The following is a 56,081-nucleotide window of genomic DNA, read 5'->3' as shown; positions in this document are numbered from 1 at the left end:
GCCATCGACGAGATCTGGAGCGACTATCCTACAGACGAGGATTATCTTTGGAACGAAGACGAATATTAAGATAGCAACAGCTGATGGCTTCCGTCATTGGCTTTTTTATATAATTACTAACGCAATTAGCCACAGGTTATTTGCTAAAAGCTAAATAAATGAGTTTTTTAAACAAAGTTCTTAAAGGGTTTTTGGGAGACAAGAAAGCGCAGGACCTAAAGGAAGTAAAAAAAGTTGTAACAAAAATCAAAGCTGTTGAGCCTGGAATTCAGCAATTGTCTGATGATGGTTTAAGAGAAAAAACGGCCGAGTTTAAAGAAAATATCAGTTCTGCAACCAGCAAAATTACTGCTCAGGTTGAAGAAACAAAAGAGCTTATCAAAAACTCAACTAATGTTGACGAAAAAGAAGCTTTATTCTCAAAAATCGACACACTGAAGAAAGAATCTTACGAAATTGAAGAGAAAGTACTTCTTCAGATTCTTCCGGAAGTTTTTGCTTTAGTAAAAGAAACAGCAAGACGATGGGCTGAAAACGGAGAAATCCGTGTGACGGCTACAGAATGGGACAGACAATTGGCTGCCTCAGGAAAAGATTTTGTAGAAATTCAGGGTGACCAGGCAGTTTGGAAAAACCACTGGGATGCTGCCGGAACTCCCGTAAACTGGGATATGGTACATTACGATGTTCAGTTTATTGGTGGGGTTATTCTTCACAGCGGTAAAATTGCAGAGATGGCAACCGGTGAAGGTAAAACTTTGGTAGGAACACTCCCTATTTTCCTTAATGCTCTGCCGGGAAGAGGTGTACACGTGGTAACCGTGAATGATTATTTGGCAAAACGTGACTCCGCGTGGATGGGACCATTGTATCAGTTCCACGGAATGTCCATCGACTGTATCGACAATCATCAGCCGAATTCAGACGGAAGAAGAAAAGCATACAATTCAGATATTACTTACGGAACGAATAACGAATTTGGTTTCGATTACCTGAGAGACAACATGGTGAGCTCTCCGACAGAATTGGTTCAGAGAGAATTAAACTTTGCCATTGTGGATGAGGTAGATTCAGTTTTGGTAGATGATGCAAGAACGCCGTTAATTATTTCTGGTCCGGTTCCGCAAGGAGACAGACAGGAATTTGATGTTCTGAAACCTTCTATCGACAGAATTGTTGAGGTTCAGAAAAAAACAGTTTCTGCAATATTTAATGAAGCTAAAAAATTAATTGCTGCCGGAAATACCAAGGAAGGTGGGTTTAAATTACTTCAGGCTTACAGAGGTCTTCCGAAAAACAGACAGCTGATTAAATTCTTATCAGAAAGCGGAAACCGTGCATTGCTTCAGAAAATTGAGGCTCAGTACATGGCAGACAACAACCGCGAAATGCCGACGGTTGATAAAGATCTATACTTCGTTATTGAAGAAAAAAATAATCAGGTAGACCTTACAGACAAAGGTGTTGAATACATGTCTCAGGGGAATTCAGATAATAACTTCTTTGTACTTCCTGATATCGGAACTGAAATCGCAGAGGTTGAAGCTAAAAATTTATCTAAAGAAGAAGAATTTGAAGCTAAAGAAAGACTTTTTGCAGATTTTGCTGAGAAATCAGAGAGGGTTCACACCATGAGTCAGTTGCTTAAAGCTTACACATTGTTTGAAAAAGATGATGAGTATGTTGTAATCGACGGTGAAGTAAAAATCGTTGACGAGCAGACCGGCCGTATTATGGAAGGCCGCCGTTATTCAGATGGTTTGCACCAGGCGATTGAAGCTAAGGAAAGTGTAAAAATCGAAGCTGCAACGCAGACTTTTGCTACCGTAACCCTTCAGAACTATTTCCGTATGTACAACAAACTTGCGGGTATGACGGGTACAGCTGAAACTGAAGCTGGTGAGCTTTGGCAGATTTATAAATTAGACGTTGTGGTAATTCCTACCAACCGTCAGATTCTCAGAAATGACAAACAGGATTTGGTTTTCAAAACTAACAGAGAAAAATACAATGCCGTTATTGAAGAAGTTGAGCAGTTAACAGCTGCTGGAAGACCTGTTTTGGTCGGTACAACATCGGTTGAGATTTCTCAGTTGCTGTCAAAAGCACTTCAGTTAAGAAAAATTCCACACCAGGTTTTAAATGCGAAACTTCACAAAAAGGAAGCAGAAATCGTTGCAGGAGCCGGTCAGCCGGGAGTTGTAACTATTGCAACCAACATGGCAGGTCGTGGAACGGATATTAAACTTTCAAAAGAAGTGAAAGAATCCGGTGGTTTAGCAATTATCGGTACAGAAAGACACGATTCAAGACGTGTGGACAGACAGTTGAGAGGTAGAGCGGGACGTCAGGGAGATCCTGGAAGTTCGCAGTTCTATGTTTCTTTGGAAGACAACTTAATGCGTTTATTCGGTTCTGAAAGAATTGCTAAAATGATGGACAGAATGGGTCATAAGGAAGGTGAAGTAATTCAGCATTCTATGATTTCAAAATCTATCGAAAGAGCTCAGAAAAAAGTAGAGGAAAACAACTTCGGAACAAGAAAAAGACTTCTTGAGTACGATGATGTCATGAACAAGCAGCGTGATGTAATCTACAAAAGAAGAAAGAACGCACTGTTTGGTGATCACCTTAAGTATGACATTACGAATATGATTTTCGATGTTGCCAATTCCATCGTAGCGAAAGGAAAAGCTACCGGAAGTTATAAAGAATTTGAATACGAAATCATCAAAACTTTCACTATGGAATCTCCTGTTTCTGAGGACGATTTCAAAGCTAAAACGGTTGCAGATCTTACGAATATTTTATTCAGTGCAGCTCAGGAAGATTACAACATGAAACTGAATCTGTTGAAAGAAAAATCTTTCCCGATTATAGAAAATGTATTCCAGACGCAGGGTTCAATGTTTAAAATGATTCAGGTTCCGTTCACGGATGGAATTAAGACAATGACTATCGTAACTGACTTGAAAGAAGCTTATGATTCTAAATGTGATACCATGATCAACGATTTTGAAAAGAACATCACTCTTTCTATCATCGATGAAAACTGGAAACTTCATCTTCGTGAAATGGATGATTTGAGAAAATCTTCTCAGGGAGCTGTTTATGAGCAAAAAGATCCGTTGGTAATTTACAAACAGGAATCTTTCCACCTTTTCAGTGAAATGATCGATAAATTAAACAGAGAAATTATTTCATTCTTATACAAAGGAGAGATTCCTGCATAAGCGAATAAATTTCATTTTATACAAAAAACCGTTTCTTTTGAGACGGTTTTTTGTTATTTACTGAATATTAATTGTGATTTAAATATGACAAATATCAATTTTAAGATTTATTTAGAATAATTAAAAAGAATATATTTGCAGAAAATTAAGTCTACATGAATAAGCTATTGATTTGTGCGTCACTGCTAGGAACAGTTTTCGCTTTTGCACAGGAAAAAGATTCTGCCAATTCTAAAAGTATAGAAGAAGTAATCATTAATACAATGGTGAAAAAATTGGACACAGAATCTTCGAATAAAATGCCGATGAAGTTCATCGAAAACCCTCAAGTTTATTCTTCTATTGACAAACAGATTTTAGAAAATCAGAATATTTTCACGGTTGACGATGCGTATAGAAACGTAACCGGTCTACAAAAAATGTGGAATCCAACGGGAAGAGCCGGAGATGGCGGTTCATACTTCGTTTTGAGAGGTTTCCCTTCTCAAGCTTCTACCAGAAATGGTTTGGTTGCTCCTGTTACCTCTACAATCGATGCAATAAATGTTGAAACATTAGAATTCTTAAAAGGTCCTGCCGGAACACTATATGGAAGTACAGTAGCTTCTTATGGTGGTCTTATCAATAGAGTTACCAAAAAACCTCAGCAAAATTTCTTTGGTGCAGTATCTGGTTCTGCTGGAAGTTATAATACATACAGAGCAACAGCAGATGTGAACGCTCCTATCACTAAAGACTTATTTTTTCGTGTAAACACAGCATATACAAATGAAGGAAACTTTACTAAAACCGATGCAAAAAACCAGTACACAACCTTTGCGCCAAGTCTTACTTGGAATGTTTCCGACAAACTTCAGTTGAATGTAGATTATGAAATGTTCAACAACCGAGTAACAGCAAACCCTTATTTCTTCTACCTTTCACCAGATAATTTGAATCAGATTAACAACATGAAAGATTTGGAAAAAGCGGCTGGTTTAGATTATAAAGAATCTTACACCGGTAAGGATTTGTACATGACTGCAAGAAACTCCAATATTTTTGGAAATGCAAAATGGAAAATCAATAATAACATCACATCCAATACATACATCAATAATTCCGATTCTTACTCAGATGGCTACAATCCCTATTTTTCGATTGCCTATGATGATGTTTCGTCCACTTACAATGTAACAAGAGCCGACCAATCTACCAATAAAAGTAAGAAATCTTGGTTCCAAATTCAGCAAAACTTCAATTTCAATTATGATTTTTCAAACGGAATGAAAAATAAAACAGTTGTTGGTTTTGATTATATGAGAACAACGGAAAGAGCTCGTTACAAATATTTAAACTTTAATTTTGATACTGTAGCGGCTTCTGGTGCAGATTATTCGGGGATGAATGCAGATGCTTTGGCTGCGCTTTATGCCAATCCTGCAAACGTTTCGTCATGGGATTATCTTAGAGATTTAAATACTTATTCAGGATATATTTCCAACTTGTTTACACCAATTGCCAACTTGCATATTATGGCAGGTCTCCGTTATGAAAACAATGATTATTTGGGAGGAATGGTAGGACCTCCAACAGGAGCAACAGCTGAAAAGGCATTTAACCAATCCGCATTTTCACCTAAGGCAGGAATTGTTTATGAAATCGTAAAAGACAAATTCTCAGTCTTCGGAAATTATCAAAACTCTTTCAAATCAAACGGATATTACACTTCTGATGTAGCTGGAAATACTACTTTATCTGATGCAGAAACAGGAAATCAGTTTGAAGGTGGTTTCAAGGCAAGTTTATTTAAAAATAAATTTAATGCGACGGTTTCTTACTACAACATCCAGGTGAAAAACCAATTGCTTTACACTGGAGAATACACTGCAAATTTTGCTTCAGTTCAGCAACAAGCAGCTTCTACGCTTAGTAAAGGTTTTGAGTTGGAAGTAAATGCCTACCTTGTAAAAGGTTTCTCATTAGTAGGAGGTTTAGCTTACAACGATACCGTAGATGAGTCTACAGATTTTAGACCAACAACCGCAGGATCTTTCTGGAATGCAAATTTCAACTTGGCTTATCAGTTTGTTGATGGAAAAGTAAAAGGTCTTGGTTTTGGATTTGGTGGAAATTATGCCAGCGACAATAACGTAACAGGTGATTTCATTTTACCGGAATACTTTGTTTTGAACGCCAATGCATTTTATGATGCGAAGAAATTCAGAATAGGAGTAAGGGTAGACAACTTTACCAATGAACATTACTGGACTGGATATTCTACTGCAAATCCGCAGAAATTAGCAAACTTCTTAGGAACAATTGTATATAAATTTTAAAGGATTAATTTAATAAATAACTACCTCTGGCAGATTCACAAATTTCTGTCGGAGGTTTTTAAATTTAAATCAGCAGATTTTATTCATTCTAAATTAAATCTTACTTTATATTTGCACAACGTTAGAATTCATGAGAAAAAAACATCACCATAAAAAGAAACCCTCCGCATTTAAAAAATGGACAGGCAAGATGCATCTCTGGCTGGGAATGTCGGTTGGGCTTATTATTTTTATCGTTTCCATTACCGGAACTCTGTTTGTCTTTAAAGATGAAGTGGAAAACTTTACAAGAAAAGAAGTCATCTACCACAACGAACAGAATATCGCTCAAAAGCAGGTATTGCCCATCCGTGTTCTGGAGAAAATGGTTGATGAGCAGGTGAAAGAGAAATATAAAATCCATTGGGTCAACGTTCCTATTGATAAAAAAATGTCTTATCAGTTCTACTGGTACGAGCACAACACCGCAGCCTGGAATTATTTTGATGAATTTCCTGTCTACAAATCAGCTTACGTCAATCCTTACACAGGAAAAGTTTTAGAAGTCTTTGACGAAAAAAACGGCTTTTTTCAGATTGTAAAATGTATTCACTGGAGCTTTTTGCTGAAGCAGGACTGGGGAAAATATGTTGTGGGAATTCCCGTGATCATTTTTGTCATTATGCTGATTTCAGGGATAATTCTTTGGTGGCCAAAAAACAAAGCTGCAAGAAAGCAAAGATTCTCATTTAAATGGAAAAATATCAAAAGCTGGAAAAGAAAAAACTATGATCTTCATAACGTCCTGGGTTTCTACACTTCTATTTTTGCTTTAATCTTCTCAATCACCGGTTTATTTTATGCATTCTTTGTAGTTCAGGCGATGATTTATTTTGTTTTTTCGGGTGGCAGCACAGTCTATCCCGATTTTTCTCACATTACTACAAAAGCACCCGTTGAAATGAGAAACGAAACCACTTTAGACAAAGTTATTGCAACCGTTCATGCAAAATATCCAAGTTCTTACGGCTTTGCAATTGATTTGGGGCATCCGCACATGGATGATCATGAGCACCCGAATTTCTCAGTTTTTGTGAAGCATCTCTCCTACTCTTACCACAAAAACAGCAGTTTGATCTTTGATGAAAATTCTGGTGAACTGCTCCACACCTACAACCACGAAGACAAGAACTTTGGTGAAAAAACAGTGGCTGCGAATTACGACATCCACGTTGGATCTATCTTAGGATTACCTACAAAAATCATTGCATTTATTGTCAGTCTCATTTGTGCTTCACTTCCGGTTACCGGCTTTTTAATTTGGTGGGGACGGAGAAAAAAGACAAAAAAAGCAATCCAGATTCTGAAATAAAATACGTTTCATAACTATTAATACAATCTTTTTTATAAATTTATTGCCTCGAAATTATACAATAAGAAAATGTCAGTAGTAGATTTGTCAAAACAGGTTGCATTAGGTATCGATATCGGTGGAACCAATACTAAATTTGGTCTAGTCAACCACAGAGGTCAGATTTTAACCAAAGGTTCCCTATCAACCGACCAATACGGCACACCTGAAGAGTTTGTAGATGCACTTTACAGCGAAATTCAGCCTTTGATTGAAGAGTTTTCCGACAGTGGTATTGAAGGTATCGGTGTAGGCGCTCCCAACGCAAATTACTACAGAGGGACTATAGAACTTGCTCCCAATTTACCATGGAAAGGCGTTATCAGTTTTGCTGATTTAATGACTGCAAAATTCAACAGTCCATGCAAGATGACGAACGATGCCAACGCCGCAGCTTTGGGCGAAATGATGTACGGCGCAGCGAGAGGCATGAGAGATTTCATCATGATTACCCTCGGAACCGGTGTAGGAAGCGGAATTGTTTCCGGCGGACATCTTATTTACGGCAGCGACGGATTTGCCGGTGAATTAGGACACACTATCGTAAAACCTGGTGGCAGAAAACACTGGAGCACAGGATCTGAAGGCAGTCTCGAGTCTTATGCATCAGCTACCGGAATTGCTATCACAGCCAAGAAAATGCGTGCAGAGTTCCCGGAATCTATGCTGAACCAATATCCTGAAGAGTCAATCAATTCCAAAACAGTTCATGAATGTGCTTTGAAAGGCGATCCTGTAGCTGTTGAAGTTTTTAGGTATACAGGTCAGAAACTGGGTGAGGCACTCGCCAATTTTGTGATGTTCTCTTCTCCACAAGCCATCCTTTTGTTTGGCGGTGTGATTAAAGCAGGAGATTTTATTTTAAAACCTGCAAAACTTCACATGGAAAGAAATCTTCTTCCGATTTTCAGAAATAAAGTGAGATTGGTGTTCTCTGAATTGGATGAAGCTGACGCTGCTATTTTGGGTGCAAGCGCGTTGGTTTGGGAGAAATAAATTTTAGTTTAAATTAATAACACAAAGCATTCTTTCATGGATGCTTTTTCGTTTGAATATTAGTAGTGAAAAGAGATAGCGTTCCTACGGAACGCGCCAGCACAATCGACTGTTCTCTACACAGATATTGCTCCTATGGAGCAGTCAATAATCAAATGTCAATCGAAAATCCTGTAAAAGCCGCAGAGCGTCATCCTGTTAATAGAAACAATATGCAGCCACACGCAAAAGCTCCGTAGGAGCGGCCTGGTAATTCCTGTAAAATCTCTTAGAAATATTTCTCCCAAAAATTCACCCCCATCAGTCTTCCAATTTACCCGCATGATTTATCCAATTCATCCGCATGAATTCTTTAACTTACCCGTATGAATTTTTGATTTAAATTAAAACCTGTAAAATTTAGACGTGTAAACCTGTAAATTCACACGTCTAAATCTTCCAAATTACACGTCTGAATTCTTTAGTTTACACGTCTCATTTTTTCTGATGCTCTTTTTAAATTTCAATTATTTACCGAAACATACCTTAAACCCAACTCTTTTGGCAAGATTTTTCCTAATTTTGATAGGCTTTTAAAAGCATTTTAAATTTAAATAAGATTCAATAAAAAAATGGATACAAATCAATTTGAACAGATCACTTTTGGCGGAGGATGTTTTTGGTGTGTTGAGAGCTGTTTCAACATGCTGAAAGGTGTAGAATCGGCTGTTTCCGGATATTCCGGCGGACATAAAGACAATCCGAACTATGAGGAAGTCTGCACCGGACAGACCGGTCATGCCGAAGTGGTACAGCTTACCTACGATCCTCATGTAATTTCCTACGAACAGTTGATGGATGTATTTTTCTTCCTTCATGATCCTACCCAACTCAACAGACAGGGCAACGACATCGGAACCCAGTACAGATCGGTAATTTACTACAAAGACGAGGCTGAAAAAGCAAAGGCCGAAGCAGCTATGAAATTATCACAGGAATCCGGAAGATGGAATGGAACTTACGTTACGGAACTTTCACCTCTCGAAAAATTCTGGCCGGCTGAACAGTATCATCAGGGATATTACAGTGAAAATCCTACTCAGCCATACTGCAGCGCAGTGGTAGGTCCCAAAATTCAGAAGTTTAAAAAACATTACGGAGAATTGGGATTAATTACAGAAAATTAAGGTTAAGGCTTAGGTTAAGACTTAAGGAAAGATTGTCTAAAGGTAAAACAATGCAAAACATGCATTTATCTTAATACACATTTACCGATGTTTCCTTAAAAAACTTAACAACTAACGGCTTAATTACTTGGTGTAGATGCTTCCAGCATGACAAAATCATGTATTATTCATACAAAAATGCAGGCTATCAGCCTGCATTTCTTATAATCGTAAATTACTTTGTCCTATTTAATCTCCACACATCCTACTCTCCCACCGGCATTTCCTGTTGGCTGAGTCTGGAAATCATCCGCTGCAGCGTGGATGATCATACCTTTTCCGAGAATATTTTTGGTTTCATCTACACAGTCAAGACACCATTTGTCAGTCTTAAAAGTCAACTCAGCGTTTCCTTTTGCGTCCGCAGTAAGATTCCCAATGTCACCCATGTGGAAATGCTCACCACCCCATCTTCCGTGATCCATTTTTGATGGATTCCAGTGTCCTCCTGTTGATTCGCCGTCAGGTGAGGAGCAGTCGGCTTTCTCGTGAAGGTGAACTGCGTGAATTCCGGGTGTGAGATTTTTAGCTTTAATCTTCAGTGTTACTTCACCTCCGGATTCGGTAAAACTTACGGTTCCGGCAGTTGTCGTATTGCTTTTCGGAAGGATGTCGTAGGTTTTACTGGCTCCGCAAGATACGGTGAACAGGGCAAAACCACCTAATAATGTAATTGTTTTTAAATTCATTTTATTAATATTTTAGAATGTGAATAATTTTAAAATGAAAAAAATCTCAAACCAAAGAAGTCTTAAGATATCATCAAAATACGGTTCGGAGTTTAAAAATTACCATTCAGTATATTTTAATTGAACGCGTTTTATGAACTGTGTACTTTTACATCAAATTATTAGCCAATGAAAACTTTCAGTCTCAGATTACTCCTTTTAAGTTTCACCTTTATTTTTATTTCTGCATCTTCCCAGATAAAGATTTCAGGAAAGGTAAGCTATAAAAACAGAGGAATTCCTCAGGTAAATATTACACTAAAAGGCACTTACGACGGAACAACATCCGACAGCGAAGGGAATTTTTCATTTGAAACTTCCGAAAAGGGAAATCATATTCTACAGTTTTCGCATCCAAAGTATATCGATACCGAAAAGTCTTTGATTATCGAAAATAAGAACATTGAACTGTCGGTGGATATGAAAGAACAGATCAGTGAGATTGATGCCGTAGTGATCACAGCAGGTTCTATCGAGGCGAGCGACAGGAACAGAGCCACTGCACTGCTTTCTCCACTGGATATTTACACCACAGCTGGCGCAGACGGACAGATTTCTTCTGCATTAAATTATCTTCCGGGAGTACAGAAAGTCGGCGAAACCGAAGGGCTTTTCATCCGTGGCGGTACAGGTTCTGAAGCCAAAATCTTCATGGACGGAAACCTGATCAACAATTATTTTTCAAATTCAGTTCCGGGAATTGCGGGAAGAGACCGATTCAATACTTCACTTTTTAAAGGAAATATATTCTCAAGTGGTGGTTATTCAGCTTTGTATGGGCAGGCACTTTCAGGTGCTTTGATGCTGGAAAGTGTAGATCTTCCCGACCAGTCTTCTTACGATTTCGGAGTGGCTCCGATTTTATTAAACGCTTCATTTCAGAGAGTGAATGATGAGAAAACACATTCCTACGGCGCAAGTGCAGGCTATTCAAATTTAAAACTGATGCAGGAAGTTTTTAATTTTAATACCAATTTCCACGAACCACCGAGCGGATTTAATGGCGATGCCAATTTTAGAATTAAAACAAAGTCTGGCGGCTTTCTGAAATATTATGGTATGTTCAGTACCGATGTGATGGGCGTGAAAATGCCAAGTCTTGAACCTGATTATGAACATTCATTAATTAATTTAAAAGGAAAAAATACTTTCCACACGCTTTCCTACCGTCAGAAATTTGGAAGATACCTTTTAAATTTAGGAACATCATATACATTTAACCGTTCGGATCTGCGTTTTGCAACAGAAAATCAATCCGTAAAATCAGACGAAACAAGAGTTTTGAATGACGGAAATTATCTGAACTTTAAAGCCGTTTTAGAAAGAAAGATCAACAGAATAAGTGCTGTACGGGGTGGTTTTGAATTAAATCATGCTCAGGAAGAACTTTCTGTTCAGGACATCAACAAAAATTATTCAGATCTTATTTCTTCGGCTTTTGTGGAAACAGATTTAGGCTTCAGCAACAGGTTTTCAGCTAAAATCGGGGCAAGAGGAGAATATTCTTCTTTCCTGAGAGCCGCTAATTTCGCACCCAGAGCTGCTTTAGCATACCGCTTGGCGAAAGACTGGACGACTTCCCTCGCCTACGGAATCTTCTATCAAAATCCGGAAAGCAGGTACGTCAATTCACCGGCAAAACTCGGTTTTCAACAGTCTCAGCATTATATTTTCCAGCTTCAGGGCAATGTGGAAGGAAGAAGTTTACGGTTTGAAGCTTTCTACAAAAATTATGATGATCTGATCAAAGTACAGAATGTCGCCAACATTCCCGGACAGTATCAACCGGTACAGACTGCCGTCAACAACAACGGAAATGGTTTTGCAAAGGGGGTAGAATTCTTTTTCAGAGACAAAAAGACTTTCGAGAATATCGATTACTGGGTGAGTTACTCGTTTTTAGATTCAAAAAGAGATTTCCTGAATTATCCGATGACTTTAAAACCATCATTCGCTTCTGAACATACTGTTGCTGTAGTGGCCAAAAGGTTTTTCCCTAAACTTAAATTCGGAACCAACCTGTCATTTAATTATGCCAAAGGCCGTCCGTACTACGATATTGTAAGCAACAAAGGCGAAAATATCATCCGGAATGAAGGCAGTCTGAAGGATTTCAGTTCGCTCAATTTAAGCTTCAATTATCTGCCTAATCTCGGTAAAAAAGATGCGAAGGCATTCACTATTTTTGTTTTGAGTGTTTCTAATGTTTTGGGGAGAAATAATGTTTACGGATACAATTTTTCCTCCAGCGGGAACTTCAGATCAGCAGTCGTTCCGCCTGTGAATACCTTTGTTTTCGTAGGAATGTTCATAAGTTTCGGAGTAGATAAAACGCAAGATGCCGTCAACAACAATCTTTAGAAAAAACAATTATATTTAACTTTAAAAATTTTACAATCATGAAAAAATTACTTTTAAGTCTGGCTTTAAGTTTAGTAAGCTTATCCACTTTTGCACAGACCACTTACGAAAAAGCAATGTCTGATAAAATCGCAAAGATCGAAACCAGTAAAACGGCTGATGAATTCCATGCTTTGTCTAATGATTTCGTAAGAATTGCCGATAAAGAAAAAGGAAAATGGCTTCCGAATTATTACGCAGCACTGGCACAGATTCAGAAAGGAAGAACACTGATGCGCGAAGGAAAAATGGATCAGCTGGACGCCGCTGCAGATGCAGCACAGAAATATGTAGATCTCGCAATGACTGCGGATGCCAACAATTCTGAGATCTATCTTCTTCAGAAAATGATTTACTCTCTGAAAATGGTCGTTAACCCAATGGAAAGATACATGACTTTTGGAATGAAAGCCGACGAACAACTGAAAAAAGCAGAAAGTTTAAACCCTCAAAACCCGAGAGTGGCTCTTATAAAAGCAGAAGATACCTATTTCACTCCTGCGCAGTACGGCGGAAGCCAGACCAAAGGAATTGAACTCTTCAAAGTGGCTTTGGAAAAATACAGTTCATTTAAACCTAAAACTGCATTAGATCCGAACTGGGGCAAATCTGAAGCTGAATATTTTGTCAGTCAGGCTGCAGGAAAATAATCTAATTTTGTGCAACGCTTTTTGAGCCTGTATACAATTTATGAAACGTAAGAATCTTATCACATTAGCCTGGATATCTTTAGGAACGTCAATGTTTTTCTTTTTCGCTTTTACAGACGAAAAGACACTGGAGAACTTTGTGCTGACCATACTCATTTCCTTTATGTACTCTTTTATTCTGGGTGCAGGAAACGGTTTGATCAATGATTATCTGAACAAAAAATTTCCGTGGTCTGAGGCTACTACAAAACGTGGAATCATCAGCATTGTGACGATATTGATTGCGAATATTATTCTCGTGTATTTCTGCAATTATATGAATTTTGTGGTCTTCCAGAAAGCGGCAACCACCGAAGAATATTTTACCGGAAGGTATAATTTTATCAACTGGTTTACCATCAATGTTGCGCTGCTGATCTCGGCCTTTCTTCATGCGAAAGGTTTTATGGACGAACTCAAGAAAACCTCCAGAAAAGAAGTTGTAGAGCAGAAACTCATTGCCAAATCTGCCAACGCTCAGTTTGAAAGTTTAAAAAATCAGCTAGACCCTCATTTTCTTTTTAATTCTCTTAATGTTTTAAGTTCGTTAATCGATGAAAATCCGAAACAGGCTCAGAAGTTTACAGCTTCAATGTCAAAGATTTACAGATACGTTCTGGAGCAGAAAGATAAAGAACTGGTAACAGTACAGGATGAACTGGATTTTGCTAAAACCTACTGTGAACTGCTGAAAACAAGATTCGAGGACAGTGTAGATTTTGTATTTAATGTCAACGAAAATGATCTGAGAAAATTCGTTGTTCCGCTTTCGCTACAGCTGCTTCTGGAGAACTGCATCAAACATAATTTTGCGACCTCATCAAAACCACTAATCATCAAGGTTTTTACAGAAAATGACTGTCTCTGTATTGAAAACAATCTTCAGGCAAGGGAACAGCTGAAAGAAAGCGCAGGAATCGGTCTGTCAAATATCGTTCAGCGTTACGCTCTTTTAACCAGGAGAAATGTCTTCATTGAAAAATCTGAAGATTATTTTAAAATTAAATTACCCGTTCTCGCTGATAAACCACAAATTGCAGTTGAAAAGACTCACGATGAAAACGAAGCCTATCTGAAAGCCAGAAAAAAGGTGAAAGAAATGAAATCTTTCTACGCAAACCTCATCTCTTACTGCATTGTGATTCCTTTTTTAATTTTTGTAAATCTGTTTACAAGCAGAGAATATCTTTGGTTTTGGTGGCCGATGCTGGGTTGGGGAATTGGCGTGGCGTCGCACGGATTTCAGGTTTTTGCAATTGGAGACTCCTGGCAGGAAAGAAAAATTCAGGAAATTATGAACAAACAAAAAAACGGAAATAATGGATCAGTTTAATCAAAATGACTTTCGGTATCAGCAGGCGAAAAAACAGGTAGAAAAGCTGCGTGGCTTCTATGGACATCTGTTTTCATACGTTGCTGTGAATATCCTGATTGCGATATTTAATTATTACGATTTACGACCTGGAGAAACTTATTTTCAGTTTAAAAATTTTACGACGGCAACTTTTTGGGGAATTGGTGTTCTGATACATGCGCTGTTTGTATTTTTCCCGAGGTTCAGTTTTTTCAGAAACTGGGAAGAGAAAAAAATAAAAGAACTGATGAATAAAAACAATCAGCATGGAAACTCTTGAAACCATCTTCTATTTATCAGTCGCCGTCTGGTTTGCAACAGAAATCTATTACAAAAGAATTTTAAAGTCTGATGAAACGGCTGAAAAAAAGGACAGCTCAACCCTGAATACCCTTTGGATTGTGATTATGCCATCAGTTTTTTTGGGCGTATTTATTTCAAAAACAACGACATTTAAAATTACAGATCAGGACTGGATTTACTTTTCAGGTTTAATCATGATTATCACAGGTGTTTTTATCCGATGGATCATTATTCGGAGTCTCGGAAAATATTTTACTGTAGATGTCAGCATCCGGCAGGATCATAAAATTAAGCAGGATGGCATTTATCAGATTTTGAGGCATCCGTCGTACAGTTTTTCACTGCTCACATTTTTAGGTCTTGGCCTGTATCTCAATAACTGGATTTCTTTATTTATTGTTTTTATTCCCGTCTGCATCGCGTTCAGATACAGGATTGCTGTAGAAGAAAAAGCTTTGATAGAAACTTTCGGAGATGATTACCTCAACTACCGAAAAAGAACAAAAATGCTGATCCCGTTAATTTACTAAGATCAGTTTACTTATTAAAAAAATAATCCCGATTCGTCTGAGTCGGGATTTTTGCTGTTCAGTCGCCAAAAATGACCGTTCGGTTAGATAAAGTTGAATTGGGGTGGTTTTCTGTTCTACATTTGTCTCAACAAAAACAAACAGATATTAATTTTTAGAATAAAACATCATGGAAAATCTTACTTACAACAAAGAAAATTTAGCTTACGAAAAAGCAGCAAAAAGAGTAAAAGACCTCAAAGGCTTTTATGGAAATCTTGCTTCGTACTGCATCGTCATTCCGTTTTTAATTATCATTAATATGATCACGTCTCCCGAACATTTATGGTTTTACTGGCCGATGTTAGGCTGGGGAATTGGAATTGTTGCTCATGCCGTAAACACTTTCGGGATCGGAAAAGACTGGGAAGAGAAAAAGATTCAGGAAATCATGGACAGAGAAAAAAGAAACGTAAAATCACTTTAATTACAAATTAATAACAATTTAAAAATAAACATCATGGAATATCAAACTGCACAACAAAGAGTAAAAGACCTGAAATCATTCTACAAAAACTGCATGTGGTTCGGAATCGTAGCTTTAATCATCTTCACGAGAAGATTTATCAAATACGGAGATTTCACGGAAGCCATATCTACCGGTTCAATCATTCTTACAGTCTGGGGAATCATCATTGCGGTAAAAGCGGTAAAACTGTTTATTTTAAATTCTGAATGGGAGGAAAAGATTTTACAGGACGAAATGAACAAGACCAAAAAGCCGATAAATTTTTAAGGAAAGAAAGATTTAATTACTTTTATAGTTCAGATTTAAAACTAAAAAACGACCTATGCTCAGAACGCTCATCATCGAAGACGAAAAACCCGCAGCCCGAAAGCTTGAAAGGATGCTCAGCGAATTTCCGGACATAGAAATCGTTGCCAAAATAGAGTCTGTGGAAGAAGGCGTACAGTGGTTTTCTGAAAATGAACATCCGCAACTGATCTTTTCTGATATCGTTCTGGGCGACGGCCTCTCGTTTGACATTTTTGAAAAAACGCCGACAAAGGCTTTCATCATTTATACCACTGCGTTTGATCAGTACACACTGAAAGCATTTAAACTCAATAGCATCGACTATCTTCTGAAACCGATTATGGATGAAGATCTTGCCTCAGCGGTAGAAAAATTCAGATCATTCATTCCTTCAGGTAACGCCGTTAATTCTCAGGAAATTAAAGATTTAATTAAAAAAGACAAATCTACTCTCTCCAGGGTTTTAGTTAAAATCGGTTACAATCTGAAAATTGTGCAGACCTCAGAAATCAGCTGTTTTTTCAGCGAAAATAAAATTGTTTATCTGCAAACTCAGGACAGGTCTTATCCTTCAGATTTCACTTTAGATGAACTCACGGAAGTTCTTGACGACCAAAAGTTTTTCCGGGTAAACAGGCAGTTTATCATCAATTCAGATTATATCAAAAATATTCACACTTCGCCCAATTATAAAGTAGAATTAAATTTCCAGCCTGATGAAGAAATTACCGTGAGCCGGGAGCGTGTAAAGGATTTTAAAGACTGGCTGGTTTCATAAAATAAAGAAGCCGGATAAATTTCCCGGCCTCTTTTGCAAATATTATCTAAACGAGCGGTTGAACGCTACTTTTCTGTCCTTGCCACCTTTTTTCTGGTTCTGAACATATCTCTGATACTGCTGTTTGGTAAGAATGCTTTTGATTCTGGCTTCATATCCTCTTTCGGTAAGTCTTTCTCTTTCCAAAGATTTTATCTGTCTTTCCTGAGAAGCAGACAGCCCCAATCCGTACCAGCCGTTTTGATTTTGTCTGTTTTCTACACGGTCATGCTTCACTTCTACTCTTCTTTGCTGTGCTGTGATGGCTACTGCAACAAATAAACTTGCTGCTAAAACTAATTTTTTCATAAGGCTTTATTTTTAAGGTTAATTAATTGTTTTCTGTTTTAAATGAAACAATAGACATGCCCTAAAACACCATTAATAAAGGCTTATAGAAGTATAACTGATTTGTATAGATGAATGATGAAATTGTGTCGACGAATGTAATTTTGGGATCTAAAATTTTATTTATAATCGATTCTGTTGGCTTCGGTATCTTCCAGCTGTCTGATAACTGACGCGGGAATCTGGTCGCTGTCAATAGGAAAACTGATAGAGTCAGGAATAAAGTTTTTTCTTTCTGCCTTCTGAAATATTTCAAAAAGAGCAATCGGCTCCTGATTAAAACTAATACAAGTACTTATAAAATGCAGTTCATAGAGCTTATATTCTGGATTTTTCATCTTCTCATTGATATCTTTTATTCTTGAGATAAAATGCCTTTGGCGGATAAACGTATTGCTGTTCATGATGATGAAAACATAATCAGAATACGCTGTGATCTTCCCGAAATACTTGTGACGGTCGCCACCGCTTCTTTCAACAAAATATTCGCCTGAAGTTTCAGACTTATAAATTTCTGTTGCGGAGCGCCAGATTCTGTCTTCTTTCGACTGCAGAGGATTCTCCGGAAGGTTTCTGTTGTAGGAATACCAGCAACCCACGAGTCTGTCGAGCAGTTCTGTATTCTGTTTCACATTGTTCATATCAATTCTCAGATCATTAAAGTTAAATGATTCTGTATTGGAGTTGATAAAATCTATATAATTTGAATAGCCTAAAACCTTAACAATCTTCGTCAGTTTTGCCAGATTCGGCTTACTTAAAACTAAATTTTCATTTTGGTAATATTTCTTCAGCTTATTGATGATTAAGTGTTCATATAAATAATTGGATCCAAGCAATTCCGGATCTTTTTTGATGCTTTTTTCCTCATTATCACTGATGATCAGATCATTGATTTCGTCAACAATGTAAGACCATTCCGTTTTGGAAACATATTCCCAGCGGTTTTTCTTTAGAAACTGAAGGCTAAGGAAATTCATCAGTTTCTCAAGATGTAATATGTCTTCTTTTCTCATCCACTAATTTTTATGATAAGACTAATTTAAGATTTTTTTAATTCTAAAAAAGATTTTTGCAGGACTTTTATATTTTCAAATCAAATGATATTTGAGTAGAAAAATTAAAAGAAAACAAAATGAAAACAGAAATTGTATTAAAAAACGAAAATCTTTGGCAAAGAATTCAGGGATTTTCATTAGATCAGGAGAATGCGACATTTTCATTCTCAAAAAAACTGGCAAAAGAAGAAAACTGGAGTGCAGAATTCACCCGGAAAGCGATTGAAGAGTACAAAAAGTTTGTGTACCTCTGCTGTATCTTGCCTCACGGCGCATCACCAAGTGAAACCGTAGATAAAGTCTGGCACATGCATTTGATTTACACTCAGAATTACTGGGAAGATTTCTGCCCGAATATCCTGAAAAGAAGTCTTCATCACCACCCATCCACAGGAGGAAACTCTGAAAACACAAAACATCAGAACTGGTTCTCAGAAACTCTGGAAAACTATCGTAAAGTTTTCGGCTTGGAGCCACCAGCTGAAATCTGGAACGGTCAGATTTCAAAACTTAAACCTAAGATATCTTGGCTGAAGAATTTAAAATTGACTTCTTTCTTCACTGCTCTCCTCCTTCTTGGATCCTGCTCAGACTCGGTTTCAGGAGTTTTGGTAACGGTTATCGGTGGATTCATTGCCTTTTTTGTGGTGCTGAATATTTTTGCAGCAATTCTTGGAACCGCGTTCGGTAAAAACAAAGACAAAAACGGAAGCAACGGAGAAGGAGGAAGCATTTCCAGCGATGGAGGCTCCAGTTGCAGCAGTGGCGGAGATTCTGGTGGAAGCAGTTGCGGCGGCGGAGGTTGCGGTGGATGCGGCGGCGGATGTGGAAGCTAAAAAAATAATGATATGAAAACTACAGCATTATATTCAGTTTCAGTATTTACAGCCATGTTCTGGTTGTTCATCAGTCATCAGACACTCAATCCGATCACTTTAAAGGGTCCTATCTTTCTGCAGCTTTATCTGATTATTTTAACCGGATTTTGTGTGACAGTTATCCTTGGAAAACTTTTAAAAATCAATAACCCGAGGCCAATACTTTATTTCCTCATCAGCATTTTTAGTTTGGGAATAATCAAACTCATTAGAGGAATTTACCTGGGAAAACCCGTCGGCTATCTGACAGTTATTCTGATGATAGAAATAACTGTAATTCTATTTTTTAAATCAACGCACTTCAACAGAAAGTTGAAATAATCAGTTTTAAATTTAATAAACAAAAAACCCGAAACAAAGATGCTTCGGGATTATTTATGTCTTATCATTAAATAATAATGAAGAGAGTTGAAATGAACACTTCTACAGTCTCAGTGTGACAACTCTAATACTAAATGCTTTATTCCTCGTGCGGTGTCAGGCTGAGCTTGTTGAAGCCATTTTATCGTATTAAAAAGACCATTGCAAATTAAATTTAAAATCATTTTAAATCGAAATCTGCCAAATCACCTAAATCTGCGAGATGTTAAAATTTTAAGAAATCACACCGCTTCCAATCAGTTCATCCTCCAGATACCAAGAAGCAAACTGTCCTTCTGCGATTGCCGACTGTGGCTCATCAAACTCAACAAAAAAAGCATTTTCAAACTGATGAATAGTTGCTTTCTGAAGTTCCTGTCTGTAACGGAATCTCGCCATCACCTCCATCGATTCACCATTTTTCAGTCTTAAATCTTCACGAACCCAGTGCAGTTCAGTATTATCAATTTTCAAAGCTTTCTTATGCAGACCCGGAAAGCTGTGGCCCTCACCAACAAAGATGATATTGTTTTCCATATCTCTGGAAACGATAAAGCACGATTCTTTGTGACCGCCAATTCCCAGACCTTTACTTTGACCGATGGTGAAAAACTGTGCACCCTGATGCTTGCCAATAACTTTTCCGTCAGATTTTTTATAATCTATTTTTCTGCTTAAAAATTCAAGCTCCTCTTCTTTTGAAGAAAAAACCGGAATTTCCTGAGAAAACAATGGAGAATCTTTAAAAATTTCGATGATCTCACCTTCTTTCGGCACCAATTGCTGTTGTAGAAACTGTGGCAAACTAACTTTCCCAATAAAACACAGACCTTGCGAATCTTTTTTGTCAGCAGTTACCAATTCCATTTCTCTGGCAATTTCTCTCACCTGAGGTTTCGTCAGCTCTCCGATTGGAAATAATGCTTTTGAAAGCTGATCCTGATTCAACTGACATAAAAAATATGACTGGTCTTTATTATTGTCTTTTCCGGCTAATAAATGGAAAATCTCTTTTCCGTTTTCATCAGTTGTAGAATCTACTCTTGCATAATGACCTGTTGCTACTTTATCCGCACCAAGCGACATTGCAGTCTTCATAAAAACATCGAATTTCACTTCTCTGTTGCACAGAACATCAGGATTTGGAGTTCTTCCCTTCTGATATTCGTCAAACATATAATCAACGATTCTTTCTTTGTACAAATCGCTCATATCAATCACCTGAAAAGGAATTCCAAGCTTCTGAGCAACCATTAAAGCATCATTGCTGTCCTCAATCCACGGACATTCATCTTCCAAAGTTACTGAAGCATCGTTCCAGTTTCTCATAAAAAGAGCCACGACTTCGTGACCTTGTTGTTGCAGCAAATATGCCGTAACACTTGAATCTACGCCTCCGGAGAGGCCTACTACTACTTTCATTTAATTCAATTTTACGAAACTCTTAACGGGAGTTCTTAGTTGAGCCGCAAAATTACGATAATCTCATTCGCAAAAAAAATGATATTTTTAAGGATTGATAAAAACGATATTCTTTACAGACTTGCTTTTGTATTAATTAAAATTTAATCAAAAATTGCGCTCACCGCTGTCAGGAAGTGATTTGATTAAGTTTGAAAGATTTTGTTTACGTTAAAAATTACATGATATGAGAAAACTTTTTATTGCGACTTTAGTTTCGATTTCCACTTTTGCCTACTCGCAGATCGCGATCGGCAACGCCCCAGAAAGCACCAGCCGCTGGACTTTCGGAGGGGGAATTGGCTTTGGTTTCGGAAGTAATTCTATGTTCAACATTCAGGCAGCACCCAGAGTTGGTTACCGTTTAACAGAAGATCTGGAGGCCGGAATCACGGGGACGGTGATGTGGCAGACTTCAGACTTTTACAGGTCAACCATGTTTGGAGTGGGGCCTTTCGCCAACTATTATTTCGCAAGATCATTCTATGTAGGTGCGAATCTTCAGCATTTTTTTATCAATTATAAAGATAAAATTTACGGTTACAAATCATCCGACCAAGAGACTGCACTTTATCTGGGTGGCGGATATCTTCAGAGAATCGGCAACAACTCTTTCCTGCAGCTAGGTGTAATGTATAATGTTTTGTACAGGGAAAACAACAGCATTTTTGCAAGCGGACTAATGCCGAATATCGGTTTTGTAGTCGGTTTGTAATTGAAACATTCGGAGCTTTTACTTCTCGAAGAGCATTTTGGTGAGAAAATCTTTCTCGCCCTTCCCTCTTGCAGGAGAATATTCTCTTCCATAGTAAATAATCTGAAGATGGAGTTTGTTCCAGACGTCTTCTTTCCAAAGCATTTTGGCATCGCGCTCGGTTTCAATTACATTTTTTCCTGAAGTCAGTTTCCACTGAACCATCAGGCGGTGAATGTGTGTATCGACAGGAAATGCCGGAAATCCAAAAGCCTGACTCATCACTACCGAAGCCGTTTTATGACCAACACCGGGAAGTGCCTCAAGTTCTTCAAAAGTTTGAGGAACGATGCCGTTGTGGTTTTCAAGGAGAAGTTCAGCCATTCTTTTCAAATTTTTGGCTTTTGTATTTGATAATCCGATTTCTTTGATTAGTTCTTTAATTTGAAACTCTTCCAGCTTTGCCATTCTTTGAGGCGTACCAGCAACAGCGAAAAGCTCAGGGGTCACCTGATTTACTTTTTTATCTGTCGTCTGAGCCGAAAGCGCCACCGCCACCATCAATGTGTAAGGATCTGTATGATCCAGCGGAACCGGAACTTCAGGATAAAGTTTCTCCAGTTCGTGCTGAATGATTGCGGCTCTTTGTTTTTTTGTCATTTAAACTATAAATTTGAGCAAAATTAAAAAATATGTTGAAAGTCGGAGACGCTTTACCAAATTTTGAGAGTCTAAATCAGGATGGCGAAACAATTAATTCTGAAAAATTCAAAGGCCAGAAACTGGTGATCTTCTTTTATCCTCAGGCGAGCACGCCGACCTGTACTGTTGAGGCATGTAATCTGAGCGACAACTATTCTGAATTAGAAAAAGCAGGTTTTCAGCTTTTGGGAATCAGCGGAGATTCTGTAAAAAAGCAGAAAAATTTTCATTCTAAATTTGCCTTTCCTTACGACTTAATTGCTGATGAAAGCCGTGATATTATCGAGAAATTCGGTGTCTGGCAGGAAAAGAAAACGTTCGGAAAAACGTACATGGGAATCGTAAGAACCACTTTTATCTTCAACGAAAAAGGAACCTGCACAAGAGTAATTGAAAAAGTGACTTCGAAGACTGCAGCGCAACAGATTTTGGAGGAAAATTAAATTTCTTTTGCAATTGTTGCATCTTCTCTTCTGCTCCACTCACTCCAAGAACCAACATAAAGGTTTGGAAATTCAAAACCAGCTTCATGCAAAGCTAAAATTGTGTGACATGCAGTTACGCCCGAACCGCAGTGGACAATCAGCTTTTGAGGAAGACCTTTTAAAAGTGCTGAATATTTTTCATTTAAAATTTCAGGTTTCAAGAAATATCCATTTTCATCTAAATTTTCTGAAAAAGGGATATTGATCGCTTTAGGAATATGACCTGCCACCAAATCAATCGGTTCTGATTTGCCTCTGTAACGGTATGAATCTCTAACATCAATCACAGTTGCAGAATCATTTATTAATTCATTTTCAACATCTTCCAAGGTTGACAATGGAAGAAGCCAGTTTTTAACTTCAATTAAATCTGACTTATTTAAATCTTCTTTTTCCGAAGAAAACTCCAATTCTTTTTTTTCGGCAGCATGAATTCCTCCGTCTAAAACTCTTACGTTATTCAATCCAAAAGCTGTGAGCATCCACCACGCTCTCGCTGCAGCATTGGCTCCGTTTTTATCATCGTAAATCACAATATCTGAATCCTTCGAGATTCCTAATTTGGAAAGTGTTTCGGCAAATTTCTCCAAATCCGGAAGCGGGTGCCTTCCACCAAAAGCTGCGTCTTCTCCGATTTCAGCCAAATCTTTATCCAAATCTATAAATCTTGCTCCTTTCAAATGGTTTTCAATATAATTCTGGTAGGCATCTTTTCCGGCTCTGGCATCAAGTATAATCAGATTTTCTGTTGAAAGATTTTTTAGATCGAAAGCGGAAATTATTGATGACATATTAAAATTTTTGGTGACTAGATTTTGGCTAAAGCCGTTTGATTCAGCACTAAAGAAAGCGGGCTAAAGCCCGCTCCTATTGATAAAATTATAAGAATAAAATTTTTATTGATAAACAAAACTCAACGTCTGCTTCAGATCCGGATGCAGGCTTTTTGAAACCGGACAGTTGTAAGCAATTTCTTCAATAACTTTCTTCTGCTCATCAGAATACTGATCTTTAAAAATAAACTCACATTTGATTTCACTGATTCTGCGTGGATTTGCAGCCATCACTTTTTCAAGATTACAGTAAGCACCATCGATGTTGATGCCTTTGTCTTTACCTAAAATTGCAATAGTTGTAAGAGCACATTCTGCCAGAGAAGTTGCACACATATCGGTTGGTGAAAATTTTTCGCCTTTCCCGTGATTATCTGTCGGAGCGTCACTTTCTATGATTGTTCCTGATTGCAAATGTTCTGCGGAACATCTTAAATCTCCGATGTAAGTTATTTTTGAAGTCATATTTAAATTTTGGATTATTTATTTACTTTAATTGAAGCTGCCGGATTTACTTCTTTGTTGAGAACATCTGTTACAAGCTCCCTCAATGTCGAAAGTGTAAATGAATCATCTTTAAAACCTATAGGATATGTAGAATGTCCATCTTTTGTTTCTTCACAAATAACATACTCTGGATCGGTCTTTTCAACTTTAATTGTTTTTTCAATATTAAATTTTCTTTCAATCTTTTCTCCAGACTTATCTATTAAATAAACTTTATAAAGACTTTCAAGCGTATTTTTAGGTTTCTCAAAAGATTTGAAAACATTGATGTATTGATCTTTCCAGGCAAACTCATCCACCGCCATATTTTTAAACTTCATGTAATCTTCTGATAAGACTTTTTGATTGTAAAATGTTTTTACTTTTTCAAAAACTTCGTTCGCTTCTGTAAATTTATTACTAGCATTCAGCGATTTTATCAACTTTTCATATAGAATATACTCTTCCGGAAACAGTATTACAGCGTTTCTGTAAATTTCTTCAGACTTTTTATAATCCTTTTTGGAGGCATAATAAAAATTACCGGCGTTTTTTGCTAAAGTTAAATACCATTTCCCTTCCTTATCAGCATTTTTTAGACCTTGTTCATAAGTTCTATCTTCATTCACATCATCTTTCTGATATTTAAAAATATTTGCCTTCTCCACATAAAACTCTGCCAGCGGGGCTTTTTCTATGGCAACATTTATATTTTCAAGCGCTTTATCATATTGTTTTAAAAACATCTGAGAATATCCTTTCTGGAAATATACGATTGGATTATCAAATTTCTTTGTCAATGCTTTATCATAATATTCAATTGCCTTTACATCGTTTTCCTTCATAAAAAAAGCATATCCCATGTAATAAAGCTCTTCACCGCTTAAATTAGAACTTTCATTTTCTAACTTAATTATTTCGTCGAATTTTTCTTCGTTTTTAAGTTTCAGAATTTTTTGTCCGAAAATCGTACAGGAAAACAGAAATATAAAAGTAAACAATAACTTATTCATAACTCAAAAATGAAAAACATCTTTTGCTTTATTGTAAGCACTTTCAAAATTAAGTAAATTCAGTTTGTGAGGCGCTTTTTCTACGCTCATAAAGTTGATCACCTGCTCAGTTGGCATATTTCCGACTAAATCATCTTTTGCCATCGGGCAACCGCCTATCCCTTTGATTGCAGAATCGAATCTGCGGCAACCTTTGTCGTACGCGGCTTTCAATTTGGTATATGAATCTTCGTAACGGTTATGAAAATGCGCTCCGAAATGAATTTCAGGAAATTTTTGAGGGATTTCGCCAAACAGCAGTTCAATTGTTTCAGTCGTGGCAACGCCGGTGGTATCTGAGAGAAGAATATTATCAATCCCGATTTCCGAAAATCTTTTAGCCCAAAACTCTACATCCTCCAACTTCCACATTTCCCCGTACGGATTTCCAAAAGCCATTGAAAAATAGATATTGAGACTGCGGTTTTCAGATTTTGTGAGTTCAAGAATCTTAATAATATCTGCGAAGGCTTCTTCCTGACTTTTATTGGTATTTCTGTGCTGAAAAGTTTCAGAAATGGAAAACGGAAACCCTAAAACATCGATTGAACCGTGCTTCAAAGCTTTCTCAGCTCCTCTGAAATTTCCGATAATGGCAGAAACTTTTGTTTTTGAATCTGATTTATCAATATTTTCGGCAACCTCGGCTGAATCAGCCATTTGAGGAATTGCTTTTGGAGACACAAAACTCAGGCAGTCGAGCACATCAAAGCCTACATCCATCAAAGCGTTGATGTAGTCTATCTTTTTGGTGGTCGGTATAAATTCTCCCCAACCCTGCATGGCATCCCGTGGACATTCTGTTAGAAACATTTTCTATTTTGATTTTCTCAAATATAATAAAACTTAATAATTTAAACGTCTATTTCAAAATATCACAGAATCAATTGATTTAAAAGTGTTTACAGCTATACATATCATTCAGAATTATTAAGTGATTTACCTGTTTTATAATTAAAAAAAACTTAAAAGTGGTGTATAAATTATTTAATTGACATTTAAATTAGATTTAATTTAAACATATTCAATCAAAAGAGAAATTATCATGACGAAATTTTACTAAATAATTTTAAAATTAAATTGATTTGGTAAAAGAATTGCAATAGACATCAAAACGCCTAAAACCTTTGTACCATGAACATTTCTTATTATGATTTCAAGAATTTAGAAAGTCAGGATCAGTGCAGTCTGGTGCTTCACAACGGAAAAATCGTTAACGAAAGAACGATGAATGATCTGAAATATACATTATATGAATTTTCAACTTTTACGGTTGAATTGATGCACAATCTCTCCAACGAAAAACTCGCTGTGATTAATGTTTTTCAAAACAGAGCGGCGTACGCAGTATAGAAATTAAATCATTTTTAAATAATATCAGGGAAGCATTTTGCTTCCTTTTTTATTGATATCTGAGTATAAAATTTTGACATTTTTCGGGCATCCTGAATTTACATCGTATATTTGTGAAAATTTAAAATCAATAATGAGTACGATAGAATTTAACCAACTCTGGAAAGAAAAATTACTGAACCGTTTTCTTACTTACGTAAAAATATACTCTACCAGCGACGCTGAAAGCGAAACTACACCGTCTACAGAAAGACAATGGGACATTGCAAAATACATCACTCAGGAACTGAAGAATATTGGCCTGGAAGATGTTTCAATAGACGATCACGGTTATATCATGGGCTACGTACCTTCTAATCTGGAAAATGACAGCCAGCCAACCATCGGATTCATTTCTCATTATGATACTTCACCTGATTTCAGCGGGGAAAATGTGAAACCTCAGGTTTGGGAAAATTATGACGGAAGCGATCTGGTATTAAATCAGACTTCAGGATTTACTCTTTCGCCTTCGAAATTTGAAAGTTTAAAGAAATACATCGGTCAGACTTTGATTACGACAGACGGAAATACGTTACTCGGAGCTGATGACAAGGCCGGCTGTGCAGAAATTGTGACTGCCGCAGAATATCTTATCGCTCATCCTGAAATCAAACACGGAAGAATTGCCGTTGGTTTCACACCTGACGAAGAAATCGGAAGAGGAGCACATAAATTTGATGTTGCCAAATTCGGAGCAGAATTTGCCTATACGATGGATGGTGGCGAAGTTGGCGAACTGGAATATGAAAACTTCAACGCAGCGGGAGCGGTTGTAAAAATCCACGGACTGAGCGTGCATCCCGGTTATGCTTTCGGAAAAATGGTGAATGCTGCTTTGCTCGCTGCAGAATTTATCCACATGTTGCCTGCTAATGAAACTCCTGCAACCACGAAAGGTTTTGATGGTTTCTATCATTTAATGGATGTTACAGCTGATATTTCTGAAGCTAAACTTCAATACATCATCCGTGACCATGACGAAGAAAAATATGAGGCAAGAAAAAAAATCATGGAGGAAAAAATTGCTGAATTTAACCAAAAACACGGTGAGGGAACTGCTGAAATTGAAATTAAAGAGCAGTACAGAAACATGAAACAGCAGTTTGAAGGCAAAATGCACATCGTAGATTTGGCGGCTAAAGCAATGAAGGAAGCCGGAATTGAGCCTAAAATAAAAGCCATCAGAGGCGGAACCGACGGTGCCCAGCTTTCTTACATGGGATTGCCTTGTCCGAATATTTTTGCAGGAGGAATTAATTTTCACGGACCTTACGAGTATGTAGCGCTGGAAAGCATGATGAAGGCGACCGAAGTGATTGTGAATATTGTGAAAGCGTAAGGCTTTTGCCTACAACATAAAAAACCCGGCAGATTTTGCCGGGTTTTTTGGTTTATTGAATTTTGGTTTTAAAACATCCCCGCATACTTTTTGAAACTCCTCCCTTAACGACGCAACTGTAATTTACATAACCAAAAATACTGTCGTTCTTTTGAAATTCAGATTTATTTAAATGTAAAATTTCATATCTAGGAACGGCTCCAATAAATTTTACTTCATCTTTCAAAGTTTTGGGATCATAATCGTGGACTCTAAAAGTTCCGTCAAAAACCTTAATCATAATTCCATTACTGATATAACCATCGTAATTGTTTAAGGAAATATTAATCGTATCTCCGTTTTTTTCTGCACTGCATTTGTAGTTGTCAAAAGAAGCCGTAAAATTCAAAAGTCCTGAATTCTGAAGTATATAAGCCGTTCTGGTTTTACTTTCCATTTTTTCCTTTCTGAATAACCGCAGCTCAGGAAATTTTGAAAGCAATCTAATCGTGTCATTATGAACTAAGTCTTCATCAACAACTACTTTTTCATAATGTGAGATCACTTTCTCTTTTTTCCCTCTGCATCCCATAAGAATAAAAGATAAAAAAATCAGGGAAAGTAATCTCACCACTTTGTATTTTAATGAGGAATTTCCTCTGTCAGAACATCATTTCCGGCCTTGTCAAAATAAGTGCAGGTGAAATGATCTAAATCTACAATCCATCCTTCAACACCGTTTTCAGCACAGTCTCTGCAGAACTGCATATAATCTGTTCCGCCTTGCTGATGGATCTTTAACTGCTTGGCAAACTTTTCCTGATCAACAGTTTCATTAATCTCCAAATCATCGTATTGTGGTTGAGATTTAGTTTTAAAATCATTTTCGCCAAAATATTCTGTGTGGCTGTCTTTTACCCAGGTTGTAAAGTTTTTCACTCCGAAACCTTTTATTTCCTGAATATATTTCGGGAATTCTGCTCCTGACTTTACCTTGCTGTGTGCGTCTTCAATTTGCTGTACTGTAAACATCTGTATTTTTTTAATGAAATTATTTTTTTTTAAAACGCAAATTTAAATATTTTGAAAATTTCTTTTACAGAAATATTGAATGACCGTTCAACGAAAATTCTAACGACCTGTCTTTCTTGCTTTATTTCTGCTTTTCAGCCCATAGTGCCATTTTTCTGTTTAAAACATCCAAAGGCAGACAACCCTGACTTAGAACTTCGTCATGAAACTTAGCCAGATTAAATTTTGTTCCAAGTTCTTTCTGATATTTCTCTCTCAATTCACGGATTCGCAGTGAACCAATTTTATATCCTAAAGCCTGACCAGGCATCGCCATATATCTTTCCACTTCGGCAGTAGCACCGGCTTCATCGTACGCAATATTGCTCAGAAAATACGCGATCGCCTCTTCCCTGCTCATTTTTCCGGTATGAAGACCTGTATCTACCACCAATCTCACAGCGCGCAGCATCTGATCACTTAAATAACCCATTTTTTGGTAAGGATCGGTGTAAAGTCCGAATTCAGGACCTAATGTTTCGCAATAATGCGCCCAGCCTTCGCCATAAGCTCCCAACCATCCGAAACGCATAAATTTGGGTAATTTTGTATTTTCCTGCTGAAGCGACACCTGATAATGATGTCCGGGAATAGCCTCATGCAGAAACAGCGATTCCATGCCAGAAGTCACATTAAACTTTGAAGGATCCGGAAGCGGGATGTAGAAAATCCCCGGTCTCCCGCCATCCGGAGTTCCCTGAATATATTCTGCACTTGCACTCGCCTCTCTGAACTTTTCGGTTTGTCTGACCTCAAATTTTGTTTTTGGAGTGACACTGAACATGGTTTTCAGCTTCGGTGTAATTTTCGAAAGAATACCGTTAAATGCTTTCAATACCTCATCAGAACTTCTATAAGGCATTGCTTTAGGGTCGTTTTTTACGTGAGTAATGAATTCTTCCAGAGTTCCTGTAAAGCCCACCTGCTGTTTAACTTTTTCCATTTCAGAACGGAGCATCGCCACCTGTTGAAGACCGGTTTTGTTGATTTCATCGGGATTCTGATCAGTAGTAGTCCAGCTTTTTACGTAAAAAGAATAAATGGTGCCTCCGTTTGGCAGACTGTTGTAACCATCTGTATCTCTTGCTTTTGGATAATATTCCTTTTCAAGAAAATCTCCTAATTTGTTATAAGATGGTATTATGTTTTTCTCCACAGATTCGTGAAAAAGTTTGGTGAATTTTGCTTTTGTCTCTTCAGAAAATTCTTTCGGAAACTTTTTCAGCGGACCAAAGAAAATATTTTTCTCTTTGTCTGAAGTAATAATTTCCTCCGATCTCATTTGTGGGATCATTTTAATAACCAGCTTTTTAGGCAGAACAATTTTAGCATTAATTCCTTCACTAAAATTATGAACAGCAGCATCTGCCCACGCCGGAAATTTCTCCATTCTTTTCAGCCAGTTTTCGTAATCTTTTTCTGTCTCAAAAGGCTGGCTTCCTTCCCCACTTCCTAAAAGCGGAAACGTCAGCGGTAATCCGCCAAACTGTGTGAACGGAATATATTCAGGATGAAAATTGTAAGCTCCTATTTTATCCTTTAGAGTAAAATCCAACACATCGTAAATTACTTTTTTATCATCAGGAAGATTTTCGTAATCTACATTTTCCAGCTGTTTCTGCACAGAAGTGTAAAAAGCTACCTCTCCAGAAATAAAATCTTTATCAATATTGACGGGCAACTGGTCGTTATACCTCGGGTCTCCCTGCTGCGTTGCTTCAAGAGGATAGAGCTTCAGATACTGCTCATAAAAATTGGCCGCAATAGAATCTATATCTTTAGGAGTAACTTTGGTAAGCGGAGAATCTGTTTTTCGGCAAGAGGTAAAAGCGGTTGCGATTCCTAAGCAAAAAAGGCTTCCCAGTACAATATTTCGCATGATTATCAAATTTTTGAAGAAAACAAATGTAATGAATATCCTCTGAAATTATATTTATATTAAATTTTAAAAAAAAATTAAAAAAATTTTTCACATTCACTCAATTTTCTATCTTTGTTAAAACAATTAACATTCATACCATTACGGATCTTTTCTAAGAAATAATGAAAGGGATTTTAAAAATTTACCACCCGGACGAAACGCTTAAATACAATATCAATCATACTTATTGCAAAGCCGTTTACCTTAATCAGAAACACTTTTTGGAAGTAGAAATCACTACAGACGACAGTCTGGATCATGTGGACGATGATTCTCTGCAATACAACTTTCCTCAGATTTCAATGGAAGTTTTCGATTTCCCAATAGAATCCGGCGAGATTGAAGACAAAACTTTTCTCATTAACGACTCAGACGAAGATTCCTACACAGAAGTAGATCTTTTTGATGACGAAGATGCATTTCTCTATGACAGCGAACTTTGCTTCGAAAAAGATGAGAATGGCGAACTTCAGTTGATCTGGAAAGGTCATATTGATGATTTCTACACCGGCTCAGATAATCCTCTTCCATTCAGACTGAAGTGTGAACTGAAGCAGGATGAGATTGAGATAGACGAAGATTAAATTCAGATAAATTAACGGAAAATCACATCATTTCTCTTCATTTGTTTTGAAGGGAAATTTTTTGCTGGGCTATGAAAAGCTTTTTTTAAGCATATTTTAAGATAAATATTGATAATATTCCTTTATTTTTGTCGTTTAAACTACTAAAAAATACAGATTAATGCTTGTAACAGAACTTACTCATGTTTTATTTGCACAGGTCGCAGCGCCTGTAGTAACTGCAGAAAGTGCCGAGTTTTCATTTTGGAACATCATGTTCCACGGAGGTGCTTTTGCCAAAATCGTAATGGCAACCGTACTTTTGTTGGGTATTTTTTCTGTCTATCTATTCTTCGAAAGGTTTTTCTTTATTAAAAGGGTAACTTCGAAAACAGATTCCAATTTCATGAACAATATCGAGGATTTTGTGAGAAACGGAAAGATAGATTCTGCATTAGACTACTGTAAAACGCAGAATTCTCCGGAAGCGAGAATTCTGGAAAAAGGAATTTCGAGACTGGGAAGACCGGTTTCTGATATTGTAAGTGCGATGGAATCTCAGGCTCAGGTAGAGGTTGCCAACATGGAAAAAAACCTTAACCTCTTGGCTGTAGTACCAAGTATTGCACCGATGTTAGGACTTTTGGGAACAGTTATCGGGATGATTATTGCTTTTTTTAATCTGTCTCATGCAGAAGGTTCTTTCTCTCCGAAGACTTTATCAGAAGGTATTTACACCGCTTTGGGTCAGACAGCAGTAGGTTTGGCAGTTGCTATTCCTGCAAACTTTGCTTATAACATTCTTTTAACGAGAATTGATAAATTTGTTCTGAATGCTCAGAATATGTCCGGAGAATTTTTGGATATTATCAACAAACCTTTATAATCTTTAACGATGAAAATTCAAAGAAGAAATAAAGCCAACCCGGAATTCAGTTTAGCAGCGATGACAGACGTTATCTTGCTGATGCTGATATTCTTTATGATCACCTCATCGGCAGCCAATCAAAGCTCCATCGATGTGAAGCTACCGAAAGCAGATACTGCAACAGACAATACTCCCAATCCATTAACAGTGACGATTAATGCGGAAGGAAGTTATTTTGTAGACGACAAACCTGTTCCTAGAGAGCAGGTAGAACAGACAATTGTGACCTTGCTGAATTCGAGAGACGGAAAATCTTTTACAATCCGTGCCGACGAAAACACGATGCATAAAGATGTAATTTTTGCCATGGAAATCGCAGAAAAACATAAACTGAATATCGCAATTGCTACGGTAAAAGAAAATTAATTTTATTCTTAAAGTTTTAAATGTAAAAAGTTTTAATTTTAATTTAAATCATAAATTTTTAACTAAATTAAAATTCAGGCATCAAACCAAAGGTTAGATTTAATTATAAAAATCTAAGAAACTTTTTTAAGTTAAACAACTGATAATGAGAAGCTATACACTCGACAAAAACGAACACAACAAAGACCGGATCAAGAGCGGAATTTTATCTGTTTTGATCTGGTCTGCGATTCTGTTGTTTGTATTCATCTATAAACTTAAACCAACCGAGGAAGAGAAAGAACCGGAAATCATTACCACGATGCTGGTAAATTTCGGTGACAACAGAAACGGTGACGGCTTTGAAGAACCCGCTCCACAGGAAGGAAGCCAGGCCGCAAAAGTGGACGAAACCACAGCCGAACCGGTAGAAAGTAAAACCGAACCAAATACAGTCATTAAAACTGAACCTAAAGCAGAGAGCAAAAAAGCCGACGTTAAAGAAAAAGCAATTTCGGGAAATGACAACCGTAAAGTTGCTAAAAAAGACGACGCTAAAAAAGACACAAAATCTACAGCCAGCCCTACCAAAAGCAAAACTAAAGGCGGATCAACAGCAGCCAACAGCAAAACAGGAAATGGTGATGGCAAAGGAAATGCCGCTATCGGAAACCTTTTAAGCGGAAGAGGTAAAAACCCCGGAAATCAGGGCGATGGCAGAGGTCCCGGAAACGCCGGAGATCCTTTAGGCGGCGACGGAAATGGCGACAGCAAAATAGGAATTGACAGAAGTCTTACAGATTATATTCCCGGAACAATGGGAAGAGGCGGTGCACAGCCTAGCCATAAATGCACAGCCAGCGGCTCTATTAGAATCGCTTATACCGTGGACAAAGCCGGAAACATAATATCCGCCAAAAGATCTGGTGGAATTTCAGACCCCTGCGTGGTACAGACATCTGTTGCTTGGGTTAAGAAATACGTCAAGGCCGAGAAATCCAGCGTTTCGTCAAGTGGAACCTACAGCATTACTTTTTAAACATACAAAAGCACTTTATTCAAGTGCTTTTTTTATTTTATATGAAGGATAGAATTGATTTTTATTTGTCATTTACAATCGCCTGATTTGTCTTAATATTTGAGCAGAATTACATTTTAGCGATTTCTGAAATTCTGTTTATAACTGGCAGAGCAAAGATTCCACTCGTCTGAAGATACAGCTCATAGAATGTTTTTGCTTTGTCTAAAAAGTCATTATTGTTTAATACTTTACCGTTGTAGTAGAAAAGATTTCCGAGCATTTCATAGTAATCTTTGTGATCTCTTTCCTGTCTTTCTTTTACAATTTCAATAACTTCTTCCTTTGGTTTTTCCGAAAGTTCTTTAAAATCAAACTTAAAAATATCTTTCATTAAAGAATCGAAATCGAGTTCTTTCTGCATTAAACTTTCTTCAGGTTTATCCAAAATCAGTTTTTCCAAAGCTTGAGATAGCTGACGGATGAGTCTTAGGGTGAATTCTTTATCTGTGATCATAATTTTTGTTTATTTAAAATTTTGAATTTAAAAAGAGTAATCCTTCCAATTCATTTCTATGAACTTCAATTTCTTTTTTGAAGTTTATTTTATCAGATTTATCATTAATTTCCATTTCAAAATCAGCAATAAAAATTAATGTCTCTTCTTTTATTTCGGATAACACCATATCTAAAATTCTTAAAGGTGATTTACATTTTTTACAAAGTAGAAACTGTTCCTCATAATATCCTGAATCAACATTGATTTTTCTTACTTCAACAAATTCTATTTTAGTGCCATCAATTAACATAAAATTGGAATCTTTTGTCTGAAAATAGGATCTTATGGAAGGTTCTTTTTCTTTCAGTTTATTAGATTTAAAATCTATTCTGAATGTTCTTCCAATCTGGTCTTTCGTAATATTTTCAATTTTTAAATAACCGATATCCCATCCGCCCTGCGCAGATACATTAGAATTAAGAGAAAGAATGAAAAATAAGAGTAAACCAAATTTAATTTTCATATGATTCTAAATTATAAGAAGTATCTCTTTTTAAGCAAAAAACAAATACGCCAATCCAATTGCAGTAATCACGCCCACTAAATCCGCCAAAAGCATGGCAACAACCGTATATCTCGTGTTCTTCACGGCTACAGCTCCGAAATAAACTGCAATTACGTAAAACGTAGTGTCTGAGCTTCCTTGTAGAACCGCTGCCAATTTACCCTGGAAGCTGTCTGCCCCGAAAGTCGCCATCGTGTCCATCATCATTCCTCTTGCTCCTGAACCCGAAAGTGGTTTGATTAAAGCGGTTGGAAGTCCATCAACAAATCTGGCGTCTAAGCTTGCGGCGTTAACCACCCATTTCATACCGTCAATAATCACTTCAAAGACTCCTGAAGTTCTTAAAAGTGAAATCGCAATCAACATTCCCACCAAGTAAGGAATGATTTTCACACTGGTTGTAAAGCCTTCTTTTGCCCCATCAACAAATGCATCAAAAACATTTATTTTTTTATATAAAGCTCCAAGTACAATAGCCAGGAAAATGAAAAGAATCAATCCGTTGCTTAAAACCTGACTGAAAATGTCTAAATTTTCTTTGCTCAGTCCTGTAAGATACCATACAAGAAGTCCGACCAACACGGAAATTCCGCCGACGTAGGCTAAAAGTACAGGCTGCAAAAGATTTATTTTCTGATAAATTGAAACAATAATCATTGCCGCTAAAGTCGCTGCGAAAGTGGCAATCATGCAGTAAAGAAATATATCTGTTGGGTTTTTCGAACCTGCCGAAGCCCGTAAAGCAATAATTGAAACGGGTATCAAGGTCATACCTCCAGCGTGAAGGCAGAGGAACATAATCTGCGAGTTGCTCGCTGTGTCTTTATTTGGATTTAAAGTCTGTAAACTTTCCATTGCTTTTAAACCAAATGGCGTTGCGGCATTATCCAAACCTAAAAGATTGGCACTGAAATTCATCAGCATGTGTCCAAATGCCGGATGATTTTTTGGGATTTCAGGAAAAAGGCGTGAAAAAAACGGTTGAATTAAACGGCTTAATAAATTAATCCCGCCCGCTCTTTCTGCGATACTCATAAACCCCATGAATAGAGCCATAATTCCAATTAAGCCTAAACAGATTTTCACTGCAGTTTCTGAGGTTCCGATTACACCGTCTGCATCCTGAACGCGATACACCTGAACGTTCTGTTTCAGTGTATCGGTTTTATAATGAATCCTGCTATCCGTAAAATCATTATTTTTCTTTAAATTCTCCTGAACCGAAGGAGAAAATGCACCAATGTCTTTATTTGCGACCTTAATGGTGTCGCCGCCTTTTCCGACAACCATATCGTTGAAAATGGTTTTATAGTGGCTTGACGAGATGTATTTTATACTGGCAATGGCAATGGCGATAATGATAAAGGCCGACCAAATTCTGCTGAGAACCATTTATGTAAGATTAATTTTTAGAAAAGATAATAAATTTAATGAGATAAAATTGAAACTTTTAGCTTTAAACCATTAAGATTTGATAAGGAGTTAAGAATATTAAGAAAGAACCTTCAAAGTCAGAATGATCTAACGTAATAAAACTTAAAAACAAAATTCTCCTATATGGTTTAAATTAAGTTATTTTTCATCCAGATAGACCAGCTCGCCCGCAAAATCATCATCCAAACTCTTTAAGACCTTAGCGTTGGCAGTCTTCTTTTGAAGCTCTTCGATAAAGAAATTTTTCTCAAAAAACTGGCGGTGAACTCCCGGCAAAAGCTCCATGAAGTAGTCCATTCCGATTTTGTTGTTGTGGAGATCCATTTTGGTTTCTAAAGGTTCGTTGGGAAATAATTCCTCGTGCAAATCTGTAATTTTTTTGCAGAACTCCAGTGCTTTCTCGGGTGAGGAAATTTTGCTGCAGTACATCATAATCAGGCAACACCAGAAAGCGTGTCTGAACGCGTTTCCCTCACCGTTTTTAGATGCTGTTTTCGGATACAGTTTTTGAGCAATGGAAAAAGCTTTTACCGTTCCATAGAAACTCATCATAGAAAAGAGAGGATGTGGCAAAACTGCTGACGAGAGCTTAAGAATTTTCTTAAAACTCATGCTTTTTATGGTGTTAAAAATTACTTTGAAAGTCCTCATAGATTGGCTTTTGGCAAATGGCTAATTGCTTTGAATCAAGCCGTATATTTTTAAAATAAGTTAATCACGTCTATTCAAACAAAAATCTCTCCCGAATAGAGAGAGATTGTATGATTTTCAGTTTAAATATTAAGCTTTTACCGCTAATAAATTTACTGTTTTTGAAACAACTTCTTTGATTTCTGTTCTTTTTACAATGAAATCTACGAAACCTTTTTCCTGCAAAAATTCTGAAGTCTGGAAACCTTCCGGCAAATCTCTACCAATGGTTTCACGGATCACTCTTGGTCCTGCAAATCCGATCAATGCTTTTGGTTCAGCCATAATGATATCTGCAGTCATTGCAAAAGATGCGGTAATTCCACCGAAAGTAGGGTCACAAAGGTAAGCTATGTATAAAAGTCCGGCTTCTGAAAGCTGAGCCAGTTTCGCCTGAACTTTCGCCAATTGCATTAGTGAATACGTTGCTTCCTGCATTCTCGCACCACCAGACTGACAGATAATCATGTAAGGAAGTCTTTTTTCGATACAGTAATCAATCGCTCTTCTGATTTTTTCACCCATCACAGAACCTAAAGATCCTCCGATGAACGCGAAATCCATACATGAAACCACCATTTCGGTTCCGTTTACAGTTCCTACTCCATTTCTGATAGAGTCGGTAAGCTTGGTTTTCGCTTTTACTTCTTTCAGACGGTCGGTGTATGATTTTGTATCTTTAAAGCTGAGAATATCAATACTTTCAACATTTGCATCCAGCTCAGTGAATTTTCCTTCGTCAAAAAGAATGCTGAAAAACTCGGCACTTCCTATTCTTACGTGAAATCCGTCTTCAGGAGAAACATAATTGTTTTTCTTTAACTCGTCGTGTTCCACTACTTTTCCTGACGGAGTCTGATGCCAAAGACCTTTCGGTACATCTTTTTTCTCGTCGGTAGAAGTGGTAATATTTTGTGCTTTTCTTTTAAACCAGTCGAATGCCATATTATTGATTTGAAATTATGATTTGAAGTTTGAAATTCAGGTTTGCTGATAAAAATTTTCATCTCAGACAATCTCAAATTTCAAACGTCAAATCTCAAATTAATTTATTTTAAAGTATTTACGTTATTTAAATCTTCAAATGCTCTTACCAATCTTTTAGAGAACGTTTCTTCGCCTTTTCTGATCCAAACTCTTGGGTCATAGAATTTTTTGTTTGGCTTATCGTCTCCGTCAGGATTTCCGATTTGAGTTTTCAGATATTCTACATTGTCTACCATGTAATCTCTGATTCCCTCTGTATAAGCGAACTGAAGATCGGTGTCAATATTCATCTTAATTACCCCGTAATCAATCGCTTCTCTGATTTCTTCTAAAGTAGAACCTGAACCACCGTGGAATACGAAATTAATCGGCTTCTCAGCAGTTCCGAATTTCTCCTGAACGAATTTCTGAGAATTGTCTAAGATCTTCGGAGTCAAAACTACATTTCCTGATTTGTAAACTCCGTGTACATTTCCGAAAGCAGCTGCAATTGTGAAATTATCAGAAATTGCTTTAAGTTTTTCGTAAGTGTAAGCTACATCTTCAGGTTGAGTATATAATTTTGAGTTGTCGATATCAGAATTGTCAACACCATCTTCTTCACCTCCTGTTACACCGATTTCAACTTCCAAAGTCATCTGCATTTTTGCCATTCTTTCGAAATATTCCGCAGAGATCTCAAGGTTTTCTTCTAAAGATTCTTCAGAAAGATCAAGCATGTGAGAAGAATAAAGAGATTTTCCGGTCTGCTTGAAGAATTCTTCGTTAGCTTCCATCAAACCGTCGATCCAAGGCAATAATTTCTTTGCAGCGTGGTCGGTATGTAAAATTACTGTTGCTCCATAAGCTTCAGCTAAAGTATGAATATGTTTTGCTCCAGCGATACCACCTAAAATAGCTGATTTCTGAGCATCATTACTCAATCCTTTTCCAGCGTTGAAAGATGCTCCACCGTTAGAAAACTGAATGATAACAGGTGAGTTTAATTTTGCTGCAGTTTCCATTACTGCGTTCACGTTGCTAGAACCGATTACGTTCACTGCAGGCAATGCAAATTTGTTTTCTTTAGCATACTGAAAAATATCTGTAACTAACTGACCTGTGGCAACTCCTGCCGGAAAAATTCTGCTCATGTTTACTTTTTATATAAAATTAGGGTATGTTTGAAAAATTCTTGTAAAGGTAATAATTTTTAAGAAATGATTAATTTCTTTTATCCCGTCCCCAAAGTAGCTTCTGGCGGATGGTTTCGTAGAAACTTAAATTATTCGGCTGTACCAGTAACAGCTGAAAACTCGCCTTTCTGATCACAATTTCCTTATCGGTTTCAATATGAATTAATCTTGAATCTAAAGAAAGAGAATATTGTGGAACACGGCTTTCAACTTTAAATTTAATTTCAACTTTATCGTTGACAACCAAAGGTCTTACATTTAAATTATGCGGCGCAATTGGAGTAATCACAAAGTTTTCGTTGTTCGGAGAAATAATCGGTCCGCCGCAACTTAAAGAATAAGCGGTAGAACCTGTGGGTGTCGAAACAATGACGCCGTCGCCCCAGAAAACATTCAGAAATTCATTATTGATATAGGAATCTACCGTTACCATTGATGTGGTTTCTTTTCTGGAAATCGTCACATCATTTAAAGCATACGGAAAAAATTCGTCAGATTTTGGTGAAACAACTTCGATTACTGATCTTCGGCTGGTTTTCACATCACCTTTTAAAATTGAATCCAGTTCTTTGAAGGCTTCTTCTTTGGTAAAACTTGCCAGGAATCCAAGTCTTCCGGTGTTCACACCCACAACAGGAATTTCGAGATCTTCGATGAAAGTTAATGAATTTACAATCGTTCCGTCGCCACCAAATGTGAAGAACAGATCAACTTTTTTGTCGATGAGATCCTGTTTGTTGCCAAAAGTCTCAAATATTTTTGAAAATTGAAGCGCGTCAGCCATTTCGTCAAACAAAACAGATTTTACGCCTCTGCTTTCCAGTTCAGAAATAAATTTGCTTAAATATAAAAAAGTATCAAGATCTTTTTTCTGAGAATATATGGCTGCCTTCATATTATATTTCGATAAATTTTTGTAAAAAACCTAAACGGTCTTTGAAAAGATCTGTTTTCTCATCAGAATAATATTTTTCTACAATTCTGTAATCATAACGGTCAAAAGTAGCGTCGATGGAAGCTAAATTTTCGTTGCTGATTTTAATGGTGATGTGAATAAATTCGTCTGACATGAAGCTGATAAATCCGCCGTAGAACTTAGAATTGTTGCTCTCGACGATGTTGGCAATTTCTGTCATAGAATATTTTCTTGCCGGAGTTTCTATCGTTAAGGTAGCACCGGTTTCCGAAAACAGAGGGTATTTTGAAAAGGTCTGGAAAACATCATCACAGCAGATGTAGCCCAGATATTTTTCGTTTTTATTGATCACAGGAATCACGTTGGCATTGAATGTATAAAACAGACGGATGCTGTCCATGATATTATTGTCCTCCAAAATGGCGAAGCGCTCGATCTGATGTCCGAGGTTCTTCAAAGTACCTTCTTCTTCATAAAGAAAGTCTTTGGCGATGGCTCCGTAAAAGTGGTGTGATTTTTTGATGAAAATATGCGTATATCCAAATGCTTCTAGGGTTTCCCTAGCCGATTCGATGGAGTCAGTCAGATGAAAACACGGAAAATCTTTTGAGATATAGTCCTTGATAAACATTGTGCTAATTTATAAAATTAAAAACGAAACCTTCCTGCTTTATTGCAGTTTTTTTTCATAAAAATAAAAAAAGTGAAATAAAAATTTGCCTGTAAAGAAATTTGAAGTATCTTTGTCGCCTTTCATTTTTACTTTTTATTAGATTTATTTCAAACTGCACTGTCTTTTGACAGACGCAGTTTTTTTATTTTTAGGTCATTTGTAAACTCCCGACTCAAAAATATGTGACCAACAGAATTTACATTAATTTTTCAGCAATCATGATTTTCGTAATTGAGCTGATCCATTTTGTTTTCAAAATTTTCTCTATCAGTTTTGGTCATGTTAACCTCATTGAATACGGCTTTAAACTGCTTTTTTCCATCTGGGCTTACCCATAATCCGTTAAAACTTTTACCCTCTTTCTTCAAAATCAGTACACCGGTAAACCGATATTCTACCATTGCAAATTGATTGGCCTTGTTTTCTGTAATATCGAGTTGCAACCAATTGCTAACACTATCATATTTGTACATCGCGGTATAATGCAAATCTGCTGTACACTCATTCTCCTCACTGATAATGAACATCGTTACGGGCATTTTCCCATCAATACTTCCTTTGTATAAACAGGACTTTCTGTTTTGTGCAGAACTAAAACTGACGAAAAAAAGAAGTATAACGAAGGTGATAATTGCTTTTTTCATGTATTGAAACTTATTCCTGATTAAATTGATTTACACAAAACAGATTTAAAGTGCTTTCGCAAATTCCCACATCACGATTCCGCCGCAAACGCTTACATTTAAAGAATGCTTTGTTCCCAGTTGCGGAATTTCAATAAAAGAATCGATATTCTGAAGCGCTTCATCGCTGATTCCTTCCACTTCATTTCCTAAAATGACCGCGTATTTTTTTGAACTGTCAATTTTAAAATCAGTAATCATCGTGCTGTTAGTCGTCTGCTCGATTCCCACCACTTCAAATCCCTGACTTTTCAAATCATTGATTGTGACATTAATATCCGCTTCATGCGACCAATCCACACTTTCTGTTGCTCCCAATGCAGCTTTGTGAATTTCACGGTGTGGTGGTTGTGGCGTAATTCCACATAAAATAATTTTCTCAACCAAAAAAGCATCTGCCGTTCTGAAAGTCGCCCCAACATTGTGCATGCTTCTGATATTATCCAGAACAACCACCAACGGAATTTTCTCAACCTTTTTAAACGTTTCTACATCAATTCTGTTGAGTTCTTCCAGTTTTAATTTATTTACCAAAATATATTTATTTCTAATTACAATTTACGAATTCCTACGATTGAATGGATTTTAAATTCCATTCTCAATTTTAGTTTTTAAAACCAACATTTAGGAAACGCTTCGACAGGCTCAGCGTGACATCGCTAATAAAAAAAGTTTCACAGTGTCAGGCTGAGCATGTCGAAGCCATCAATTCTCAGTTCCACAGCATACTAACTATTCCCTTGCACCCATAATCTGATGTACATTTCTTTCAATATTCTGAGCAATCGTCTCCATCGGAATATCATTTTCATCATTATTAAAAGGATCTTCAATTTCCTCAGCGATCAGTTCCAGACTCATCAACACGTAATATACGAAAACCGTCAGCGGGATCATAAATAATCCAAGGTTAATTACGTACGCAACCGGCAAAGCCAATACATATAAAATAATGAATTTTTTAATGAAAGATGAGTAAGAATACGGAATCGGTGTGTTTTTTATTCTTTCGCAACCGCCACAAACATCCAGAAAACCGGAAATCTGCGTGTCTAAATACAGCATTTCAACATCAGAAATTTTCCCCTGTTTTTTTAGCTGATATAATTTTTCAGTCAGCTGGATGATCAAATCATTGGGTCCATGATTTTTCAGCGAATTTTTGATTTCTGAGTAATCCTCATCCAAAGCCAGCCGTGTCGATTCCTGAGAAAGATGTTTGGCCAAGAGATGTGGAAAAAACTTAAGATATTTTGAAATCTGGTCAGCAGATTCTCTGTCGTCCGTAAGAATAATATTGATTTTGATGGCGAAATTTCTCGTGTCATTCACAAGTTTTCCCCAAAGTTTTCTGCCTTCCCACCACCTGTCGTAAGCCGTATTTGTCCTGAAAACCAAAAGCAGAGACAGCACAAACCCCAACAAAGAATGAATCATCCCCACATTGCTGACCTTCGATTTTGAGGTTAAATGTAAATATTCAATCTCAAGATATTGGATTCCATAGGAGTACAGCGCCATCAAAACCATCGTTGGAAACAGAATTTTCAGCGTATCACTTTTGTGTAAGCTGATCAGGATCTTCAGGAAATTTTTGGTGTTGTAGACTCTCATGGCTGATGTGCTTTTTGCAAAGATAAAATATTCGGATTATTGTTTTTCGTGGAAATTTTAATTTTGGAATTAAATAGCTCCCGCAGATTAGGCTGATGTCGCAGATTTAATTAAATAATCGTTTTTAAGATGCCGCGAATGCACGAATTTTTATGAATTGATGAGTGAATTCCGAATTTTAATTAAATAATAATTACGATTGTCGCAATTTGTACTATTAAGAATAACTTGTATTTCCTTGCTAACTTTAGGCCTTTTTATAACTTTAAAAAAGACGGACAAAATTTAAATTCTTTGTTTGGCTTTGCGTTTAATTAAAAAGTCGGGCAAAACTCGGATGTTCAAAATAATAACGATTTATTCGTGCATTCGTGGCATTTTCTCACCATAATTATTCACAATCATCCATGCAGATCTGTGCATTTTATGGTAACTAATCCCATCAAAATTTTTTCAAATTTCAAAAAAACACTATTTTTATTTCGCATTAAAAAACAAAACAGATGATTCTCGAAAACGTAGATGTAGTCAGTGACATCAGTAAAGAAGATTTTCAGGAAAATTATTTCAAAAAACAGAAGCCGCTTCTGATCAAAAACTACGCGAGTCGCTGGGAAGCTTTCGACAAATGGAATTTTGATTTTATTAAAGAAAAAGCGGGCGAACAGGAAGTTCCACTCTACGACAACAAACCTGCGGATGCAAAGAAAAGTTCTGATGCTCCTGTGACAAAGATGAAAATGAAGGATTATATCGACACGATAAAATCTAAACCTTCTGATCTGCGAATTTTCTTCTACATTATCACAGACCGACTTCCAGAATTGCTGAAAAACTTCACATATCCCGATTTGGGAATTAAATTTTTCAAGCGGCTTCCGACTTTATTTTTTGGTGGAAGTGAAGCGCATGTTCTGATGCACTACGATGTTGATCTGGGAGATTTTATGCACTTTCATTTTGAAGGAAAGAAAAGAATTTTGCTCTTTGACCAGAAACAGTCGAAGTTTTTATATAAAGTTCCGCTGTCAGTTCACACGGTTTACGACATCGATTACGAAAATCCTGATTACGAAAAATTTCCGGCGTTGAAATACGCCACAGGCATTGAAATTTTCATGGAACACGGCGATGCGCTTTTTATTCCCGGCGCATTCTGGCATTTCAACAGATACTTAGAACCTGGTTTTTCAATGTCGCTCAGAGCTTTACCGAATAAACCCAAAGTTTTTGTGAATATGCTGTATCATGTTTTTGTTATGCGCTATACGGATAAAATTTTACGGAAATTATTTAAATCTGAATGGGTAGATTATAAGCAGAAATGGGCGTATGAGAAAGCAACTGAGGCTCTGGAAAAGCATTTGAGTAAAAAAGAGAAGGTTTAAAATATTGCTCTTAGATATTACAAATAAAATGGATTACAGATTTACTTTTCACAAACACATTTTGATTCTTGGAACAACAGAAGAGTAAAGATATAAAACTCTATCCAAAATTCTTGAAAATAATAATCTTGAGCTTATAAGGTTTCCTAAATCAATGAAGTCACTTTCCGATTATTTAAATATAGTTCAAGCAAAAGAGCTTTTCTCACCGTTTTACTATTCAAAAGGAAAATATAATGATAACCAAATTTTTGATTTTCACATAGATTGGATTGCAGAAAACAATAGCCTTTTCGTTTTTGAAGAGTTTCAGAATGTTGATGATAAATTTAGCTTAGAAATAAGGCGGATTGTAATTAATAATTTGGAAGCCAATCATCGATCAGGAACTAAAATAATAATGACTTCGGAAGATGAAACTGGTTTAATCAATCGTCTTGGTGAGATTGTAAATGAAACTGAATATAAAACAAAAACTCTGGTTGTAAAAAGTAATCTACAAATTATTGCATTATAAAATTATACTTAATTAATTATGTTCAATAAATATTTTGATGATGAAGTAGTTAAAAGTGAATACAAAAAGCAATTCATTTCGCTTTGGCCAGAATGGCTCTGTAAAGAAAACTATCATCTATTGGACGAAGTCACTGAGGCTGATTGGTCTAAATTTAACTTTTTAATAAATACTATTTTTAAGCATTACAGAATGCAACTCGTTGATTTAAAAGAGAGAAAATTAAATGAAATTAGTAACATTGATGAAACGCTTCCTAATTATGAAGATTCAATGACTAAAACATCAAATGAATTTTCAATTTATGTAATTCCGGAATTAGAATGTTTATTATCTGAAGACTGGGATTATACATTCATAATTTGGTACACCGATAAAAATGTCATCGAAAAGCTGAAACCCTTTATTGAAAAATCTGGATTGTATAGTTTTAGCTGATGTTACAGAACTTCTGTATGAGATTTAAAATCACCATTTCCCTCCTTCTTTTTTTATTCCTATTTTTACCAACCCAAATTTAAGTAAAACTCAATGGCAAAGGCGACGAAGAAAGAAACCCCGTTAATGACGCAGTACAACACCATCAAGGCGAAATATCCAGATGCGCTTTTGCTTTTCAGAGTGGGCGATTTCTACGAAACCTTCGGTCAGGATGCCGTAAGAACTTCTCAGATTTTGGGGATTGTTCTGACCAAAAGAGCGAACGGTGACGGTCATATCGAACTGGCGGGTTTCCCGCATCATTCAGTGGATTCTTATTTGCCTAAATTGGTGAGAGCCGGGATTCGTGTAGCGATTTGTGACCAACTGGAAGATCCAAAAACCGTCAAAGGAATTGTAAAACGTGGCGTAACAGAATTGGTGACGCCCGGAGTGACTTTCAACGATCAGGTTCTGACTTCAAAAAAGAATAATTTCCTGCTTTCCCTTCATAAAGAAAAAGAAAAATACGGAATCGCTTTGGTTGATGTTTCTACCGGAGAATTTTTGGTGAGCGAAGGAAATTTGGATAAAATTTTACACATCATCAACACGTTTGATCCGAGTGAAATTATTTATCAACGAAGCGTACAGATTCCCGATCAGCTGAAAAACAGAAACGTTTTCAAACTGGAAGACTGGGCTTATCAGTATAACTTTGCTTATGAAAAACTGACGAATCAGTTTAAAACCAATTCATTAAAAGGTTTTGGCGTTGAAGGTTTACCTTTGGCAATTACCGCTGCAGGAGCCATCTTCGCTTATCTGGTTGAAGATACGCATCATAAATTACTGGCGCACATCACCAAAATTCAGATTATTCCGCAGGAAGATTATCTGATGATGGATCATTTTACGCTGAGAAATCTCGAAATCGTTTATCCAAGCCATCCGAAAGGAAAATCTCTTTTAGATATTATCGATAAAACTTCTACGCCGATGGGTGGAAGATTGTTGAGAAGAAGAATTATTCTACCATTAAAATCTGTCGAAGAAATTGCAAGACGGCTTTCGTTAATTGACTTTTTAAACGAAAATGATCATTTAAAATATGAAATTTCCCAATTACTGAGAGCGATCTCAGATCTAGACCGATTGATGGGAAAACTGGCGGCAGAGAAAATTTCACCTAAAGAATTAGGTTATCTGCGTCAAAGTCTGATCAATATTCAGAAAATTAAAGGATTGCTTCATCCTCACGCTGATGTCTTAGCCTGGTTGGAGCCATTAAATTCATTAGATGATTTGATTCAACTGCTGGAAAATCATTTGAATGAAGAACTTCCTGTCAATTTAGCGAAAGGAAATGTGATCAAACAGAATATTTCCGAAGAACTCGATCATCTGAGAAGTCTGCAAAATAAAGGAAGAGGTTTTCTGGACGAAATGTGTCAGCGTGAAGTGGAACGAACCGGAATTACCAGTCTGAAAATTGATTTTAATAATGTTTTCGGATATTTTATTGAAGTAAGAAACACCCATAAAGATAAAGTTCCAAGCGATTGGATCAGAAAGCAGACGTTGGTGAATGCAGAAAGATACATCACAGAAGAACTGAAAGAATACGAAAGTCAGATTCTGGGTGCTGAAGAAAAGATCAGTGTTCTGGAAAATCAACTGTACCGAAAAGTATGTTCGGATACGATGATTTATATGGACAGAATTCAGGAAAATTCAAATATTATTGCGCAGCTTGATGTGGCAGTTGGTCTGTCTGAACTGGCGGTTTCTGAAAGTTATACCAAACCTGTTCTGAATGACGGTTTTAAAATTGACTTAAAGGAAGCGAGACATCCAATCATTGAAAATGCCCTTCCTTTAGGCGAAAAATATATTCCGAATGATATTTTTTTAGATAAAGATTCGCAACAGATCATTATGGTGACCGGTCCCAACATGGCGGGTAAATCGGCGATTCTCCGTCAGACGGCAATCGTTTGTCTGATGGCGCAAATTGGGAGTTTTGTTCCTGCAAAACACGCTGAAATTGGAGTTTTAGATAAGATTTTTACAAGAGTTGGCGCGAGTGACAATATCTCTGCCGGCGAATCAACATTCATGGTGGAAATGAATGAGGCGGCGTATATTTTAAATAATATTTCAGACCGAAGTTTGATTTTATTAGACGAAATCGGCCGTGGAACTTCCACTTATGACGGGGTTTCTATTGCATGGGCGATTGCGGAGTATCTTCATCAGCATCCTTCGCAAGCAAAAACTTTATTTGCAACGCATTATCACGAGTTGAATGAAATGACCGTGAATTTTGAGCGTGTGAAAAACTTTCACGTTTCCATTCAGGAGAATAAAGGAAATATTATATTTTTGAGAAAACTTATTTCAGGAGGAAGCGAGCACAGTTTCGGTATTCATGTGGCAAAACTGGCGGGAATGCCTTCAAAAGTTGTCAACCGGGCAAATGAAATTCTGAAAACTCTGGAAGCCAGCCGTTCGCAGGGAGGCTCTTCTGAAGGTGTAAAAAGGGTTACCGAAGAAAATATGCAGCTTTCTTTTTTCCAGTTGGATGATCCTGTTCTGGAAAATATCAGGGAAGAACTCACGAAGATTGATATTAATACACTGACGCCGATTGAAGCCTTGATGAAGCTGAATTCGATTAAAAAGATGATTGGGAAGTAGTCCTGTGATTTTATTTTTTAGTAAAAGTTACTGTTAATGGAATTTTGAATCTACAATATATCTTCTCGCCATTCATGATACCGGGAGTCCATTTTTGCTTTATTTTTAAAAGTGCTCTTTCTGCCTCCTTATTAAAGGTAAGGTTGCTTCCAACAGATTTTACGTGTTCTATCGTACCTTCTTTGCCGACAATAAAAATCAGAGTACAAAACTCCTGATCAGCAGTGGTTACTATTTTCCTCATCCTGAAATTATTCGCAATCATATTTCTCAAAGCATCGGCACCAAATGGAAAAGTTGCAGGTTGTTCAGCCTCCATTCTTATTTTTCCATCTCTGTGAGTCAAAGCCAGCTCATTGAGTTGACCGTAATCTTTGATAATATCCTGTCCGAAAGAAATGCCGTTAACGAGCAAAACCAGAAATATTGTAATTTTTTTTTCATAGAAACAGTTAATTTTAGTGGAAATTCATTACAACAGGAATCTGCATTTTACTTCTTACTGAATTGCCGTTTTTCTTTGCAGGAAGCCATTTTCCTTTAATTCGTTTTGCAGCAAGTTTAACAGCATTACTAAACTTTTGATTTGTACCACTTACCTGAATTTCTGAGATTGTTCCATCTCTCTCCACAACGAAATTGAGGATTGATTTAAAACTTTCTTTACCTTTCACCATTATCAAAGCATCAGAAGATATTTGGCTCTTTAATTTCTCAATAAAATCTTCTTTTCCATTTAAAAATAAGGCATCATGATTCGGATAATCATGGCATACTGTTATTATTTCGATGTCTTTTAGATCAACTTTTTTTACAGGTGAGCTGGCAGGCCGTACATCCTGCGCTAAGAAAATTGCGGAGCAAATTAAGGACAGAAATATTGAAATTTTTTTATTCATAATTATTTGAAAATAAAACTAGTCAAGCGACATCATCACAGGAATTCTGAATCTGCTTCTCACGGTTTCACCTTTATATTTGGCGGGTTTCCATTTGTCTTTTATGCTTTCTACTGCTTTTATCACCTCAGCATCAAAATCAGCATTTATTCCTTTTGCCTGAACATCACTAATAGAGCCATTACGCTCAACTACAAAACTGACTATTGTTTTAAATTTTTTCTCTGTCGCACTTTCAAAAGAAGAAGTGACCATTACTTTATTAAATTTATCTCTGAAAATATTAATTCCTTTAGGAAATTCTGCCACTTCTGTAGGATTTTCATACACTTTAACTATACTTACAGGGACCTCAGCATTACGGTCAACTGCCGGCGGCGGCGCAGGAGAATAAGTTCTTTGGGCTAATATAATTTGACTGATAACCAGTAAGAAAATTGTTACTGTGTTTCTCATTACCTGAATTTTGTCAAAAGTAAAAAATTTTAAACAAAAACGACATCAGAAGATTGATGTCGTGTTATTTATAATTTGAAAATATCTTACCATTTTCTCAAACCAATGGGAATATAGAAAATATATCTCACCGGTTTGCCTCCGATTTTGGCAGGTTTCCAGCGTTCGAAAACTTTTTTCACCGCTTCTTCGCCTGCGGCTGCGTGTTTTTTATTTTTGCTGATTGCCGCATATTTCCGTACATATCCATCTTTTTCTATAATAACATAAATCGTGGTGCCGAATTGCTCCTTATTTTTAATATCGATAATCGGCATATTTTCAGAAACCTTGTACAGATAAGCCTTTTTACCGCCCGGATATTCAGGTTCCTGATCTGCCACTGTGACTACATCTTTCAGGTCGAGTTTTTTCTGCAACTCAGCGTAATCCGGCAAATCTTCGACTGTTTTAGCAGCATGTGGTTTCGCTACTGTATCAGATTTGGATTTTGTCTGGGCATTGATATTTACTCCAAGTGAAGCAAACATCAGTATCATTAATAAATTTTTCATTCAATTACTTTTTCCTGCAAAATTAAAATAAATATCAATAAGGCTTTCGTTACAAAAAAAATGCCTTAAAAACTTTTCCTTTAAATTTATATCAATAAAATTGGAATTTTTTTGACAAATATTTTATGTTTGCAATAAATAAACATGGAATGAAAATTAAATTTAGTCTGGGATACCTTTTGCTCACTATTCTGCTTTTTTGTGCAGAAGTTCTAATTGCAACGGTTTTTAAAAACAATTTCTTCATAAGAGCCTATCTGGGCGATGTAATTGTGGTTATCTTACTTTACACTTTTGTAAGAACTTTTATAAAAATAAACAGCATAAAACTCATTAGCGGAATCTTCCTTTTTTCCTGTCTGATTGAATTTGCACAATACTTTAATGTAGCCGAAAAATTAGGCTTCCAAAAAGGAAGCCTGATGTATATTGTGATCGGAAATTCATTTTCCTGGATTGACATTCTGTGTTATGCAGTTGGATGTATGTTACTTCTGATTCCGGTTTATCTGAACAGAAATACCATGAGTTTCTGAAAAACAGTCATCATCAGCATCACAGCACCTGCCACAACAATAGAGCCCACAAGATCATAAAGCCAAAAGGTTAAATATTTCTTTACTGAATCATTTTCTATTATCTTTATTTTCCAGACTGATGTAATGATAAATCCTAAAAATATCTGAAAAAGTATGACAATCGGTAAAAACAGCAGAATTACGAAACTACCTAAATTTTCCATGAATAAAGATTTTGTTTAGTGACAAAAAAAATTATCTTCCAAACTGATCGTATTTATCTTCCGCATATTTAATGAAGCGGTTCAGAAGAACCACATTATCTTTTTCCATTTTCGAAAGCTGGTCATCCACATTATTTGAAACGGGAATATACCAGTCTGTCTGCTCAAAAAAGTATCGGTAGGTCTGCTTTTTGAAGGCATAGCCATGTCTTGCAAAAACTGCATTTTTAATGATTTCCATATCCAGTTTTCTCAGATTTTTCAGGTTTTTTTCGGTCAGTTTCTGTTTTGAAGCATTTATTTTAAAAACTGCGTCAGAAGCAAATCTGTTTTTTGAAGTGGTGTAAGATTCGGTTTTACCATCATCATCAGTATATTTTTCCTTGAAATCCTTAGGATTTTCCCAATCAATGAGATCAGAATCTTCGTTGAGCATAAAGTTCGGATTGTAGACAAATTCTTTCTTTGCCAGTTTCAGATTTTTCACAGGAATATTGACACCCGATTTTTTATAGGCGGCCCAACTTCCGGACATTGAATCTTTATAGATTTTCACCTCAAATCTTCCGTCACTTTTATTACTTCCAGGCTCATCCAGAATAAATGAGTTGGCCGTTTCATTAAAAACGCCTCTGAAAGGCCTTTGATTTCCGTTTACAATACTTTGCCCGTACACAGAATCCTTTGTAATTCTGTTGATTTTCAGTGACAGTTTTTTGTAATCTGTTCCTTCGTAAGAATCCTGCGTTTCGTTATCGAATATTTTACCTTTGCCAAAAAAATCGCCCGTGTAAATACCATAAAGTTCTTTGTGAATTTCAGGAACTACCACAGAATCTTTCTTTTCTGCAACGCTGTCGTTAGGTTTTTCTGTTGCTCCTTCATCCTTTTTACAGCTCACCAAAGTGGCAACCGAAAAAGCAAGAAGCGATAATTTTAAAATTTTCATATCTGTTTTTTTGTGATTAAATATTCTGTTAAAATGATATTGGGAACCCAACCGAGCCACGCAATGATTTCATAAACATCCATCGGGTTTGGGTGGAATAAATATACAATAATTACCTTCCAGATTCTCAGGGTAAGTGCAGAAATTGTGAGCGCAAAACTCCGCCACATCCACTGTTTATGTTCCCTGAATTTTCTTTTTCTGGCTAACTGATACGCTTTAAAAGTAGCAAACCACCAAAGACAACCTAAAATAACGAAGGATGATTTAGCCAAAAAACCACCGTTGGCAAAAACTCCCATGTAAATTCCGGACGGTGCTGCAAGGATCAGGATTAAAAAAATATAAATTTTCCCTGCGTTTCTGTGAAAGTTTTTTAGGCCGAAATCTTTTCTGATTATCGCTAAAAATCCCGTCAGCAATACAAAAATACTGGTATAAACGTGGGTGTAGAAAAACCAGAGATACTCTGGCCTCTCTTCCACCTCAGTCTGTTTGATCATTAAAAAACTCACATCTGTTTTAAGCGGGACATATTCTAAAGTAATTTTTAACATCAGCCAAAAGAAATATCCAAAACCTATGATGAGAAGGGTTTTTATAAAGAGTGGGATATTTTTTTTGAGTGAAAGCATTTTAAAATTTACTCAAAATTGATCTTAAAAGGTATTTTATATCTTGATTTTACAGGTTCTCCATTCATTTTTCCCGGCTTCCATACTTTATTCTTCATTGAATTTAAAGCCCTTATAGCTTCTGCATTAAACGAACGGTCGTTTCCTTTAGCTTCTACGTTGATGATCTGTCCGTTTTCTAAAATCACAAAGGTCAACTCACAACTAAACAATCCTTTTCCTTTGATTACACTTATATCAAAATTATTACTAAACTCCTGTCTGAATTTATCCAAACCTCCCGGGAATTCAGCGCCCTGTTCTGTCATTGTGTAAATGCTGTCTTTTGAAATTTCTCTTTGTGGTTTGTCTATTTGTGCCTGTATACGCTCCTCTTGTGAAAAAACAAATGAGAACATCAAAATCATTAAGAGTTGCAGTCCTTTAATCATCGTAATATTAGTTTAAATTATTTAAATCCTGAGCAATCAGCCATGCTTCGCTCCAGCAAGCCTGAAAATTAAATCCTCCCGTCACGGCGTCGATATTTAAAACTTCTCCGGCAATGTAAAAATTCGGTAAAAGTTTTGACGACATATTCTTGAAGTTAATTTCCTTTAAATCAACACCTCCGGCGGTTACAAATTCATCTTTAAAAGTCGATTTACCTGTTACCTGAAATTTCTTTTTGCATAAATTTTCAATAATGGTCTGCATTTCCTTTCCGGAAATCTGCGCAACCTGTTTGTTTAAATTCACATTTGAAACTTCCAGAATTCTCTGCCAGAAACGGTTGGTCACTTCAAAAATCTTCGACGATCCAATTGTTTTCTTCGGATTGGACTGTTTGAAATTAAGAAATAATTCTTCAGCCTCATCCATATCTTTTGAAATAAAATTCACCTCAATTTCGAAATTATATTTCACTTTTGCAAGATTGATCGCTTCCCATGCCGAAATCTTCAGAATCGCGGGCCCTGAAAGTCCCCAGTGCGTAATTAGCAGCGGTCCGCTTTCTTCTGTTTTCAGCTTGGGAATAGAAGTTTCTGCCATTTCAAAGCTCGTTCCCAAAAGGTCTTTTAATAAATCATCTTTAATATTGAAAGTAAACAGTGACGGAACAAGATCAATAATTTTATGGCCTAAATTCTCAATCATTTTCAATGATTTTGGCGAACTTCCGGTTGAATAAATGACATAATCGGCCTCAAAATCGCCAAGACTGGTTTTTACAAGATACAATTCATCAAGTTTCTGAATCTCTTTCACTGAACATTTTGTTTTTACCTCAACATTTTTCTTTTGAATTTCATTCAAAAAAGTATTGATAACCGTCTGCGAAGAATTGCTCTCAGGAAAAACCCTGTTGTCGTTTTCAATTTTTAAAGACACATTTCTCTGTTCGAACCAATCCATCGTGTCGCCTGGCTGAAATTTTGTGAAAACACTCAGTAATTCTTTATTTCCACGTGGATAAAACTGAACCAATTCTTTAGGATCAAAACACGCGTGAGTAACGTTGCAACGCCCGCCTCCGGAGATTTTTACTTTCTGAAGAACATCAGAATTTTGCTCGAGAATCGTAATTTTATATTTTTTACCGTCAAGATTTGCTGCACAGAAAAAGCCTGCTGCACCGCCTCCAATAATGATTATTTGCTTCATAGTCTTTACTTAACCACAAAAGGCACAAAAGTTTTCAGCTTTTTCAGTTCTTTCAATAAGTGCAAAAAAGTACTGCGAAATGACATACTTTTTTTTAAAATTAAAAGCTTTTATGCAATGGATTATTTCTGCAAAACTACAATTTTTATAAACCATCTTATTTGAGTAATTTTGTGACAGTAAATCAACTGCTCAGACACAATATTTTTTTGAACTTTAATAAGCTGAATTTAGCTTAACATGATTATTTAATCTTTTGTGACTTTTGTGGTTTTAAATAAATTTAAATGACTTTCTATCATACTTTTGAAGTGCGCTGGAGCGACCTTGATGCCAATAAACACCTTGCCAACACATCTTATGTGCAGTACTGCGCACAAACGAGAATGGCTTTTATGAAAAAAGAAAAAATGGGTGTTACCCAAATGAGCCGTTGGGGAATCGGTCCTGTGATTATGCACGAGAGATTTTCTTTCTTTAAAGAAATTTTTGCAGATCAGAAAGTGATTGTGAGTCTTGAAATAGACGGATGTGCAGAAGATGCTGCGATTTACCGTTTTATACACAAATTTTATCTGCCTGACGGTTCACATTGTGCAACCTCAGAAGCTACCGGAGTATGGATCGATACGATGCTCAGAAAAATGACTACTCCACCGGATGACGTTGTTGAAGCAATGAACAAATATAAAACCGCGGAAACAATTCTGATGACGAGAGAAGATTTTAAAAAACTTCCTTTCCGTCCGGAGAATATTGACCCGCAAGTATTCAATATTTAAGATTTAAAATTTTAAAAACAACTCATTACCAATTACTTATTACTCATAAAAAATGTTTGAAGATAAAGAACCGGAATTAACGCCCATTTCCAAGTTAGGAGAATTTGGCCTGATAAAGCACCTTACACAGTTTTTTCCAATCCTTAACGACTCTACGGAGCTCGGCGTTGGCGATGATGCCGCTGTGATTAATCCCAACGGTAAAAAAGTTGTTTTAACAACTGATGTTTTGGCTGAAGGTGTTCATTTTAATTTAGGATATGTCCCTTTGAAACACCTTGGTTACAAAGCTGTTGTGGTAAATCTGAGCGACATCGCTGCGATGAATGCAAAGCCGACACAGATTTTGGTTTCGCTTGCAGTCTCCAACCGTTTTCCGGTGGAAGCACTTGAAGAATTGTATTCTGGAATTCAGACGGCCTGCAACCACTACAAAGTTGACTTAATTGGCGGAGATACAACGAGTTCCAACGCCGGTTTGATCATGAGCATTACCGCTGTGGGAATTGAAGATGAAGAAAACCTCGTTAAGAGAAGCGGTGCACAACCCAATGATCTTTTGGTGGTAACCGGTGATTTGGGAGGTGCGTACATGGGACTTCAGATTTTAGAGAGAGAGCACGCTGTTTTCCTTGCTGATCCGGATATGCAGCCGGAAATGGAAGGTTTTGACTACATTCTGGAAAGACAGTTAAAACCTGAAGCAAGAACTGACGTGAAGGCGACATTGGAACAGCTCAATATCAAACCTACTTCAATGATAGATATTTCAGACGGCTTAGCCTCGGAAATCCTGCATCTTTCTGACCAGTCGAAAGTTGGTTTCAGATTGTATGAAGAGAAAGTTCCGATGGATAATCTGACGATTACGACTGCGGATGAATTTAATTTAAATCCTGTAATGACGGCTTTAAGCGGTGGAGAAGATTATGAATTGTTATTCACAATTTCCCCGAATGATTTCGAAAAAATGAAAAACCATCCTGATTTTACCATCATTGGTCATGCAGTAGAAAAAGAAGAAGGAAATTTTATGGTTGCAAGAGGTTCAAACCAGTTGGTAGCTTTAACAGCACAAGGTTGGGATGCCTTTTTGGGAAACCAGCAGAATGATTAGAATTTAATTTTAAATATTCTAAGCCACTGCATTTGTAGTGGTTTTTTGCTATTTTTAATACATGGATAAAAACAATCATACATCAACTTCGCAATGTATTTGTTGTGGATATTTTTCTTTAGAACAAAAAGGAGCTGCAGAGATTTGTACTGTCTGTTTTTGGGAAGATGACGGGGAAACTGATTTAGATGTGATAAGCAATCCTAATGTGATGACTCTCCGAGAAGGTAGAAACAATTTTTTAAAATTCGGAGCTCACGATAAACAATATATCAAAGATGTGCTTAAAAACCCTGAGACCATATTTAAAAAAGGAAATCTACCTACATATTAAACTAAAAAGCCAGCTAATCGAGCTGGCTTTCTT

General features: G+C 36.7%; 65 protein-coding genes (1 of these 65 running past the window's edge). 33 read left to right on the top strand and 32 right to left on the bottom strand.

The features are described from left to right. The 7 genes from IC610_RS12200 to msrA form a co-directional block, all read left to right on the top strand. Positions 1-69, top strand: the 3' portion of a protein-coding gene (locus IC610_RS12200) for a DUF2795 domain-containing protein (RefSeq protein WP_034709134.1). The gene continues 153 nt to the left of window position 1, outside the view; only the last 69 of its 222 coding nucleotides appear in the window; its start codon lies beyond the left edge, outside the window; it ends in the stop codon at positions 67-69. Between the two features lie 89 nt (positions 70-158). Then, a complete protein-coding gene (secA, locus tag IC610_RS12195) occupies positions 159-3,233 on the top strand; it encodes a preprotein translocase subunit SecA (RefSeq protein ID WP_191737105.1) in 3,075 nt (1,024 codons plus the stop codon). Between the two features lie 155 nt (positions 3,234-3,388). Continuing rightward, positions 3,389-5,551: a TonB-dependent siderophore receptor gene (locus tag IC610_RS12190; RefSeq protein WP_191737104.1), complete on the top strand. Its 2,163-nt coding sequence runs from the start codon at positions 3,389-3,391 to the stop codon at positions 5,549-5,551. A gap of 130 nt (positions 5,552-5,681) precedes the next feature. Further along, entirely contained in the window at positions 5,682-6,902 is a 1,221-nt protein-coding gene (locus tag IC610_RS12185; protein ID WP_191737103.1) for a PepSY-associated TM helix domain-containing protein, read from the top strand. Positions 6,903-6,971: 69 nt separating this feature from the next. Beyond that, the gene (locus tag IC610_RS12180) at positions 6,972-7,937 is read left to right on the top strand and encodes an ROK family protein (RefSeq protein ID WP_056083371.1); all 966 of its coding nucleotides are present in this window, start codon (positions 6,972-6,974) and stop codon (positions 7,935-7,937) included. 65 nt (positions 7,938-8,002) lie between these two features. Beyond that, a complete protein-coding gene (locus IC610_RS12175) occupies positions 8,003-8,176 on the top strand; it encodes a hypothetical protein (RefSeq protein WP_191737102.1) in 174 nt (57 codons plus the stop codon). Between the two features lie 372 nt (positions 8,177-8,548). Next, on the top strand, positions 8,549-9,103 hold the full coding sequence (gene msrA, locus IC610_RS12170) for a peptide-methionine (S)-S-oxide reductase MsrA (protein ID WP_191737101.1): 555 nt from the start codon (positions 8,549-8,551) through the stop codon (positions 9,101-9,103). Positions 9,104-9,327: 224 nt separating this feature from the next. Here msrA and IC610_RS12165 read toward each other — a convergent pair whose 3' ends face one another. After that, the gene (locus IC610_RS12165) at positions 9,328-9,831 is read right to left on the bottom strand and encodes a superoxide dismutase family protein (protein ID WP_191737100.1); all 504 of its coding nucleotides are present in this window, start codon (positions 9,829-9,831) and stop codon (positions 9,328-9,330) included. A gap of 168 nt (positions 9,832-9,999) precedes the next feature. On the opposite strand from IC610_RS12165, the gene IC610_RS12160 reads away from it, so the two are divergent. The 8 genes from IC610_RS12160 to IC610_RS12125 all read left to right on the top strand — a co-directional run bounded on the left by IC610_RS12160 (position 10,000) and on the right by IC610_RS12125 (position 16,720). Next, on the top strand, positions 10,000-12,231 hold the full coding sequence (locus IC610_RS12160; protein ID WP_191737099.1) for a TonB-dependent receptor: 2,232 nt from the start codon (positions 10,000-10,002) through the stop codon (positions 12,229-12,231). A 38-nt stretch (positions 12,232-12,269) separates the two neighbouring features. Continuing rightward, the gene (locus IC610_RS12155) at positions 12,270-12,920 is read left to right on the top strand and encodes a hypothetical protein (RefSeq protein WP_191737098.1); all 651 of its coding nucleotides are present in this window, start codon (positions 12,270-12,272) and stop codon (positions 12,918-12,920) included. Between the two features lie 40 nt (positions 12,921-12,960). Beyond that, the gene (locus IC610_RS12150; protein ID WP_191737097.1) at positions 12,961-14,292 is read left to right on the top strand and encodes a 2TM domain-containing protein; all 1,332 of its coding nucleotides are present in this window, start codon (positions 12,961-12,963) and stop codon (positions 14,290-14,292) included. Beyond that, positions 14,279-14,593 (top strand): 2TM domain-containing protein, encoded by a 315-nt coding sequence (locus IC610_RS12145; RefSeq protein WP_191737096.1) that lies wholly within the window; start codon positions 14,279-14,281, stop codon positions 14,591-14,593. Before IC610_RS12150 ends, IC610_RS12145 begins: the two co-directional genes overlap by 14 nt. Continuing rightward, entirely contained in the window at positions 14,580-15,146 is a 567-nt protein-coding gene (locus tag IC610_RS12140; protein ID WP_191737095.1) for a methyltransferase family protein, read from the top strand. Before IC610_RS12145 ends, IC610_RS12140 begins: the two co-directional genes overlap by 14 nt. Positions 15,147-15,315: 169 nt before the next feature. Further along, the gene (locus IC610_RS12135) at positions 15,316-15,612 is read left to right on the top strand and encodes a 2TM domain-containing protein (RefSeq protein ID WP_191737094.1); all 297 of its coding nucleotides are present in this window, start codon (positions 15,316-15,318) and stop codon (positions 15,610-15,612) included. 33 nt (positions 15,613-15,645) lie between these two features. Beyond that, entirely contained in the window at positions 15,646-15,921 is a 276-nt protein-coding gene (locus IC610_RS12130) for a 2TM domain-containing protein (protein WP_056083343.1), read from the top strand. Positions 15,922-15,976: 55 nt separating this feature from the next. Continuing rightward, positions 15,977-16,720: a LytR/AlgR family response regulator transcription factor gene (locus IC610_RS12125; RefSeq protein WP_191737093.1), complete on the top strand. Its 744-nt coding sequence runs from the start codon at positions 15,977-15,979 to the stop codon at positions 16,718-16,720. 42 nt (positions 16,721-16,762) lie between these two features. On the opposite strand, the gene IC610_RS12120 is transcribed toward IC610_RS12125, so the two are convergent. Both IC610_RS12120 and IC610_RS12115 read right to left on the bottom strand, forming a co-directional pair. Next, positions 16,763-17,068 carry a hypothetical protein gene (locus IC610_RS12120; RefSeq protein ID WP_191737092.1) on the bottom strand — a complete coding sequence of 102 codons (306 nt, stop codon included), beginning with the start codon at positions 17,066-17,068 and terminating at the stop codon, positions 16,763-16,765. Positions 17,069-17,226: 158 nt separating this feature from the next. Next, positions 17,227-18,123, bottom strand: coding sequence for a hypothetical protein (locus IC610_RS12115; RefSeq protein WP_191737091.1), 897 nt, complete (start codon positions 18,121-18,123; stop codon positions 17,227-17,229). Between the two features lie 119 nt (positions 18,124-18,242). Here IC610_RS12115 and IC610_RS12110 point away from each other — a divergent pair, with 119 nt between their 5' ends. After that, positions 18,243-19,001: a glycine-rich domain-containing protein gene (locus IC610_RS12110; protein ID WP_191737090.1), complete on the top strand. Its 759-nt coding sequence runs from the start codon at positions 18,243-18,245 to the stop codon at positions 18,999-19,001. Positions 19,002-19,013: 12 nt separating this feature from the next. Next, the gene (locus tag IC610_RS12105) at positions 19,014-19,364 is read left to right on the top strand and encodes a hypothetical protein (protein ID WP_191737089.1); all 351 of its coding nucleotides are present in this window, start codon (positions 19,014-19,016) and stop codon (positions 19,362-19,364) included. Positions 19,365-19,637: 273 nt separating this feature from the next. On the opposite strand, the gene mnmA is transcribed toward IC610_RS12105, so the two are convergent. Further along, positions 19,638-20,825, bottom strand: coding sequence for a tRNA 2-thiouridine(34) synthase MnmA (gene mnmA, locus IC610_RS12100; RefSeq protein WP_191737088.1), 1,188 nt, complete (start codon positions 20,823-20,825; stop codon positions 19,638-19,640). 226 nt (positions 20,826-21,051) lie between these two features. Between mnmA and IC610_RS12095 the strand changes: the two genes are divergently transcribed. Then, complete coding sequence (locus IC610_RS12095; RefSeq protein ID WP_191737087.1) at positions 21,052-21,579, top strand: hypothetical protein; 528 nt, start codon at positions 21,052-21,054, stop codon at positions 21,577-21,579. Between the two features lie 18 nt (positions 21,580-21,597). On the opposite strand, the gene IC610_RS12090 is transcribed toward IC610_RS12095, so the two are convergent. After that, entirely contained in the window at positions 21,598-22,218 is a 621-nt protein-coding gene (locus tag IC610_RS12090) for an endonuclease III domain-containing protein (RefSeq protein WP_191737086.1), read from the bottom strand. Positions 22,219-22,250: 32 nt separating this feature from the next. On the opposite strand from IC610_RS12090, the gene bcp reads away from it, so the two are divergent. Beyond that, positions 22,251-22,703, top strand: a complete 453-nt coding sequence (gene bcp, locus IC610_RS12085) for a thioredoxin-dependent thiol peroxidase (protein WP_191737085.1) — start codon at positions 22,251-22,253, stop codon at positions 22,701-22,703. Here the strand turns inward: bcp and IC610_RS12080 are convergent. From IC610_RS12080 to IC610_RS12065, 4 genes are all read right to left on the bottom strand, one after another. Further along, positions 22,700-23,536, bottom strand: a complete 837-nt coding sequence (locus IC610_RS12080) for a sulfurtransferase (RefSeq protein ID WP_191737084.1) — start codon at positions 23,534-23,536, stop codon at positions 22,700-22,702. The two genes, bcp and IC610_RS12080, sit on opposite strands and share 4 nt — an antisense overlap. A gap of 105 nt (positions 23,537-23,641) precedes the next feature. Continuing rightward, complete coding sequence (locus IC610_RS12075) at positions 23,642-24,043, bottom strand: OsmC family protein (RefSeq protein ID WP_191737083.1); 402 nt, start codon at positions 24,041-24,043, stop codon at positions 23,642-23,644. Between the two features lie 14 nt (positions 24,044-24,057). Then, the gene (locus IC610_RS12070) at positions 24,058-25,077 is read right to left on the bottom strand and encodes a tetratricopeptide repeat protein (protein ID WP_191737082.1); all 1,020 of its coding nucleotides are present in this window, start codon (positions 25,075-25,077) and stop codon (positions 24,058-24,060) included. Positions 25,078-25,080: 3 nt separating this feature from the next. After that, a complete protein-coding gene (locus IC610_RS12065; protein ID WP_191737081.1) occupies positions 25,081-25,929 on the bottom strand; it encodes a hydroxymethylglutaryl-CoA lyase in 849 nt (282 codons plus the stop codon). Between the two features lie 321 nt (positions 25,930-26,250). Between IC610_RS12065 and IC610_RS12060 the strand changes: the two genes are divergently transcribed. Further along, positions 26,251-26,469: a hypothetical protein gene (locus IC610_RS12060; protein WP_191737080.1), complete on the top strand. Its 219-nt coding sequence runs from the start codon at positions 26,251-26,253 to the stop codon at positions 26,467-26,469. Positions 26,470-26,602: 133 nt separating this feature from the next. After that, on the top strand, positions 26,603-27,850 hold the full coding sequence (gene pepT / locus IC610_RS12055) for a peptidase T (protein WP_191737079.1): 1,248 nt from the start codon (positions 26,603-26,605) through the stop codon (positions 27,848-27,850). 52 nt (positions 27,851-27,902) lie between these two features. Here the strand turns inward: pepT and IC610_RS12050 are convergent, their stop codons facing one another. The 3 genes from IC610_RS12050 to IC610_RS12040 form a co-directional block, all read right to left on the bottom strand. Further along, complete coding sequence (locus IC610_RS12050; RefSeq protein WP_191737078.1) at positions 27,903-28,460, bottom strand: hypothetical protein; 558 nt, start codon at positions 28,458-28,460, stop codon at positions 27,903-27,905. An 11-nt stretch (positions 28,461-28,471) separates the two neighbouring features. After that, positions 28,472-28,861: a DUF1398 domain-containing protein gene (locus tag IC610_RS12045; RefSeq protein ID WP_191737077.1), complete on the bottom strand. Its 390-nt coding sequence runs from the start codon at positions 28,859-28,861 to the stop codon at positions 28,472-28,474. Between the two features lie 121 nt (positions 28,862-28,982). Then, positions 28,983-30,779 (bottom strand): DUF885 domain-containing protein, encoded by a 1,797-nt coding sequence (locus IC610_RS12040; RefSeq protein WP_191737076.1) that lies wholly within the window; start codon positions 30,777-30,779, stop codon positions 28,983-28,985. Between the two features lie 164 nt (positions 30,780-30,943). Here IC610_RS12040 and IC610_RS12035 point away from each other — a divergent pair, with 164 nt between their 5' ends. The 4 genes from IC610_RS12035 (at position 30,944) to IC610_RS12020 (ending at position 33,696) form a co-directional block, all read left to right on the top strand. Next, entirely contained in the window at positions 30,944-31,405 is a 462-nt protein-coding gene (locus tag IC610_RS12035) for a hypothetical protein (RefSeq protein WP_056083288.1), read from the top strand. Between the two features lie 160 nt (positions 31,406-31,565). Continuing rightward, the gene (locus IC610_RS12030; RefSeq protein ID WP_056083286.1) at positions 31,566-32,270 is read left to right on the top strand and encodes a MotA/TolQ/ExbB proton channel family protein; all 705 of its coding nucleotides are present in this window, start codon (positions 31,566-31,568) and stop codon (positions 32,268-32,270) included. Between the two features lie 9 nt (positions 32,271-32,279). Continuing rightward, positions 32,280-32,678, top strand: a complete 399-nt coding sequence (locus IC610_RS12025; protein WP_056083282.1) for an ExbD/TolR family protein — start codon at positions 32,280-32,282, stop codon at positions 32,676-32,678. 145 nt (positions 32,679-32,823) lie between these two features. After that, on the top strand, positions 32,824-33,696 hold the full coding sequence (locus IC610_RS12020) for a ferric siderophore ABC transporter substrate-binding protein (RefSeq protein ID WP_191737075.1): 873 nt from the start codon (positions 32,824-32,826) through the stop codon (positions 33,694-33,696). A 109-nt stretch (positions 33,697-33,805) separates the two neighbouring features. Here IC610_RS12020 and IC610_RS12015 read toward each other — a convergent pair whose 3' ends face one another. The 11 genes from IC610_RS12015 to IC610_RS11965 form a co-directional block, all read right to left on the bottom strand. Further along, entirely contained in the window at positions 33,806-34,192 is a 387-nt protein-coding gene (locus IC610_RS12015; RefSeq protein WP_191737074.1) for a hypothetical protein, read from the bottom strand. A gap of 13 nt (positions 34,193-34,205) precedes the next feature. Continuing rightward, complete coding sequence (locus IC610_RS12010) at positions 34,206-34,697, bottom strand: hypothetical protein (protein ID WP_191737073.1); 492 nt, start codon at positions 34,695-34,697, stop codon at positions 34,206-34,208. 30 nt (positions 34,698-34,727) lie between these two features. Next, the gene (locus IC610_RS12005; protein WP_191737072.1) at positions 34,728-36,131 is read right to left on the bottom strand and encodes a nucleoside recognition domain-containing protein; all 1,404 of its coding nucleotides are present in this window, start codon (positions 36,129-36,131) and stop codon (positions 34,728-34,730) included. A 180-nt stretch (positions 36,132-36,311) separates the two neighbouring features. Further along, on the bottom strand, positions 36,312-36,824 hold the full coding sequence (locus tag IC610_RS12000) for a DUF6973 domain-containing protein (protein ID WP_191737071.1): 513 nt from the start codon (positions 36,822-36,824) through the stop codon (positions 36,312-36,314). Positions 36,825-36,953: 129 nt separating this feature from the next. Then, positions 36,954-37,808, bottom strand: coding sequence for an acetyl-CoA carboxylase, carboxyltransferase subunit beta (accD, locus tag IC610_RS11995; protein ID WP_056083262.1), 855 nt, complete (start codon positions 37,806-37,808; stop codon positions 36,954-36,956). 104 nt (positions 37,809-37,912) lie between these two features. Beyond that, a complete protein-coding gene (fbaA, locus tag IC610_RS11990; protein ID WP_056083261.1) occupies positions 37,913-38,983 on the bottom strand; it encodes a class II fructose-bisphosphate aldolase in 1,071 nt (356 codons plus the stop codon). 70 nt (positions 38,984-39,053) lie between these two features. Further along, positions 39,054-39,920 carry an NAD kinase gene (locus IC610_RS11985; RefSeq protein WP_056083258.1) on the bottom strand — a complete coding sequence of 289 codons (867 nt, stop codon included), beginning with the start codon at positions 39,918-39,920 and terminating at the stop codon, positions 39,054-39,056. 1 nt (position 39,921) lies between these two features. Beyond that, positions 39,922-40,572: a CBS domain-containing protein gene (locus IC610_RS11980; RefSeq protein WP_191737070.1), complete on the bottom strand. Its 651-nt coding sequence runs from the start codon at positions 40,570-40,572 to the stop codon at positions 39,922-39,924. 251 nt (positions 40,573-40,823) lie between these two features. Continuing rightward, entirely contained in the window at positions 40,824-41,258 is a 435-nt protein-coding gene (locus IC610_RS11975) for a hypothetical protein (RefSeq protein ID WP_191737069.1), read from the bottom strand. Between the two features lie 45 nt (positions 41,259-41,303). Then, a complete protein-coding gene (locus IC610_RS11970; protein ID WP_191737068.1) occupies positions 41,304-41,831 on the bottom strand; it encodes an RNA methyltransferase in 528 nt (175 codons plus the stop codon). A gap of 198 nt (positions 41,832-42,029) precedes the next feature. Continuing rightward, a complete protein-coding gene (locus tag IC610_RS11965; RefSeq protein WP_191737067.1) occupies positions 42,030-42,911 on the bottom strand; it encodes a bestrophin family protein in 882 nt (293 codons plus the stop codon). 503 nt (positions 42,912-43,414) lie between these two features. Here IC610_RS11965 and IC610_RS11960 point away from each other — a divergent pair. From IC610_RS11960 to mutS, 4 genes are all read left to right on the top strand, one after another. Next, positions 43,415-44,299, top strand: coding sequence for a cupin-like domain-containing protein (locus tag IC610_RS11960; protein ID WP_191737066.1), 885 nt, complete (start codon positions 43,415-43,417; stop codon positions 44,297-44,299). A 154-nt stretch (positions 44,300-44,453) separates the two neighbouring features. Further along, a complete protein-coding gene (locus IC610_RS11955; RefSeq protein ID WP_191737065.1) occupies positions 44,454-44,816 on the top strand; it encodes a hypothetical protein in 363 nt (120 codons plus the stop codon). Positions 44,817-44,834: 18 nt separating this feature from the next. Beyond that, complete coding sequence (locus IC610_RS11950) at positions 44,835-45,254, top strand: hypothetical protein (protein WP_191737064.1); 420 nt, start codon at positions 44,835-44,837, stop codon at positions 45,252-45,254. A 93-nt stretch (positions 45,255-45,347) separates the two neighbouring features. Further along, positions 45,348-47,936 carry a DNA mismatch repair protein MutS gene (mutS, locus tag IC610_RS11945; protein WP_191737063.1) on the top strand — a complete coding sequence of 863 codons (2,589 nt, stop codon included), beginning with the start codon at positions 45,348-45,350 and terminating at the stop codon, positions 47,934-47,936. A 10-nt stretch (positions 47,937-47,946) separates the two neighbouring features. Here mutS and IC610_RS11940 read toward each other — a convergent pair whose 3' ends face one another. The 4 genes from IC610_RS11940 to IC610_RS11925 form a co-directional block, all read right to left on the bottom strand. Then, positions 47,947-48,351 (bottom strand): energy transducer TonB, encoded by a 405-nt coding sequence (locus tag IC610_RS11940; protein WP_191737062.1) that lies wholly within the window; start codon positions 48,349-48,351, stop codon positions 47,947-47,949. A gap of 43 nt (positions 48,352-48,394) precedes the next feature. Beyond that, positions 48,395-48,835 (bottom strand): energy transducer TonB, encoded by a 441-nt coding sequence (locus IC610_RS11935; RefSeq protein ID WP_191737061.1) that lies wholly within the window; start codon positions 48,833-48,835, stop codon positions 48,395-48,397. A gap of 18 nt (positions 48,836-48,853) precedes the next feature. Further along, on the bottom strand, positions 48,854-49,291 hold the full coding sequence (locus tag IC610_RS11930) for an energy transducer TonB (protein ID WP_191737060.1): 438 nt from the start codon (positions 49,289-49,291) through the stop codon (positions 48,854-48,856). Between the two features lie 86 nt (positions 49,292-49,377). Further along, the gene (locus IC610_RS11925; protein WP_191737059.1) at positions 49,378-49,845 is read right to left on the bottom strand and encodes an energy transducer TonB; all 468 of its coding nucleotides are present in this window, start codon (positions 49,843-49,845) and stop codon (positions 49,378-49,380) included. 149 nt (positions 49,846-49,994) lie between these two features. Between IC610_RS11925 and IC610_RS11920 the strand changes: the two genes are divergently transcribed. Next, on the top strand, positions 49,995-50,381 hold the full coding sequence (locus IC610_RS11920; protein ID WP_191737058.1) for a ribosomal maturation YjgA family protein: 387 nt from the start codon (positions 49,995-49,997) through the stop codon (positions 50,379-50,381). On the opposite strand, the gene IC610_RS11915 is transcribed toward IC610_RS11920, so the two are convergent. The 5 genes from IC610_RS11915 to IC610_RS11895 are packed head-to-tail and all read right to left on the bottom strand — an operon-like array spanning position 50,351 to position 53,815. Next, positions 50,351-50,587 carry a hypothetical protein gene (locus IC610_RS11915; protein ID WP_191737057.1) on the bottom strand — a complete coding sequence of 79 codons (237 nt, stop codon included), beginning with the start codon at positions 50,585-50,587 and terminating at the stop codon, positions 50,351-50,353. The two genes, IC610_RS11920 and IC610_RS11915, sit on opposite strands and share 31 nt — an antisense overlap. Positions 50,588-50,618: 31 nt before the next feature. Further along, positions 50,619-51,536: a YARHG domain-containing protein gene (locus tag IC610_RS11910; RefSeq protein ID WP_191737056.1), complete on the bottom strand. Its 918-nt coding sequence runs from the start codon at positions 51,534-51,536 to the stop codon at positions 50,619-50,621. Beyond that, positions 51,533-52,171, bottom strand: coding sequence for a DUF2306 domain-containing protein (locus IC610_RS11905; RefSeq protein WP_191737055.1), 639 nt, complete (start codon positions 52,169-52,171; stop codon positions 51,533-51,535). Before IC610_RS11905 ends, IC610_RS11910 begins: the two co-directional genes overlap by 4 nt. Before the next feature lie 8 nt (positions 52,172-52,179). After that, positions 52,180-52,602, bottom strand: a complete 423-nt coding sequence (locus IC610_RS11900; RefSeq protein WP_191737054.1) for an energy transducer TonB — start codon at positions 52,600-52,602, stop codon at positions 52,180-52,182. A gap of 7 nt (positions 52,603-52,609) precedes the next feature. Beyond that, the gene (locus IC610_RS11895) at positions 52,610-53,815 is read right to left on the bottom strand and encodes a BaiN/RdsA family NAD(P)/FAD-dependent oxidoreductase (protein WP_191737053.1); all 1,206 of its coding nucleotides are present in this window, start codon (positions 53,813-53,815) and stop codon (positions 52,610-52,612) included. A gap of 287 nt (positions 53,816-54,102) precedes the next feature. On the opposite strand from IC610_RS11895, the gene IC610_RS11890 reads away from it, so the two are divergent. From IC610_RS11890 to IC610_RS11880, 3 genes are all read left to right on the top strand, one after another. Continuing rightward, positions 54,103-54,597, top strand: a complete 495-nt coding sequence (locus IC610_RS11890) for an acyl-CoA thioesterase (protein WP_191737052.1) — start codon at positions 54,103-54,105, stop codon at positions 54,595-54,597. Between the two features lie 52 nt (positions 54,598-54,649). After that, the gene (gene thiL / locus IC610_RS11885) at positions 54,650-55,714 is read left to right on the top strand and encodes a thiamine-phosphate kinase (RefSeq protein ID WP_191737051.1); all 1,065 of its coding nucleotides are present in this window, start codon (positions 54,650-54,652) and stop codon (positions 55,712-55,714) included. Positions 55,715-55,775: 61 nt separating this feature from the next. Then, positions 55,776-56,048 (top strand): CPCC family cysteine-rich protein, encoded by a 273-nt coding sequence (locus tag IC610_RS11880; protein ID WP_191737050.1) that lies wholly within the window; start codon positions 55,776-55,778, stop codon positions 56,046-56,048. Positions 56,049-56,081: the final 33 nt, after the last annotated feature.

This window comes from Chryseobacterium caseinilyticum (assembly GCF_014837145.1).
GTDB classification, from domain to species: domain Bacteria; phylum Bacteroidota; class Bacteroidia; order Flavobacteriales; family Weeksellaceae; genus Chryseobacterium; species Chryseobacterium caseinilyticum.
Note: the sequence above shows the minus strand (reverse complement) of the source record. Positions and strands in the feature narration are given on the sequence as shown.

Bases quoted from the DNA above. Each gene is read 5' to 3' on its own strand.
- secA (WP_191737105.1), top strand. From the start codon at position 159: ATGAGTTTTTTAAACAAAGTTCTTAAAGGGTTTTTGGGAGACAAGAAA.
- IC610_RS12190 (WP_191737104.1), top strand. From the start codon at position 3,389: ATGAATAAGCTATTGATTTGTGCGTCACTGCTAGGAACAGTTTTCGCT.
- IC610_RS12185 (WP_191737103.1), top strand. From the start codon at position 5,682: ATGAGAAAAAAACATCACCATAAAAAGAAACCCTCCGCATTTAAAAAA.
- IC610_RS12180 (WP_056083371.1), top strand. From the start codon at position 6,972: ATGTCAGTAGTAGATTTGTCAAAACAGGTTGCATTAGGTATCGATATC.
- msrA (WP_191737101.1), top strand. From the start codon at position 8,549: ATGGATACAAATCAATTTGAACAGATCACTTTTGGCGGAGGATGTTTT.
- IC610_RS12165 (WP_191737100.1), bottom strand. From the start codon at position 9,831: ATGAATTTAAAAACAATTACATTATTAGGTGGTTTTGCCCTGTTCACC.
- IC610_RS12160 (WP_191737099.1), top strand. From the start codon at position 10,000: ATGAAAACTTTCAGTCTCAGATTACTCCTTTTAAGTTTCACCTTTATT.
- IC610_RS12155 (WP_191737098.1), top strand. From the start codon at position 12,270: ATGAAAAAATTACTTTTAAGTCTGGCTTTAAGTTTAGTAAGCTTATCC.
- IC610_RS12150 (WP_191737097.1), top strand. From the start codon at position 12,961: ATGAAACGTAAGAATCTTATCACATTAGCCTGGATATCTTTAGGAACG.
- IC610_RS12145 (WP_191737096.1), top strand. From the start codon at position 14,279: ATGGATCAGTTTAATCAAAATGACTTTCGGTATCAGCAGGCGAAAAAA.
- IC610_RS12140 (WP_191737095.1), top strand. From the start codon at position 14,580: ATGGAAACTCTTGAAACCATCTTCTATTTATCAGTCGCCGTCTGGTTT.
- IC610_RS12135 (WP_191737094.1), top strand. From the start codon at position 15,316: ATGGAAAATCTTACTTACAACAAAGAAAATTTAGCTTACGAAAAAGCA.
- IC610_RS12130 (WP_056083343.1), top strand. From the start codon at position 15,646: ATGGAATATCAAACTGCACAACAAAGAGTAAAAGACCTGAAATCATTC.
- IC610_RS12125 (WP_191737093.1), top strand. From the start codon at position 15,977: ATGCTCAGAACGCTCATCATCGAAGACGAAAAACCCGCAGCCCGAAAG.
- IC610_RS12120 (WP_191737092.1), bottom strand. From the start codon at position 17,068: ATGAAAAAATTAGTTTTAGCAGCAAGTTTATTTGTTGCAGTAGCCATC.
- IC610_RS12115 (WP_191737091.1), bottom strand. From the start codon at position 18,123: ATGAGAAAAGAAGACATATTACATCTTGAGAAACTGATGAATTTCCTT.
- IC610_RS12110 (WP_191737090.1), top strand. From the start codon at position 18,243: ATGAAAACAGAAATTGTATTAAAAAACGAAAATCTTTGGCAAAGAATT.
- IC610_RS12105 (WP_191737089.1), top strand. From the start codon at position 19,014: ATGAAAACTACAGCATTATATTCAGTTTCAGTATTTACAGCCATGTTC.
- mnmA (WP_191737088.1), bottom strand. From the start codon at position 20,825: ATGAAAGTAGTAGTAGGCCTCTCCGGAGGCGTAGATTCAAGTGTTACG.
- IC610_RS12095 (WP_191737087.1), top strand. From the start codon at position 21,052: ATGAGAAAACTTTTTATTGCGACTTTAGTTTCGATTTCCACTTTTGCC.
- IC610_RS12090 (WP_191737086.1), bottom strand. From the start codon at position 22,218: ATGACAAAAAAACAAAGAGCCGCAATCATTCAGCACGAACTGGAGAAA.
- bcp (WP_191737085.1), top strand. From the start codon at position 22,251: ATGTTGAAAGTCGGAGACGCTTTACCAAATTTTGAGAGTCTAAATCAG.
- IC610_RS12080 (WP_191737084.1), bottom strand. From the start codon at position 23,536: ATGTCATCAATAATTTCCGCTTTCGATCTAAAAAATCTTTCAACAGAA.
- IC610_RS12075 (WP_191737083.1), bottom strand. From the start codon at position 24,043: ATGACTTCAAAAATAACTTACATCGGAGATTTAAGATGTTCCGCAGAA.
- IC610_RS12070 (WP_191737082.1), bottom strand. From the start codon at position 25,077: ATGAATAAGTTATTGTTTACTTTTATATTTCTGTTTTCCTGTACGATT.
- IC610_RS12065 (WP_191737081.1), bottom strand. From the start codon at position 25,929: ATGTTTCTAACAGAATGTCCACGGGATGCCATGCAGGGTTGGGGAGAA.
- IC610_RS12060 (WP_191737080.1), top strand. From the start codon at position 26,251: ATGAACATTTCTTATTATGATTTCAAGAATTTAGAAAGTCAGGATCAG.
- pepT (WP_191737079.1), top strand. From the start codon at position 26,603: ATGAGTACGATAGAATTTAACCAACTCTGGAAAGAAAAATTACTGAAC.
- IC610_RS12045 (WP_191737077.1), bottom strand. From the start codon at position 28,861: ATGTTTACAGTACAGCAAATTGAAGACGCACACAGCAAGGTAAAGTCA.
- IC610_RS12040 (WP_191737076.1), bottom strand. From the start codon at position 30,779: ATGCGAAATATTGTACTGGGAAGCCTTTTTTGCTTAGGAATCGCAACC.
- IC610_RS12035 (WP_056083288.1), top strand. From the start codon at position 30,944: ATGAAAGGGATTTTAAAAATTTACCACCCGGACGAAACGCTTAAATAC.
- IC610_RS12030 (WP_056083286.1), top strand. From the start codon at position 31,566: ATGCTTGTAACAGAACTTACTCATGTTTTATTTGCACAGGTCGCAGCG.
- IC610_RS12025 (WP_056083282.1), top strand. From the start codon at position 32,280: ATGAAAATTCAAAGAAGAAATAAAGCCAACCCGGAATTCAGTTTAGCA.
- IC610_RS12020 (WP_191737075.1), top strand. From the start codon at position 32,824: ATGAGAAGCTATACACTCGACAAAAACGAACACAACAAAGACCGGATC.
- IC610_RS12015 (WP_191737074.1), bottom strand. From the start codon at position 34,192: ATGATCACAGATAAAGAATTCACCCTAAGACTCATCCGTCAGCTATCT.
- IC610_RS12010 (WP_191737073.1), bottom strand. From the start codon at position 34,697: ATGAAAATTAAATTTGGTTTACTCTTATTTTTCATTCTTTCTCTTAAT.
- IC610_RS12005 (WP_191737072.1), bottom strand. From the start codon at position 36,131: ATGGTTCTCAGCAGAATTTGGTCGGCCTTTATCATTATCGCCATTGCC.
- IC610_RS12000 (WP_191737071.1), bottom strand. From the start codon at position 36,824: ATGAGGACTTTCAAAGTAATTTTTAACACCATAAAAAGCATGAGTTTT.
- accD (WP_056083262.1), bottom strand. From the start codon at position 37,808: ATGGCATTCGACTGGTTTAAAAGAAAAGCACAAAATATTACCACTTCT.
- fbaA (WP_056083261.1), bottom strand. From the start codon at position 38,983: ATGAGCAGAATTTTTCCGGCAGGAGTTGCCACAGGTCAGTTAGTTACA.
- IC610_RS11985 (WP_056083258.1), bottom strand. From the start codon at position 39,920: ATGAAGGCAGCCATATATTCTCAGAAAAAAGATCTTGATACTTTTTTA.
- IC610_RS11980 (WP_191737070.1), bottom strand. From the start codon at position 40,572: ATGTTTATCAAGGACTATATCTCAAAAGATTTTCCGTGTTTTCATCTG.
- IC610_RS11975 (WP_191737069.1), bottom strand. From the start codon at position 41,258: ATGAAAAAAGCAATTATCACCTTCGTTATACTTCTTTTTTTCGTCAGT.
- IC610_RS11965 (WP_191737067.1), bottom strand. From the start codon at position 42,911: ATGAGAGTCTACAACACCAAAAATTTCCTGAAGATCCTGATCAGCTTA.
- IC610_RS11960 (WP_191737066.1), top strand. From the start codon at position 43,415: ATGATTCTCGAAAACGTAGATGTAGTCAGTGACATCAGTAAAGAAGAT.
- IC610_RS11955 (WP_191737065.1), top strand. From the start codon at position 44,454: ATGAAGTCACTTTCCGATTATTTAAATATAGTTCAAGCAAAAGAGCTT.
- IC610_RS11950 (WP_191737064.1), top strand. From the start codon at position 44,835: ATGTTCAATAAATATTTTGATGATGAAGTAGTTAAAAGTGAATACAAA.
- mutS (WP_191737063.1), top strand. From the start codon at position 45,348: ATGGCAAAGGCGACGAAGAAAGAAACCCCGTTAATGACGCAGTACAAC.
- IC610_RS11935 (WP_191737061.1), bottom strand. From the start codon at position 48,835: ATGAATAAAAAAATTTCAATATTTCTGTCCTTAATTTGCTCCGCAATT.
- IC610_RS11930 (WP_191737060.1), bottom strand. From the start codon at position 49,291: ATGAGAAACACAGTAACAATTTTCTTACTGGTTATCAGTCAAATTATA.
- IC610_RS11925 (WP_191737059.1), bottom strand. From the start codon at position 49,845: ATGAAAAATTTATTAATGATACTGATGTTTGCTTCACTTGGAGTAAAT.
- IC610_RS11920 (WP_191737058.1), top strand. From the start codon at position 49,995: ATGAAAATTAAATTTAGTCTGGGATACCTTTTGCTCACTATTCTGCTT.
- IC610_RS11915 (WP_191737057.1), bottom strand. From the start codon at position 50,587: ATGGAAAATTTAGGTAGTTTCGTAATTCTGCTGTTTTTACCGATTGTC.
- IC610_RS11910 (WP_191737056.1), bottom strand. From the start codon at position 51,536: ATGAAAATTTTAAAATTATCGCTTCTTGCTTTTTCGGTTGCCACTTTG.
- IC610_RS11905 (WP_191737055.1), bottom strand. From the start codon at position 52,171: ATGCTTTCACTCAAAAAAAATATCCCACTCTTTATAAAAACCCTTCTC.
- IC610_RS11900 (WP_191737054.1), bottom strand. From the start codon at position 52,602: ATGATTAAAGGACTGCAACTCTTAATGATTTTGATGTTCTCATTTGTT.
- IC610_RS11895 (WP_191737053.1), bottom strand. From the start codon at position 53,815: ATGAAGCAAATAATCATTATTGGAGGCGGTGCAGCAGGCTTTTTCTGT.
- IC610_RS11890 (WP_191737052.1), top strand. From the start codon at position 54,103: ATGACTTTCTATCATACTTTTGAAGTGCGCTGGAGCGACCTTGATGCC.
- thiL (WP_191737051.1), top strand. From the start codon at position 54,650: ATGTTTGAAGATAAAGAACCGGAATTAACGCCCATTTCCAAGTTAGGA.
- IC610_RS11880 (WP_191737050.1), top strand. From the start codon at position 55,776: ATGGATAAAAACAATCATACATCAACTTCGCAATGTATTTGTTGTGGA.